General features: G+C 72.5%; 45 protein-coding genes (1 of these 45 running past the window's edge). 33 read left to right on the top strand and 12 right to left on the bottom strand.

The window, feature by feature from the left end:
- Positions 1–308 precede the first annotated feature (308 nt).
- Positions 309–1,181, top strand: a complete 873-nt coding sequence (locus AC2EAQ_RS11720) for an EamA family transporter (protein ID WP_484643901.1) — start codon at positions 309–311, stop codon at positions 1,179–1,181.
- Here AC2EAQ_RS11720 and AC2EAQ_RS11725 read toward each other — a convergent pair.
- Complete coding sequence (locus AC2EAQ_RS11725) at positions 1,159–2,121, bottom strand: LysR family transcriptional regulator (protein WP_484643902.1); 963 nt, start codon at positions 2,119–2,121, stop codon at positions 1,159–1,161. The genes AC2EAQ_RS11720 and AC2EAQ_RS11725 overlap by 23 nt on opposite strands.
- Before the next feature lie 118 nt (positions 2,122–2,239).
- Between AC2EAQ_RS11725 and AC2EAQ_RS11730 the strand changes: the two genes are divergently transcribed.
- The 14 genes from AC2EAQ_RS11730 to AC2EAQ_RS11795 all read left to right on the top strand — a co-directional run bounded on the left by AC2EAQ_RS11730 (position 2,240) and on the right by AC2EAQ_RS11795 (position 19,376).
- Complete coding sequence (locus AC2EAQ_RS11730; RefSeq protein ID WP_484643904.1) at positions 2,240–3,235, top strand: Bug family tripartite tricarboxylate transporter substrate binding protein; 996 nt, start codon at positions 2,240–2,242, stop codon at positions 3,233–3,235.
- Between the two features lie 32 nt (positions 3,236–3,267).
- Positions 3,268–4,236 carry a 4-hydroxythreonine-4-phosphate dehydrogenase PdxA gene (locus tag AC2EAQ_RS11735; protein ID WP_484644842.1) on the top strand — a complete coding sequence of 323 codons (969 nt, stop codon included), beginning with the start codon at positions 3,268–3,270 and terminating at the stop codon, positions 4,234–4,236.
- 33 nt (positions 4,237–4,269) lie between these two features.
- Positions 4,270–6,720 carry a GcvT family protein gene (locus AC2EAQ_RS11740; protein WP_484643906.1) on the top strand — a complete coding sequence of 817 codons (2,451 nt, stop codon included), beginning with the start codon at positions 4,270–4,272 and terminating at the stop codon, positions 6,718–6,720.
- The gene (locus tag AC2EAQ_RS11745; RefSeq protein WP_484643907.1) at positions 6,717–7,310 is read left to right on the top strand and encodes a restriction endonuclease; all 594 of its coding nucleotides are present in this window, start codon (positions 6,717–6,719) and stop codon (positions 7,308–7,310) included. Before AC2EAQ_RS11740 ends, AC2EAQ_RS11745 begins: the two co-directional genes overlap by 4 nt.
- A 185-nt stretch (positions 7,311–7,495) precedes the next feature.
- A complete protein-coding gene (locus AC2EAQ_RS11750) occupies positions 7,496–7,702 on the top strand; it encodes a hypothetical protein (protein ID WP_484643911.1) in 207 nt (68 codons plus the stop codon).
- A gap of 193 nt (positions 7,703–7,895) precedes the next feature.
- The gene (locus AC2EAQ_RS11755) at positions 7,896–8,873 is read left to right on the top strand and encodes a hypothetical protein (RefSeq protein ID WP_484643913.1); all 978 of its coding nucleotides are present in this window, start codon (positions 7,896–7,898) and stop codon (positions 8,871–8,873) included.
- 128 nt (positions 8,874–9,001) lie between these two features.
- Positions 9,002–10,285, top strand: a complete 1,284-nt coding sequence (locus AC2EAQ_RS11760) for an ABC transporter substrate-binding protein (protein WP_484643916.1) — start codon at positions 9,002–9,004, stop codon at positions 10,283–10,285.
- 61 nt (positions 10,286–10,346) lie between these two features.
- The gene (locus AC2EAQ_RS11765; RefSeq protein WP_484643919.1) at positions 10,347–11,264 is read left to right on the top strand and encodes a carbohydrate ABC transporter permease; all 918 of its coding nucleotides are present in this window, start codon (positions 10,347–10,349) and stop codon (positions 11,262–11,264) included.
- Between the two features lie 490 nt (positions 11,265–11,754).
- Positions 11,755–12,804 (top strand): carbohydrate ABC transporter permease, encoded by a 1,050-nt coding sequence (locus AC2EAQ_RS11770; protein ID WP_484643922.1) that lies wholly within the window; start codon positions 11,755–11,757, stop codon positions 12,802–12,804.
- A complete protein-coding gene (locus tag AC2EAQ_RS11775) occupies positions 12,804–13,895 on the top strand; it encodes an ABC transporter ATP-binding protein (RefSeq protein WP_484643924.1) in 1,092 nt (363 codons plus the stop codon). The genes AC2EAQ_RS11770 and AC2EAQ_RS11775 overlap by 1 nt, the downstream gene beginning before the upstream one ends.
- Entirely contained in the window at positions 13,892–16,258 is a 2,367-nt protein-coding gene (locus AC2EAQ_RS11780) for a glycoside hydrolase family 31 protein (RefSeq protein ID WP_484643926.1), read from the top strand. Before AC2EAQ_RS11775 ends, AC2EAQ_RS11780 begins: the two co-directional genes overlap by 4 nt.
- Before the next feature lie 10 nt (positions 16,259–16,268).
- Positions 16,269–17,267: an alpha/beta hydrolase gene (locus tag AC2EAQ_RS11785; RefSeq protein WP_484643928.1), complete on the top strand. Its 999-nt coding sequence runs from the start codon at positions 16,269–16,271 to the stop codon at positions 17,265–17,267.
- Positions 17,268–17,388: 121 nt separating this feature from the next.
- Positions 17,389–19,155, top strand: a complete 1,767-nt coding sequence (locus AC2EAQ_RS11790) for a serine/threonine protein kinase (RefSeq protein ID WP_484643931.1) — start codon at positions 17,389–17,391, stop codon at positions 19,153–19,155.
- Between the two features lie 80 nt (positions 19,156–19,235).
- Complete coding sequence (locus AC2EAQ_RS11795; RefSeq protein WP_484643935.1) at positions 19,236–19,376, top strand: hypothetical protein; 141 nt, start codon at positions 19,236–19,238, stop codon at positions 19,374–19,376.
- A 10-nt stretch (positions 19,377–19,386) separates the two neighbouring features.
- On the opposite strand, the gene AC2EAQ_RS11800 is transcribed toward AC2EAQ_RS11795, so the two are convergent.
- From AC2EAQ_RS11800 to AC2EAQ_RS11810, 3 genes are all read right to left on the bottom strand, one after another.
- Complete coding sequence (locus tag AC2EAQ_RS11800; RefSeq protein WP_484643937.1) at positions 19,387–20,049, bottom strand: 2-dehydro-3-deoxy-6-phosphogalactonate aldolase; 663 nt, start codon at positions 20,047–20,049, stop codon at positions 19,387–19,389.
- Positions 20,050–20,150: 101 nt separating this feature from the next.
- On the bottom strand, positions 20,151–21,113 hold the full coding sequence (locus tag AC2EAQ_RS11805; RefSeq protein ID WP_484643940.1) for a 2-dehydro-3-deoxygalactonokinase: 963 nt from the start codon (positions 21,111–21,113) through the stop codon (positions 20,151–20,153).
- A 44-nt stretch (positions 21,114–21,157) separates the two neighbouring features.
- Complete coding sequence (locus AC2EAQ_RS11810; protein WP_484643943.1) at positions 21,158–21,814, bottom strand: SgcJ/EcaC family oxidoreductase; 657 nt, start codon at positions 21,812–21,814, stop codon at positions 21,158–21,160.
- Positions 21,815–21,959: 145 nt separating this feature from the next.
- Between AC2EAQ_RS11810 and AC2EAQ_RS11815 the strand changes: the two genes are divergently transcribed.
- From AC2EAQ_RS11815 to AC2EAQ_RS11870, 12 genes are all read left to right on the top strand, one after another.
- On the top strand, positions 21,960–23,492 hold the full coding sequence (locus tag AC2EAQ_RS11815; RefSeq protein ID WP_484643945.1) for a tryptophan halogenase family protein: 1,533 nt from the start codon (positions 21,960–21,962) through the stop codon (positions 23,490–23,492).
- On the top strand, positions 23,489–24,424 hold the full coding sequence (locus AC2EAQ_RS11820; RefSeq protein ID WP_484643947.1) for an alpha/beta hydrolase: 936 nt from the start codon (positions 23,489–23,491) through the stop codon (positions 24,422–24,424). The genes AC2EAQ_RS11815 and AC2EAQ_RS11820 overlap by 4 nt, the downstream gene beginning before the upstream one ends.
- A 120-nt stretch (positions 24,425–24,544) precedes the next feature.
- On the top strand, positions 24,545–25,897 hold the full coding sequence (locus tag AC2EAQ_RS11825; protein WP_484643950.1) for a GH1 family beta-glucosidase: 1,353 nt from the start codon (positions 24,545–24,547) through the stop codon (positions 25,895–25,897).
- Between the two features lie 139 nt (positions 25,898–26,036).
- Complete coding sequence (locus AC2EAQ_RS11830; RefSeq protein ID WP_484643952.1) at positions 26,037–27,062, top strand: LacI family DNA-binding transcriptional regulator; 1,026 nt, start codon at positions 26,037–26,039, stop codon at positions 27,060–27,062.
- Between the two features lie 44 nt (positions 27,063–27,106).
- Positions 27,107–30,031 carry a TonB-dependent receptor gene (locus AC2EAQ_RS11835; protein ID WP_484643954.1) on the top strand — a complete coding sequence of 975 codons (2,925 nt, stop codon included), beginning with the start codon at positions 27,107–27,109 and terminating at the stop codon, positions 30,029–30,031.
- A gap of 88 nt (positions 30,032–30,119) precedes the next feature.
- Complete coding sequence (locus tag AC2EAQ_RS11840; RefSeq protein ID WP_484643956.1) at positions 30,120–31,622, top strand: glucoamylase family protein; 1,503 nt, start codon at positions 30,120–30,122, stop codon at positions 31,620–31,622.
- Between the two features lie 19 nt (positions 31,623–31,641).
- Positions 31,642–32,913, top strand: a complete 1,272-nt coding sequence (locus AC2EAQ_RS11845) for a sugar ABC transporter substrate-binding protein (protein ID WP_484643959.1) — start codon at positions 31,642–31,644, stop codon at positions 32,911–32,913.
- The gene (locus tag AC2EAQ_RS11850; protein ID WP_484643961.1) at positions 32,910–33,791 is read left to right on the top strand and encodes a carbohydrate ABC transporter permease; all 882 of its coding nucleotides are present in this window, start codon (positions 32,910–32,912) and stop codon (positions 33,789–33,791) included. The genes AC2EAQ_RS11845 and AC2EAQ_RS11850 overlap by 4 nt, the downstream gene beginning before the upstream one ends.
- 23 nt (positions 33,792–33,814) lie before the next feature.
- Complete coding sequence (locus AC2EAQ_RS11855; protein WP_484643963.1) at positions 33,815–34,609, top strand: carbohydrate ABC transporter permease; 795 nt, start codon at positions 33,815–33,817, stop codon at positions 34,607–34,609.
- The gene (locus tag AC2EAQ_RS11860) at positions 34,606–37,710 is read left to right on the top strand and encodes a hypothetical protein (RefSeq protein WP_484643964.1); all 3,105 of its coding nucleotides are present in this window, start codon (positions 34,606–34,608) and stop codon (positions 37,708–37,710) included. Before AC2EAQ_RS11855 ends, AC2EAQ_RS11860 begins: the two co-directional genes overlap by 4 nt.
- Positions 37,711–37,730: 20 nt before the next feature.
- Positions 37,731–38,840 (top strand): ABC transporter ATP-binding protein, encoded by a 1,110-nt coding sequence (locus AC2EAQ_RS11865; protein ID WP_484643967.1) that lies wholly within the window; start codon positions 37,731–37,733, stop codon positions 38,838–38,840.
- Between the two features lie 10 nt (positions 38,841–38,850).
- Entirely contained in the window at positions 38,851–42,192 is a 3,342-nt protein-coding gene (locus AC2EAQ_RS11870; protein WP_484643969.1) for a GH36-type glycosyl hydrolase domain-containing protein, read from the top strand.
- A gap of 22 nt (positions 42,193–42,214) precedes the next feature.
- On the opposite strand, the gene AC2EAQ_RS11875 is transcribed toward AC2EAQ_RS11870, so the two are convergent.
- A complete protein-coding gene (locus tag AC2EAQ_RS11875) occupies positions 42,215–42,832 on the bottom strand; it encodes a hypothetical protein (protein WP_484643971.1) in 618 nt (205 codons plus the stop codon).
- 173 nt (positions 42,833–43,005) lie between these two features.
- Between AC2EAQ_RS11875 and AC2EAQ_RS11880 the strand changes: the two genes are divergently transcribed.
- From AC2EAQ_RS11880 to AC2EAQ_RS11905, 6 genes are all read left to right on the top strand, one after another.
- Positions 43,006–44,064: an alpha/beta hydrolase gene (locus tag AC2EAQ_RS11880; protein ID WP_484643973.1), complete on the top strand. Its 1,059-nt coding sequence runs from the start codon at positions 43,006–43,008 to the stop codon at positions 44,062–44,064.
- Between the two features lie 68 nt (positions 44,065–44,132).
- Positions 44,133–45,599 (top strand): AAA family ATPase, encoded by a 1,467-nt coding sequence (locus AC2EAQ_RS11885; protein ID WP_484643975.1) that lies wholly within the window; start codon positions 44,133–44,135, stop codon positions 45,597–45,599.
- Between the two features lie 30 nt (positions 45,600–45,629).
- Positions 45,630–46,460, top strand: coding sequence for a hypothetical protein (locus AC2EAQ_RS11890; protein WP_484643977.1), 831 nt, complete (start codon positions 45,630–45,632; stop codon positions 46,458–46,460).
- 207 nt (positions 46,461–46,667) lie between these two features.
- On the top strand, positions 46,668–47,201 hold the full coding sequence (locus tag AC2EAQ_RS11895; RefSeq protein ID WP_484643979.1) for a TIR domain-containing protein: 534 nt from the start codon (positions 46,668–46,670) through the stop codon (positions 47,199–47,201).
- Entirely contained in the window at positions 47,201–47,677 is a 477-nt protein-coding gene (locus AC2EAQ_RS11900) for a hypothetical protein (protein ID WP_484643981.1), read from the top strand. Before AC2EAQ_RS11895 ends, AC2EAQ_RS11900 begins: the two co-directional genes overlap by 1 nt.
- A 65-nt stretch (positions 47,678–47,742) precedes the next feature.
- Entirely contained in the window at positions 47,743–49,353 is a 1,611-nt protein-coding gene (locus AC2EAQ_RS11905) for a toll/interleukin-1 receptor domain-containing protein (protein WP_484643985.1), read from the top strand.
- A 209-nt stretch (positions 49,354–49,562) separates the two neighbouring features.
- Here AC2EAQ_RS11905 and AC2EAQ_RS11910 read toward each other — a convergent pair whose 3' ends face one another.
- The 7 genes in view from AC2EAQ_RS11910 to AC2EAQ_RS11940 are tightly spaced (at most 22 nt apart) and all read right to left on the bottom strand, a layout consistent with a single transcriptional unit that may run on beyond the window.
- A complete protein-coding gene (locus AC2EAQ_RS11910) occupies positions 49,563–51,296 on the bottom strand; it encodes an IlvD/Edd family dehydratase (protein ID WP_484643987.1) in 1,734 nt (577 codons plus the stop codon).
- A 22-nt stretch (positions 51,297–51,318) separates the two neighbouring features.
- On the bottom strand, positions 51,319–52,116 hold the full coding sequence (locus AC2EAQ_RS11915; protein WP_484643991.1) for an SDR family NAD(P)-dependent oxidoreductase: 798 nt from the start codon (positions 52,114–52,116) through the stop codon (positions 51,319–51,321).
- Positions 52,103–54,136 carry a transketolase family protein gene (locus AC2EAQ_RS11920; RefSeq protein WP_484643995.1) on the bottom strand — a complete coding sequence of 678 codons (2,034 nt, stop codon included), beginning with the start codon at positions 54,134–54,136 and terminating at the stop codon, positions 52,103–52,105. Before AC2EAQ_RS11920 ends, AC2EAQ_RS11915 begins: the two co-directional genes overlap by 14 nt.
- 8 nt (positions 54,137–54,144) lie before the next feature.
- Positions 54,145–55,140 carry a transketolase family protein gene (locus AC2EAQ_RS11925; protein ID WP_484643999.1) on the bottom strand — a complete coding sequence of 332 codons (996 nt, stop codon included), beginning with the start codon at positions 55,138–55,140 and terminating at the stop codon, positions 54,145–54,147.
- Positions 55,137–55,964 (bottom strand): transketolase, encoded by an 828-nt coding sequence (locus AC2EAQ_RS11930; protein WP_484644003.1) that lies wholly within the window; start codon positions 55,962–55,964, stop codon positions 55,137–55,139. The genes AC2EAQ_RS11925 and AC2EAQ_RS11930 overlap by 4 nt, the downstream gene beginning before the upstream one ends.
- On the bottom strand, positions 55,961–56,887 hold the full coding sequence (locus tag AC2EAQ_RS11935) for an NAD(P)-dependent oxidoreductase (protein WP_484644005.1): 927 nt from the start codon (positions 56,885–56,887) through the stop codon (positions 55,961–55,963). Before AC2EAQ_RS11935 ends, AC2EAQ_RS11930 begins: the two co-directional genes overlap by 4 nt.
- On the bottom strand, positions 56,884–57,671 hold the 3' portion of the coding sequence (locus AC2EAQ_RS11940; protein ID WP_484644010.1) for an NAD(P)-dependent oxidoreductase. It continues 100 nt past the right edge of the window; 788 of the gene's 888 nt are visible here — the last part of the coding sequence; its start codon lies off the right edge, out of view; the stop codon is at positions 56,884–56,886. The genes AC2EAQ_RS11935 and AC2EAQ_RS11940 overlap by 4 nt, the downstream gene beginning before the upstream one ends.

The raw sequence follows: 57,671 nt of genomic DNA on the forward strand, positions 1-57,671 counted from the left end.
GGCCTGCGCCCGCGGCACCCCGACCCCCGGTCCAAGCCCCAGCAGTGGCCTGCCGGCCGCATGCAGATGACGTGGGTTGCAGGGGGGCGCGGGTGCCTGCGGGCGCAGGCCCCATTCGCGGTCGCCAAGGCGCTTGCAGGAGAACGCCGGTGTTGAAGAGGCACCGATTGCAGTCCTCGGAGGTCGCCCGCGAGCGTGGGCCGGAGAACGCAGGTGCCCGCGCCCCCCTGCCGCAGCGGCAAAGGAACGCCCGCACTCCCGATCCGCAGCGGCAACCGCACTGAAGCTCTGCTGCACCCCACAGCGCAATGACCCTCACCTGGCCCATCGTCGCCGCCGTCCTGCTGGGCGCGCTGCTGCACGCGTCGTGGAACGCGCTGGTCAAGTCGTCCGGCGACAAGCCGCTGGACACGGCGCTGGTGCATTCGATGGGCGCGCTGGTGGCGCTGCCGTTCGCGCTGTGGGTCGGCCTGCCGTCGCCGGCGGCGTGGCCCTTCATCGCCGCGTCGCTGGTGATCCACATCGGCTACTACATCGCGCTGGCCGGGGCCTACCAGCATGGCGAGCTGGGGCTCACCTATCCGATCATGCGCGGCTTCGCGCCGCTGCTGGTGGCGCTGGGCTCGGCGGCCGTGGTGGGCGAGGTGCCCAGCCCGTCGGCCTGGGTCGGCATCGTGGGCATCACCGCCGGCGTCGCGCTGGTGGGCCTGGCGCACCCGGGGCAGGCGCTGCATCACGGCAAGGCACTCGGCTACGCGTTCGCCAACGCCGCCATCATCGCCGTCTACACCTTCGTCGACGGGCTGGGCGTGCGCACGGAAGCCGGCGGCGGCGGACAGACGCTGCGCTACGTGCTGTGGCTGTTCGTGCTCGACGGGCTGCCGTATCCGCTGCTCGTGTGGTGGCGGCGCGGCCCGCAGGGGCGCCGCGCCATCCTCGACTACGCGCGGCAGCGCTGGCCGCTGGCCGCGCTGGGCGGCGCCGCGTCGATCGGCTCCTACGCCATCGCGCTGTGGGCGATGACGCGCGCGCCGGTGGCCAGCGTGGCCGCGCTGCGCGAGACCTCGGTGCTGTTCGCCACCGTGATCGGCACCCTGGTGCTGAAGGAGAAGTTCGGCCTGCAGCGCGCCATCGGCACCGTGGTCATCGTGGCCGGCGTCATCGCGCTGCGCTTCGGCTAGCGCCGCGCGCGGCGCGCGCCTGCACCACCTGCGCGAAGGCCTCGGCCGCCGGCGACAGCAGCCGCGCGCGGCGGCGGATCAGGTGCAGCGCCGGCACCCGCATCGGCAGCGCATAGCGCAGCGCGGCGAGCGCGCCCAGGCGGCCATAGTGCCGCGCCAGCGACGCCGGCATCACGGTGGCCATGTCGGACTGCTCCAGCAGCGCCGTGGTGGCCACGGTGGACGCCGTCTCCAGGATGTCCAGCCGCGTGCGCAGGCCGGCCTCGCGCAGCGCGTCCTCGAAGCGCGTGCGCTGCGGCGAGCCGGGCGGCTGCAGCACCCACGACAGGCCCGCCAGCGCCGCCAGGTCGACCCGGGCGCCGCGCCGCGCCAGCGGATGGCCGGCGCGCACCACCACCACCTGCGGCTCGGCCAGCAGCGGCACGGCGTCGAACGCGTCGGCGTCGCTGCGGTCGGTGAGGCGGCCGAGCACGAGGTCCACCTCGCCCAGCGCCAGCCGCTCCAGCATCTGGTCGCTGGTGGCCACGTCCAGGTGCACTGCCACCCGCGGATGCGTGCGCCGGTAGTCGGCCAGCGCCGGCGCCACCAGGTCGGGCATCGCGCCGGGCACGCTGCCCAGGCGCAGGCGCCCCTGCAGGCCGGCGTCGAGCGATCGCATCGTCTCGCGCACCGCACCGAAGTCGGTGAGCATCTGTGCGGCGAAGCGGATCAGCGCCTGCCCGCCGTCGGTGGGCTCCATGCCGCGCGGGCCGCGCGTGAACAGGCGCGCCTCGAGTGCCGCCTCCAGCTGCTGCAGCAGCTTGGTCGCCGCCGGCTGGCTGACGCCGAGCGCCGCCGCCGCGCGGCCGAGGTGCCGCTCGCGCCCGAGCTGCGCCACCAGCAGCAGCTGGCGCGTGCGCAGGCGCAGCAGCGCCTGGGGGTCGGTGAGCCGGGAGGCCATGCACGAATGTATATCGCCTGTTGAGCAAATTCGATTGGCAATGCATGACGGGGCTGCCTACGCTCGCACCAGCCGCCGCATCCGACGGACGCGCACACACCGACCAGGAGACCGCCCGATGACACGCCCCCTGCCCCTGCGGCGCCGACTGGCGTCGCTGCTCGCCCTGGCGCCGCTCGCGCTGGCACTGCCCGCCCCCGCCAGCGCCCAGGCCTGGCCCGACAAGCCGCTTCGCATCATGGTCGGCGCCTCCGCCGGCGGCGGCACCGACATCCTGGCGCGGCTGCTGGCCGAGAAGATGGGGCCGGCGCTCAAGCAGAGCATCGTGGTCGAGAACCGCCCGGGCGCCAGCAACACCATCGCCGCGGAGATCGCGGCCAAGGCCACGCCCGACGGCTACACGCTGCTGCTGGCCACCAACACCGGCCAGGCGGTGGCGCCGCACCTGATCAAGCTGAAGTTCGACCCGCTCAAGGACCTGCAGCCGCTCGGCCTGGTGGCGGTGGTGCCCAACGTGCTGGTGGTCAGCGCCACGTCGCCCTACCAGAGCCTGAAGGACCTGCTGGCCGACATGCAGGCCAAGCCGGGCGCGATCAAGTACGCCAGCTCGGGCATCGGCAGCACGCAGCACATCGTGGGCGAGGCGTTCAACCTGTCCACCCGCACCAAGGCGATCCACGTGCCCTACAAGGGCAGCTCGCAGGCGCACATCGACATCATCGGCGGCCAGGTCGAGATGATGTTCGACACCACCAGCTCGGCGATGGGCCAGATCAAGGGCGGCAAGTTCCGCCCGCTGGCGATCACCACGCCGCGGCGCAGCGCCGAGCTGCCCGACGTGCCCACGCTGGCCGAACTGGGCGTGGCCGGCGCCGACATCCAGACCTGGTACGCGATGTACGTCACCGCCGGCACGCCGCGGCCGGTGGTCGAGCGCCTGGCCGCCGAGCTGACGGCGGCGCTGAAGCTGCCCGACGTGCAGGCGCGCATCAAGGGCCTGGGCGGCGACATCCAGCTGATGACGCCGGAGCAGTTCGCCGAGATGAACAAGGCCGAGTTCGAGCGCTACGGCAAGCTCGTGCGCGACGCCAACATCAAGGTGGACGGCCAGTGAGCCTGTCCCGCCCCGTGCGCGTGGCCCTGCTGATGGGCGACGCCGGCGGCGTGGGCCCCGAGATGGCCGCCCGCCTGCTGGCCGACCCCGCGGCGCGCGCGCAGGCCGCGGTGCTGCTGATCGCCGACCGCGCCGTGCTCGCCGCCGGCCAGCGCCAGGCCGGCGTGGAGCTGCCGCTGGTGGCGCTGGATCGGCCCGACGCGCCGCTGGCCGCGGGGCAGATCGGCTGGTGGCGCTACGACACGCTGGGCGGGGTGGCGCCGCCGCTGGGGCAGGCCACCGAGGCCTCGGGCCGCTGCGCGATGCAGTCGCTGGAACTCGCCTGCCAGGCGGTGCAGCAGGGCGCGGCCGATGCGATCGTGTTCGCGCCCTTCAACAAGCATGCGCTGCGCCTGGGCGGGCTGCAGCAGGAGGACGAGCTGCGCTGGCTGCAGGAGCGGCTGGGCGTGCGCGACTTCGTCTGCGAGTTCAACATCACCGGCGCGCTGTGGACGTCGCGCGTCACGTCGCACGTGCCGCTGAAGGACGTGGCGGCGCTGATCCACCCGGGCGCGATCGGCGACGCGGTGCGCATCATCGACGCCGCGCTGCGCCGCGCCGGCGTGGCCGCGCCGCGCATCGCGGTGTCGGGCCTGAACCCGCATGCCGGCGACGGCGGCTCGATCGGCCGCGAGGAGATCGACATCATCGAGCCCGCGGTGCAGGGGCTGCGCCGCGACGGCCTGGACGCGCGCGGCCCGTTCTCGCCCGACACGGTGTTCATCGCCGCGCGCCGCGGCGACTTCGACGCGGTGGTCTCGATGTACCACGACCAGGGCCAGATCGCGATGAAGCTGATGGGCTTCGAGCGCGGCGTCACGCTGCACGGCGGGCTGCCGGTGCCGGTGGCCACGCCCGCCAGCGGCAGCGCTTACGACATCGCCGGGCGCGGCGTGGCGCGCGTGGACGGCCTGCGTGCCGCCTGGGACCTGGCGGCGCGCATGGCAGGGACCTCCCGCTGACGCGCCCGCGCAGCCTGCGTTAGCCTCTCGGGGATGACACTCCCCGATCAAGCCCGCGTCGTGATCGTCGGCGGCGGCATCGCCGGCTGCTCCGTGGCCTACCACCTGGCGCAGCTCGGCGTCACCGACGTGCTGCTGCTCGAACAGGGCAAGCTCACCAGCGGCACCACCTGGCATGCCGCCGGCCTGGTGGGCCAGATGCGGCCCAACCGCAACATGACGCGCATGAGCCGCTACGGCATCGAGCTGTACTCGCGGCTCGAGGCCGAGACCGGCCTGGCCACCGGCTGGAAGCAGTGCGGCAGCGTCAACGTGGCGCGCACGCCCGAGCGCATGAAGGTGCTGCGGCGCCAGGCCGCGCTGGCGCGCAGCTTCGGCGTCGAGGTGCACGTGATCGGCCCGAAGGAGGCCGGCGACTTGTACCCGGTGATGCGCACCGACGACCTGCAGGGCGCGCTGTGGATCCCCGGCGACGGCAAGGCCAACCCGGCCGACCTGTGCATGTCGCTGGCCAAGGGCGCGCGCCTGAAGGGCGTGCGCATCGTCGAGGGCGTGCAGGTGACCGGCGTGCGCAGCGAGCGCGGCCGCGTCACCGGCGTGATCACCGCGCAGGGCGAGGTGCGCTGCGACACGCTGGTCAACTGCGGCGGGCAGTGGGCGCGCCAGTTCGGCGCGCTCGCGGGCGTGAACGTACCGCTGTACTCGGCCGAGCACTTCTACATCGTCACCGACCGCATCGAGGGCGTGCATCCGATGCTGCCGGTGATGCGCGACCCCGACGGATTCATCTACTACAAGGAGGAGGTCGGCGGCCTGGTGATGGGCGGCTTCGAGCCGCAGGCCAAGCCCTGGGCGGTGGACCCGATCCCGGCCGACTTCCAGTTCCAGCTGCTGCCCGAGGACTGGGACCAGTTCGAGATCCTGATGACCAACGCGATCCATCGCACGCCGTGCCTGGAGACCGCGCCGATCAAGATGCTGCTCAACGGGCCGGAGAGCTTCACGCCCGACGGCAACTTCATGATCGGCGAGGCGCCGGGGCTGGCGGGCTACTTCGTCTGCGCCGGCTTCAACTCCGCCGGCATTGCCAACAGCGGCGGCGCCGGGCAGCTGGTGGCGCAATGGATCGTCGACGGCGAGGCGCCGTGCGACCTGTGGGACGTGGACCTGCGCCGCTTCGGCCCCTTCACCGCCAACCGCAAGGCGCTGGCCCAGCGCACCGGCGAGACGCTCGGCCTGCACTACGCGATGCGCTGGCCGCGCCAGGAACTCGTCACCGCGCGGCCGCTGCGCACGTCGCCGCTGTACGACCTGCTGGCCGCGCGCGGCGCCGAGTTCGGCAGCAAGAACGGCTGGGAGCGGGCGAACGTCTTCCGCCCCGCGGGCGCGGCACCGGCGCAGCACGGCCTGGGCACGCCGGACTGGCTGCCCTGGATGCGCGCCGAGATGCGCGCCACGCGCGAGGCGGTGGCGCTGTACGACCAGACTTCCTTCGGCAAGCTGCTGCTGCAGGGGCCGGACGCGCTGGCGCTGCTGCAGCGGCTGTGCGCCAACGACGTCGACGTGGCGCCCGGCCGCATGGTCTACACCGGCCTGCTCAACCGGCGCGGCGGCTTCGAGAGCGACCTCACCGTGATGCGCCAGGCCGCCGACCGCTTCCTGCTCGTCACCGGCTCGGCGCAGCCGCAGCGCGACGCCGACTGGATCGGCCGCCAGGCCGGCGACGCGGCGGTGGCGCTCACCGACGTGAGCGCGCTGTATTCGGTGCTGTCGGTGATGGGCCCGCGCTCGCGCGAGCTGCTCGCGCGCGTGAGCCCGGACGACCTGTCGCCCACCGGCCTGAAGTTCGCGCACACGAAGGAGATCGACCTCGGCCTGGCGCGCGTGCGCGCCGCGCGCATGAGCTATGTCGGCGGGCCGGGCTTCGAGCTGTACGTGCCGGTGGAAATGGCGCGGCACGTCTACCTGACGCTGCACGAGGCCGGCGCGGACCTGGGTCTGGCCGACGCCGGCTACTACGCGCTCGACGCGCTGCGCATCGAGGCCGGACGGCGCGCCTGGGGCCACGAGCTCGGCCCCGACGAGACCCCGTGGATGGCCGGCCTGGACTTCGCCGTGCGCATGGACAAGCCCGGCGGCTTCATTGGCCGCGACGCGCTGGCGGCGGCGCAGGGCCAGGCGCCGGCCAAGAAGCTGCTGGCCTTCGTGCCCGACGCGCCACTGGACGGCAGCGACGCCTGGCTGTGGGGCGGCGAGCCGATCGCGCTCGACGGCGCGGCCGTGGGCGAGCTCAGCTCGGCCGGCTACAGCCTGCGCGCGGCGCGCTGCGTCGGCCTGGGCTACATGCGCGGCGCGGCCGCGGCGCGCGCGCATGCCGGCACGCCGGTGACGCTGGAAGTGTGGGGCGAGGCCGTGCCGGCCACGGCCTGGGACGACATGGCCGCGGCGCTGGACGCCGTGGCCGCGAAGGGTGACGCGCGATGAAGTTGAAGATGGCGAAGAACTCGCTGTTCGCGGTGCTGCTGCGCTCGCCGTGGTGGGCCAGCGCCGCCATCGGCGTGGTGCTCGTGCTGCTGGCCGCCGCGCTGCTGCCGCCCGACCTTCAGGTGGCCGGCGCGGTGTCCGGCGCGCCCTTCTTCGTGATCTCCGCGCTGGCGGCCTGGAAGCGGCGCGGCCTGCCCAGCGCCGAGCGCATCGAAGCGACGCAGCGCGCCGTGGCGGCGATGCCTTGGCCGGCGTTCGAGGCGCTGCTGCTGCAGGCCTTCCGCCGCGACGGCTTCGAGCTCGCCGCCGGCAAGCCGCCGGCCGGGGTGGACTTCGTGCTCGAGCGCGCCAACCGGCGCCAGTTCGTCGCGGCGCGGCGCTGGAAGTCGGCGCACATCGGCCTGGAGCCGCTGCGCGCGCTGCAGGCCGCGCGCGAGGCCGGCGACGGCGACCGCATCAACGACGCGCTCTACATCGGCCTGGGCGAACTCGGCGACGCGGCGCGCCAGCTCGCCACCGCCGAGCGCATCGCGGTGTGGCGCGCCGACGAGATCGCACTCGCCCTGCGCGGCCTGGACTTGCCGGCTTGACAGCCCCCAGCTCGCTGCGCTCGCGTCCCCCGAGGGGAGCTCAGGCCGCTTGGGACGGCCCGGCGCGGCCTGACATGACAGCCCCCAGCTCGCTTCGCTCGCGTCCCCCGAGGGGAGCTCAGGCCGCTTGGGACGGCCCGGCGCGGCCTGAGATCTAAGTTCCTTCCGGCGCGATACTTTCGGACATGGACGACGACAGGCCGAAGCTGAGGGTGGGCCGCCCGATCACGCCGGAGCAGTTCGAGCTGCTGACCGACGAGCAGCTCGCGCGGCTGGTGCCGCGCGCGTATCGCGAGTTCTTCCCCGGCAAGGACTTCTGCGCCGACGGCCACTTCTACCTGCACGACGGCACCGCGTGGTGCTTCTACCGCGGCGGCTTTCTCGACGATTGACGGCGCAAAAGGCCGCATAAGCACGGAACTGGCGGCCGATGGCCCCGCAGTTACATGCGGTGCCACAAATCCCCTCAGACCCGTCGAGGGCGCGACCGAAACCGGGGCAAGCGTCGAGGCCCGTGCTTCATCGCCCCCGAAACGGGCACACGGGTCGACGGCGCAACCTCCAACCCTTTCGGGAGAGAACGCCATGACGCCCCTGACCTCCTCCTCGCCTGCCGCGGCGAGCCTGTCCCGCCCCACCGAGGCCCTGCAGGCCAAGGCCGCCGCACGGCGCGCCGAGTGCTGCGACCACGACGCCAAGGCCGAGTCGCGCCGCGACGACGCCGAGCGCAGCGAGGGCCCGCGCCGCTCGCCGCTGCTCAAGGCCCTGGTGCAGGCGCTGCGCGAAGTGCTCGCCGCACCCACCACCGGCGCGGCCGAGGCGGCCCCCACGAAGGCCGCGGCCCCCGCCGGCAGCGCCGACGCCGTGAAGACCGAAGCGGCCACCACCGACGCCACCGCCGAGGCGGACAAGGCCCCGGCCGCGGCCGGCGGCGACGCGCTGGAGCAGGCGCTGACCGCCTTCGCCCGCGCGCTGATGCAGGCCCTGCGCGGCGGCGACGACGACCACCGCGGGCGCGGCCATCACCATGGGCACCACTTCGGCCGCCGCGAGGGCGCGGGCTGGGGCGACGACCCGGCCCAGCGTCTGGACAAGCTGGCCTCGATGGTGGCCCAGGCCGCCCTCGGCACGGCACCCGCCAAGCCGCAGGCGGCCGCACCGGCGACGACCGCGGCGCCCGCCAGCGCGGCCGGCGCCACGTCCACGGCGGCGCCCAAGCCGGCCACCGCCACCACGGCCTCCACGGCCACCGACGTGGCCCCGGTCACGGCGCCGGCCCCCGCCGCCGCGACGGCCCCGGCCACGCTGGTGCTCGAGATCCGGCTCGTGCCGGGCGTGTCCTCCGCGTCGCCGTGGGCGCGCGCCGCCAACGACCTGGTCGGCGCGTTCGGCTCGCTGCAGCAGGCCCTGGGCCGCAGCACCGCCGCCGACAACGAAGGCTCGGTGCGCGAGCAGCTGGCCACCTTCCTGCGCAACCTCGCCGCCCGCGTGCGCGGCGACGAGGCCGCGACGTCCGACGTCGAGCCCACCCGCCCGGGCGCCCTGCTCAGCGTGACGGCCTGACACGACGCGATGACGGCCCTGTGACGGCCTGAAACGCACGGCCACCCCGCGGGTGGCCGATGGTTTTCCTTGATGAACCGTGCGCCGCGGTGTGTGAACATCCCGGCGACCCTTCAAGGAGACCCTTCATGACCCGCAGTAAGTCGTCCCGCACGCCCGTGGCCCTCGCACTGGCCGCGTTGGCCCTGTCCGCCGCCCCCGCCCTCGCGCAGGAACTGCGCGTGCAGTGCTATTCCGACGGCAACGAGTGCGAAGTCACCGGCGAGATCGCCAAGCGCTTCGAGGCCGCCAACGCCGGCGCCAAGATCGTCATCGACAAGGTGCCCTACAAGGCCGTGGTCGAGCAGCTGCCGGTGCAGCTGGCCGCCGGCGAGGGCCCGGACATCGCCCGCGTCACCGACCTGGGCGGCCTGAACAAGTACTACCTCGACCTGACGCCGCACCTGAGCGCGGCGCGCCAGAAGTTCTGGAGCGACAACTTCGCCTCCACCCTGCCCTGGTTCCGTGCCGGCCCGCAGGACAAGGGCATCTACGGTCTGATGTCGCAGCTCACCGTCACCGGCGCCTTCGTCAACAAGACGCTGTTCGACCAGGCCAAGGTGCCGATGCCCGGCGACAAGGCCACCTGGGACGACTGGATGGCCGCCGCCGACAAGGTGGCCAAGGCCACCAAGGTGCCGTTCGCGATGGCGATGGACCGATCCGGCCACCGCTTCGCGCCGCTGGCCGTGGCCTACGGTGCCAGGATCTTCGACGCCAACGGCGCGCCCGTGGTCGACGCCGGCTACCAGGCTGCGGCCAAGAAGTTCGTCGACTGGCACAAGGCCGGCCTGATGCCCAAGGAGGTGTGGGGCGGCGTCGGCGGCTCGCAGTACCGCGACGCGTTCGAGGAGTTCGCCAACGGCCGCGTGGTCGTGTACTACTCCGGCTCGTGGCAGCTGAAGCGCATGGACACGCAGGTGACCAAGGCCTTCGAGTGGGCCGTGGCTCCGGCGCCCTGCGGCCCGGCCGCCTGCACCGCCATGCCCGGCGGCGCGGCCTTCGTCGGCCTCAAGCGCACCAAGCAGCCGGCGCTGGTGGCCAAGTTCCTCGACTTCCTGGCCGAGGACGCCAACTACCGCGAGCTGATGGCCAAGACCGAGAACATCCCGGCCAGCCTGTCGGTGGCCCGGGCCGGCGTCACCTACAACGTGTCGCCGATGGCGAAGGCCGCGCTCAACGCGTTCGTGGCCGACGTGCCCAAGATCGCCGGCCCGAACTACGCGCTGCAGGGCTACCGCTTCAACCGCGCCGTGTTCCTGCCCACCGCGCAGCGCCTGGGTCAGGCCGTGGCCGGCGAGATGAGCGCCGACGACGCGCTCAAGCGCCTGGCGTCGGACATCGACGAGCAGGTCAAGGCCGCCAGCAAGTAAGCCTCCTGCCGCGCGGCCTGCGGGTCGCGCGGCGCCACCCGCGCGCAAAGGACACCACGGCATGCAAGTGCGGCAGAGCACGCCGTGGTTCTTCCTGGCGCCCAACCTGTTGATCTTCGGCGTCTTCACGTTCCTGCCGATCGCGATCAACTTCTACTACGCCTTCACCGGCGGGGTGGAGCTGTACCCGAAGGACCGGCCCTTCGTCGGCTTCGAGAACCTCGCCACGCTGCTGGACTGCGGCAACCACTTCGACCCCTCCACCTGCAAGCGCGACCTGTTCTGGCGCGCGGTGTGGAACACGGCCGCGTTCTCGGTGCTGCAGGTCAGCCTGATGGTGCTGTTCAGCCTGATCACCGCGCTGGTGCTCAACCGCAAGATCATCGGGCGCGGCTTCTGGCGCGGCGTGTACTTCTACCCGGTGCTGCTGAGCCCGGTGGTGGTGGCGCTGGTGTGGAAGTGGATCCTGCAGCGCGACGGCGTGCTCAACGCGCTGATGGTGGCCGCCGGCCGCGAGCCCACGCTGTGGCTGGCCGAGGCCGGCTGGGCCTTCTCTTGGGTGGTGTTCGTCAGCATCTGGGCCCACATGGGCTTCTACACGCTGATCCTGCTGGCGGGCCTGCAGGCGATCCCGGCCGACCTGTACGAAGCCGCGCAGATGGACCGCGCCTCGCCCTGGCGCACGCTGGTGCGCATCACGCTGCCGCTGCTGCTGCCCAACCTGCTGGTGGTGATGGTGCTGGCCGCGATCCGCGCGGTGCAGACCTTCGACGAGGTGTTCGTGCTCACCGGCGGCGGGCCGGGCTCGGCCACCACCTTCGTGGTGCAGTTCATCTACCAGACCGGCTTCCAGGAACAGGTGCGCCTGTACGGCCTGGCGGCCGCCGGCTCGCTGCTGCTGGCCCTCGCCCTGATCGCGCTGACGCTGCTGCAGCTGCGCGCCACCAATGCCGGGTCGGCGGGGGAGCGCAAGCGGTGAGCCTCATGACGTTCGTGCCTGCGCGGGCTGGCGCCCGCGGCAGGCGGGGGGCCGGGGGGCGCGGCGCTCCCGCTGGGGTGGCACGCGCGCAAACGCACGGCCACATTCCGCCAACGCCCGCCATACCACTGCGGTGGCCCTCGGCGTGGTGCCCGGCGCGGCGGTGCGCGTGGGCGGCGCCGAGGAGCGCAGCGCGCCCGGCCGCGCGCGCCAGCGCGCCTTGTGATCTGACTCGTGGCGGCTGTCAGAGCGCAGCGAACGCAGTGAGCGAAGCGAGTTCGGCCACGGGCCGGGCGTGCGAGCACCGCAGGGCCGTCGGCGCGCAGCGCCGACCGCCGACGTCGCGCGCCGCCGCGCCGGGCGCCACGCCGACGCGCGGCACCCTCCACGCAGCAACCCCGAAGCGCGCAGCGCGAGGCCCCTCCGTCACGAAGCGCGAAGCGCAAGGCGTCACGACCGCAAAGCACACAACGCGAGGAACGACCGCAAGATGAACGCCGTCGCCTTCCTCACCCGCACCCGCGGCCGGCGCCAGCTGCACTGGACCGACTGGCTCAGCTACGCCTACCTCACGGTCGGCCTGTTCCTGATGTTCGGCCCGGTGCTGTGGCTCGTGCTGTCGAGCTTCAAGACCGAGTCGGCGCTGTCGGAGTTCCCGCCCAGCCTGCTGCCCTACGGCCAGAAGAGCATCGCCGTGCCCGGCGAGGACGGCCTCAAGCCGGTGTACCGCGTCAAGCTGCCCGACGGCAGCGTGCGCGAGCTGCCCGAGCTGCGCCGCATCGGCCTGATGGCCACGCACGTGGACCCGGCCAGGCCCGACGAGCTGATCCGCGTCAACGTGGCCGACCGCGAGCCGGTGCGCGAGTTCAAGCTCGCCACCGAGAACTACACCGACCTGGGCGGCAAGTTCGCCTTCGGCCGCTACCTGTGGAACTCGGTGTTCATCACCGTGGTGGCCACCTTCCTGACGCTGCTGTTCAACTCGATGGCCGCGTTCGCCCTGTCGAAGTACCGCTTCAAGGGCCGCTCGGGCGTGTTCCTGCTGATCATCGCCACGCTGATGGTGCCGCCGGCCATCGTGCTGGTGCCCAACTTCCTCGTCATCTCCGAGCTCGGCCTGCTCAACAGCCTGTGGGGCGTGATCTGGCCCGCGGTGGCCACGCCCACCGGCGTGTTCCTGCTGCGGCAGTACATGCTGACCATCCCCGACGAGCTGCTCGACGCCGCGCGCATGGACCACGCCGGCGAGTGGCGCATCTACTGGCGCATCGTGTTGCCGCTGTCGGCGCCGGCGCTGGCGGTGCTGGCGATCTTCTCGGTCATGTGGCGCTGGAACGACTTCCTCTGGCCGCTGATCGTGCTGAGCAAGTCCGAGTACTTCACGCTGCAGCTCGCGCTCAACGCGTTCCAGGGCGACCTCGTCACGCAGTGGCACTACCTGCTGGCGATGACCGTCATCACGCTGCTGCCGGTGACGCTCGTGTTCGCATTCCTCCAGAAATACATCGCCCAGGGCATTGCCTCGGCGGGAGTCAAGTGATGGCGTCGCTGGAACTGAAGCAGCTGGTGAAGGACTTCGAGGGCACGCGCGTGATCCACGGCGTGGACCTGCAGGTCGCGCATGGCGAGTTCACCGTCTTCGTCGGCCCCTCGGGCTGCGGCAAGAGCACGCTGCTGCGCCTGATCTGCGGCCTGGAGGAGGCCACCGCGGGCGACATCCTGATCGACGGCCAGCGCGTGAACCACCTGCGCGCGGCCGACCGCGAGCTGGCGATGGTGTTCCAGAGCTATGCGCTGTACCCGCACATGACGGTGCACCAGAACATGGCCTTCGGCCTGGAGAACCTGGGCATGCCCAAGGGCGAGGTGCAGCGCCGCGTGATGGACGCCGCCGTGCTGCTGCGCCTGGACGGCCTGCTGCAGCGCAAGCCCACGCAGCTGTCGGGCGGCCAGCGCCAGCGCGTGGCGATCGGCCGCGCCATCGTGCGCGAGCCGCGCATCTTCCTGTTCGACGAGCCGCTGTCCAACCTGGACGCCGAGCTGCGCGTGTCGATGCGCGGCGAGATCTCGGCGCTGCACCGGCGCCTGGGCGCCACGATGATCTACGTCACCCACGACCAGGTCGAGGCCATGACCATGGCCGACAAGATCGTCGTGCTGCGCGCCGGGCGCATCGAGCAGGTGGGCTCGCCGCTGGCGCTGTACAACAAGCCCGCCAACCGCTTCGTGGCCGGCTTCATCGGCTCGCCGCAGATGAACTTCATCCAGGCCGACGTGGGCGCCGACCGGCGCCTGTGGCCGGCCTTCGGCGGCTCGGTCGCGGTGCCGGGGCTGGCCGGCCCCGGCGTGGTGGCCGCCGGCACTGCCGTCGTGCTGGGCGTGCGCCCGGAACACCTGCGGCTGGAGGCCGGCGCCGACACGCTGCCGCTGCCGATCACCGTGTCGCAGGTGGAACAGCTCGGCGGCCTGTCGCTGATCTACGGCACCCTGCCCGGCGACGCCGGCCGCCTGACGGTGCAGTGCGCCGGCCAGGTGTCGGTGCGCGTGGGCGACACTCTCACCGCGCACGCGCCGCCCGAGGCGGTCCGCGTCTTCCGCGCCGACGACTCCGGTGACTCCCTGACCGCATGACTCCCCTTCGCAAGGCGCGGCTGCTGTCCGCGCAGGACGGCCGCATCGAACTCGGACTCGCGCTGGGCTGGCGCGCCCGCGTGGCGATCGTCGGCGACGGCATCGGCCGCTTCGGCCTGGTGCCACCGGACGGCTGGCGCGAGCCGCGCACCTGGGCGCTGGACCCGTCGGGCGCGTTCCCGCACCAGGGCGTGGCGCGCGACGCGGTGTACCCGCCGCGCGCCGACGCGCGCATCGAGCACGACGCCGCGCAGGGCACGCTGCTGCTGTCGGGCACCGGCCTGCGCGCGCGCGTCGCGCTCGACCCCTTCCACGTGGTGTGGGAGCAGGCCGACGCGCAGGGCGTCTGGCACTGGTGCTGCGGCGACCGCGACAGCTACGCCTATGCGGTGTCGCCGCGCAGCGGCACGCTGTTCCACTGGCAGCGGCGCGACGCCGCCGACCGCTACTTCGGCCTGGGCGACAAGACCGGCCCGCTCGACCTGCACGGCCGGCGCCTGCGCACGCGCCAGCTCGACGCCCTGGGCTACGACGCCAAGACCGGCGACCCGCTCTACAAGCACTGGCCCTTCCTGCTGAACCACCGCGCCGACACCGGCACCGCCTGCGGCGTCTACTACGACACGCTGGCCGAGTGCGCGTTCGACCTCGGCGCCGAGCACGACAACTACCACGGCCGCTACCGCGCCACCGAGGTGGCCGACGGCGACCTGGATTGCTATGTGTTCGCCGGCCCCGACCTCAAGGCCGCGCTGGCGCGCTTCGTGGCGGCCATCGGCGGCACCGCGCTGCCGCCGCGCTGGACGCTGGGCTTCGCCAACACCGCGATGGGCCTGGCCGACGACCCGAAGGCGCAGGAGCGCATCCGCGGCTTCCTCGGCCTGGCCGAGGCCGACCACTTCCCGCTGTCGAGCTTCCACTTCGGCTCGGGCTACACCAGCCGCGGCAAGCAGCGCTACGTGTTCACCTGGAACCGCGACAAGTTCCCCGAGCCACGCGCGCTGATCGACGCCTTCGCCGCCGCGGGCGTGCGCACGGTGGCCAACCTCAAGCCCTGCCTGCTCGACGACCACCCGGCCTATGCCGCGCTGGCCGAGGGCGGCGCCTTCGTGCGCGACGACGCCGGCCCCTGCCTGGAGCAGTTCTGGGACGGCTGGGGCGCGCACCTGGACTTCACGCGCCCGGACGACGCCGCGTGGTGGCGGCGCCACCTGCGCGAGCAGATCCTCGACATGGGCATCGACGTCGGCTGGAACGACAACAACGAGTACGTGATCTGGGGCGAGGGCGCGCGCGCGCACGGCTTCGGCCAGCCGCTGCCGGTGCCGCGCTCGCGCCCGCTGCAGGCGCTGCTGATGACGCGCGCCACCTTCGACGAGCAGGCCGCGCACAAGCCGGCCGAGCGCGTCTACACCGTCACCCGCGCCGGCCCGCCCGGCCTGCAGCGCTACGCCCAGACCTGGACCGGCGACAACTCGACGAGCTGGCACACGATGCGCTGGAACCAGCGCATGGCGATGACGATGAGCCTGTCGGGCATGTTCAACACCGGCCATGACATCGGCGGTTTCGACGGCCCGGTGCCCGACCCCGAGATGCTGATCCGCTGGACCCAGGCCTGCTGCCTGGTGCCGCGCATGATCATGAACAGCTGGAAGGCCGACGGCAGCGTCAACTCGCCGTGGCTGCACGCCGAGGCCACCGCGCCGATCCGCGCCGCGGTGGGCCTGCGCCTGAAGCTGCTGCCCTACCTGTACACGCAGCTGTGGCGCGCCAGCACCGAGCACGTGCCGGTGCTGCGCCCGACCTTCCTCGACTTCGGCGACGACCCCGCCACCTGGGCCGACAACGACGAGATGATGGTCGGCCCCGACCTGCTCGTCGCGCCGGTGTTCGAGCCGCATGCGCGCACGCGGCGCCTGTACCTGCCGCGCACGCCGCACGGCTGGCACGACTGGTGGACCGGCGCGCACCACGCCGGCGGCCAGTGGGTGGAGGTGCCCGCGCCGCTGCACCGCCTGCCGCTGTTCGTGCGTGCCGGCGCGCTGGTGCCGGTGACCGACAGCCCGAGCGACCGCGCCCGCACCGAGGAGCCGTCGCGCGCGCTGCTGTGGTTCCCCGCGCGCGAGGGCGACGACGCCGCGCTGCTGTACGAGGACGACGGCGCGCAGGCCGCGGGCGACGCGGCGCACCACGTGCTGCACCGCTTCAGCACGCAGGCGCATGCCGCCTCGCTGCAGCTCACGCTGCACAGCCAGGGCGGCTGGACGCTGCCCTACCGCCAGATCCGCGTCGTGCTGCCCGAGGGCGAGCGGCGCAAGGTGGCGCTGAACGCGTCCGGCGCGGTCACGCTCAAGGCCTGAGGCCGCGCCGATGATCCCGGCCGCCGGCGGCGCGCCCTGGGGCTGGCTCGGCGATGCGCAGGCCACGGCGGCGCGCCGCGCGGCCCTGTGGCGCCTGCTCGGCACGGCGCCGGTCGATGCCGCAGCCGTCTCGGGCCGCCTGCTGAACGCCGACGCCGACGGCGCCGAACGATGGCAGCTCGAACTCGACGCCGGCGAGCCGGTGCCGGCCGTGCTGATGCGCCCGCCCGCGGGCACGCCGCTGCGCGGCCTGGTGCTGTACGGCCATGCGCACGGCCGCCGCTTCGACCTCGGCGCCGACGAGCTGGTGACGGGCCGCCCGGCGCTGCAGGCGCCGCCCTACGGCCCGGTGCTCGCCGCGTGCGGCTGGGCCGCGCTGGCGATCGACCAGCGCGGCTTCGGCGCGCGCCAGGGCCCGGGCGAGCGCGCGCTGGTCAAGCAGGCGCTGTGGCAGGGCCGCACGCTGTGGGGGCTGCGCCTGCGCGACACGCTGGCCGCACTGGACTGGCTGCGCGCGCAGCCCGGCTTCGCGGCGCTGCCGGTGGTCACCCTCGGGCTGTCGATGGGCAGCACGCTGGCGCTGTGGGCCGCCGCGCTGGACGAGCGCATCGCCGGCTGCGCCGAGCTGTGCTGCGCCGCCGAGTACGACGCGCTGCTGGCCAGTGGCGGCTACGACGGCCACGGCGAGTACTTCTTCGTGCCGGGCCTGCTGGCGCAGTTCACGCTCGGCGAGATCAGCGCGCTGATCGCGCCGCGCCCGCACCTGTCGCTGGCCGGCCGCGCCGACCCGCTGACGCCGCCGGCCGGGCTCGACGCGCTCGACCGCTCGCAGCGCGCCGCCTATGCCGCGCTCGGCGCCGCGTCGGCGTGGCAGCAGCATGTGGAAGACGTCGGCCACACCGAGACGCCCGCGATGCGCGCGCGCGTGCTGACATGGCTGGAAGGGCTCCCCCCCGGAGCGCCTTCGGCGCACCCCCCCGAGGGGGGCACCGCCAGCGGACCGGCATAGCCGGATCCGCGGCGGTTGCTGGGTGGTGCCCTGGCGGGGCGAGAAAGAGGTCACGCTCGGGTGCAGCTTCACACGGCGTGACCAGAGGTACGCGCGGGGCGCGCCGTAAGCTGCCCGGATCGTGTCCGCGCCCGCCCCCCCGCCGCCCGTCGTCGACGCCCACCGCGCCCTGCCGGTGGGCCAGCGCCTGGGCGAACTCGAGATCCGCTCGGTGCTCGGCGTGGGCGGCTTCGGCATCGTCTATCACGCGTTCGACCATGCGCTCGAGCGCGACGTGGCGGTCAAGGAGTACATGCCCGGCGCGCTGGCGCAGCGCAGCGACACGCTGCACGTGAGCGTGCTGTCGCAGGGCCATGCCGAGACCTTCGCGCTCGGCCTGCGCTCCTTCGTCAACGAGGCGCGGCTGCTGGCGCGCTTCGACCATCCGTCGCTGGTCAAGGTGCACCGCTTCTGGGAAGCCAACGGCACCGCGTACATGGCGATGCCGCTGTACCGCGGCCGCACGCTCAAGGCGCTGCGCCTGGCGATGGGCGAGTCGCCCAGCGAGGCCTGGCTGCGCCGCCTGCTCGCGCCGCTGCTCGGCGCGCTGGAGGTGCTGCATGCCGAGGGCGTGTTCCACCGCGACATCGCGCCGGACAACATCCTCGTGGGCGACGACGGCAAGCCGGTGCTGCTGGACTTCGGCGCCGCGCGCCGCGTGATCGCCGACAACAGCCAGTCGCTGACCGCGATCCTCAAGCCGAGCTATGCGCCGGTGGAGCAGTACGCCGAGGCGCCGGGCCTGCGCCAGGGCGCGTGGACCGACCTGTACGCGCTGGGCGCCACGCTGGCCTTCGTGATCACCGGCGTGCCGCCGCAACCGGCCACCGCGCGCGCGCTCGGCACCGACCACCACCGCCTGGCCGGCACCGCGCGGCGCAGCGTGTCCGACACCTTCCTGCAGATCGTCGACTGGATGATGGCGCCGCGCCCCGAGCACCGGCCGCAGAGCGTGGCCGCGCTGCGCGAGGTGCTCGACGGCCATGCCGCGCCGCCCGAGGTGCCGCGGCCGGCGCCCGTGGCGCAGGACTGGGAGCGCACGGTGGCGCTGTCCCCGGCCGCCGAGGCGCCCACGGTGGTGAACCTGCCGGCGCAGGACGCCCCCGTGGCGCACGCGGCGGGCGACATGCCGCTGTTCGCCGCCACGTCGCCGCCCGTGACCGAGGCGTCGTATCGCGCGGCGCCTCAGCCGCGCCGCCGCTCGCCGGCCCTGCTGCTGGCCGGGGTGGCGCTGGCCGCGGCCGGCGTCGCCTTCGCGATGTGGCGCACCGAGCCGGCGCCGCCCCAGGCGAGCGCCGCGCCCGCCGCGATCGCGCCGGCGAGCGCCGCATCCGCCGGGGCGGCCGTCGTCGCCGACGCAACGCCCGCGCCGGTCTCCGAGCCCAATGTCGCCACGCGACCGGCCACCGACGCGCCGGCCTCCGCGGCCGTGTCCGCCACGGGTGCCGCCGGCGTTGCCGCCGCGGGGGGCGCCGTGGGGGGCGCCCTGGCCGCCCGCGCATCGGAGCCGGCCGCGTCGGCCGCGCCACCGTCGCAACCGCGTCGCAGCGCGCCCCCCGGCCGCCGCGAGGACATGGCGCGCGCCACGCCGGCACCGGTGTCCGTGGCCTCGCCGGTGTCCACCGAACTGCCTGCGGCCGCCACGACCCCGACGCCCGCAACGTCTCCGACGCCCGCAGCAGCGTCGAAGGGCGTGCTGCGCCCGCGCGACCAGTGCGAGGGCCGGATGCTGCTGGCGCTGCACCGCTGCCTCAAGCGCGTTTGCGAGGACCCGGCCGTGGCCGGCCACCGCGACTGCCAGCGCATGCGCCAGGTGGACGCCGCGAGCCAGCGGCCTGCCACGTACTGACCCTCTCGACGCAGGGGCTGGCGCGGCCTAAGCTGCGCCGCACCGGCCGCATCCCGCGGCCCCGACGAAAGCGCCGCACCATGACCGTCTGCCCGATCGCCATCGCCGTGGGGTGCAAGAAGTGCCCCGCGTTCTCCGTCTGCCCGCTCAAGGGCGTGCTGGGCGACCAGAAGAAGGACGACGCGGCCGCCAAGGCCGCCGACACCCCGAAGAAGAAGTAGCCGCCGCCTTTCAGCGCGGCAGCGACGCCCAGGCGGCGGCAAACGCCAGCGCGCGCTCGCGCACCTCGTCGACCGACAGCGCCGGCGTGAACAGCGCCGAGCCGAGCCCGAAGCCGGCGGCGCCGGCCTTCGCATAGGGTGCCATCGACGCGGGCGTGATGCCGCCCACCGGCAGCAGCCGCGTGCCCGCCGGCAGCACGGCGCGCAGCGCCTGCAGCACGGGCGGGGTCAGCATCTCGGCCGGGAACAGCTTCAGCGCGCAGGCGCCCGCGGCCAGCGCGGCGAAGGCCTCGGTGGGCGTGGCGATGCCCGGCACGCAGGCCAGCCCGGCCGACACCGCGGCGCGGATCACCGCCGTGTCGGCATGCGGCATCACCACCAGCTCGCCGCCGGCCCGGGCCAGCGCCGCGACCGACGCCGCTTCGAGCACGGTGCCCGCGCCGATCACCGCGTCGGCGGGCAGCGCGGCGCGGATGGCGGCGATGCTGGCGAAGGGCTCGGGCGAATTGAGCGGCACCTCGATCACGCGAAAGCCCGCGTCGTAGAGCGCGGCGGCGGTGGCCACGGCGCGCTCGGGGCGCAGGCCGCGCAGGATCGCCACCAGCGGCAGCGCGGCGAAGGCGGCGTCGAAGCGGGCGATGGCCGGTGGCGTGGCGGAGGTCGATGGCGTCATGGCGGTGTCGCTGAGCAAAGGATGCGAAGGAGGCGCGTCGTGTCGCGGGATCGGCGGTGGTCGGGTGCGGTCGCGTGCCGGGGCATGCCGTCGATGCGCCCTCAGGCCAGCAGGCCGGCGGCGCGGGCGAGCGCGGCCAGCCCGTCGGGCGCGGTGTTGCCGAGCACGGCGGCCGCGGGCCGGCCGGCCTGCTGCAGCGCGCGGGCGTAGCGGCGGCACAGCGCGTCGTCGCCCACCAGCAGCAGCGGCACGGCCGCCGGTGCGCGCGCCAGCATCGCCTGCAGCTCGCTGCCCACCAGCAGGCCCGACAGGTAGCCCGCCCCCTGGGCCGGCGGCAGCTCGCCCATCAGCGCCAGCGTGCGGGTGGAGAACAGCGTGTGGAGCAGGTCGCCGGCCGCGTCGGCCGAGCGCGCCGCCTGCACGCCGCGGTCGAAGCCGGCCGTGTCGTCGGCGTCGCCGGCGTCGGGCGCCATCAGCCGGCCGAGGATCGAGTGCGTGCGCAGCAGCGCGAACACTTCGCCGGTCATCGCGGTGCGCAGCGACACGATGCGGCCCTGCTCGACCACGACCCACTTCGAGTGCGTGCCCGGCAGCACGAACAGCGCGTGCGGATGCGGCTCGCGCCGCAGCGCACCCATCACCTGGGTTTCCTCGCCGCGCATCACGTCGGGCGCGGCGCCTTGCGGCCAGTGCCGCACGCCGGGGGCCACCAGCAGCGGCACGCCGCCGGCGGTGGCCACCGTGGTGGCGCCGGCCACCAGCGCCGCCGCGTCGGCCGGCGTGGCGGCATAGGGCACCTCCTGCCAGCCCTGCGCGCTGCCGACCATGCCGCAGGCCACGCGCGGCAGCACGGGCCAGCCGTCGACGATGCGCGACAGCGCGGCGTCGAACGCGGCGGCGCCGCCGCCGGCCAGCGCCTGCACTCCGTCGGCGGCATGGCGGGTCTGTAGCACCGCGCCGTCGGCCCCCATCAGGAAGGCGCGCAGGCTGGTGGTGCCCCAGTCCAGGCCGATCAGCTGCGGCACCGCGGCGTTGCCCGATGCGCCGTGCGTGGTGCCATTCATGGTGCGGTTGCTCAAGGTGCCCGACGGACCGTTGCCCGCGCCGCTCATCGCACCGCGGGCGGCGCGGCCGCGACGTTGGTGCCCTGCGCGGCGCGGATGCGCCAGGTGCCGCCGTCGTCCACCAGCAGCCAGGTGAAGTGGCCGTGGCGTGGCGGGCGCGGCGTGCCGTCGGCGTCGCGTTCGCCGTGCACCGCGAAGCCCAGGTGCACCACGGCCGCGCCGGGGCCCACCGGCTTCGCGTCGCAGTCGCCGTTGGCCCACGCGGTGCCGGCCAGCGCGCCGGCGTGCAGCAGCTCGTGCACCTGCACCACCTGCTCGCGGCCGACGAGCCGCTTGCCGCCGACGGTGACCCAGTCGACGTCGGCCGTCACCAGCGCGGGCAGCGCGCCCATGTCGTGCCGGTTCCAGGCCTGCTGCCAGCGCAGCGCCAGGTCGAGCGCGGCCGCGGCCACCGGCCCGGCCGCGGGGCGCACCTGCTGCGGCGCGAAGCGCGGCTGGCGCACGCCGTCCACGTCCACCGCCTCGAAGAACATCGCATGCGGCCGCACCCACCAGCTGCCGTCGCCGGCCAGCGGCCGGTACACCACCAGCGGCTCGTGCGTCTCGCTGTGGCGCGCCACGCCGATCACTTCGTAGTGGCCGCCCTTGTAGTGGCGGTAGTGGCCCACGGGCGTGGCGGGCAGCGGTGGCAGGGCGGTCATGGGCGGGGCAGGGGTCGTCGGCGCAGCCCCGATGATGAAGGATCGGCGGCGCCGGCGTGCGCCGCACGGAGGCGGCGCGTTGCCGGCCCGCGGCGGCCGTGGCAGCATCGCGCCCCACCGCTGCCCGGCCCCCTGGCCTCCTGTCATGAGCAACAGCACCGCCCTGCCACCCCTGCGCGACATCGTCATCGTCGGAGGCGGCACGGCCGGCTGGATGAGCGCGGCGGTGCTGGCCAAGCTGCTGGGCCGCAGCTACCGCATCCGCCTCGTGGAGTCCGACGAGATCGGCATCGTCGGCGTCGGCGAAGCCACCATCCCCAACATCCGCAACTTCAACAGCACGCTCGAGATCGACGAGGACGAGTTCCTGCGCGCCACGCAGGGCACGTTCAAGCTCGGCATCGAGTTCGCGGACTGGGGGGCGCTGGGCGAACGCTACATCCACGGCTTCGGCCGCATCGGCGTCGATCTCGACGGCATCTCGTTCCACCACTACTGGCTGCGCCTGGCGCGGCTGGGACTGGCCATGCCGCTCGATGCCTGCTCGATCAACACCGCGGCGCCGCGCGCGGCGCGCTTCATGCGGGCGCGCGCCGACATGCCCGATTCGCCGTTGGGCGAGATCTCCTACGCGTTCCACTTCGACGCAAGCCTGTACGCGCGCTTCCTGCGCCGCTATGCCGAGGCCCGGGGCGTGGAGCGCATCGAGGGCCGCATCGTCGAGGTGCAGCAGCGGCCGGTCGACGACGGCATCGCCGCCGTGGTGCTGGAGCGCGGGCAGCGGGTGGCCGGCGACCTGTTCATCGACTGCTCGGGACTGCGCGGCCTGCTGATCGAGCAGACCCTGAAGACCGGCTACGAGGACTGGAGCCACTGGCTGCCCTGCGACCGCGCGATCGCGGTGCCCTGCGCGTCGGTGCGGCCGCTGTTGCCGGTGACGCGCTCGACGGCGCGCGACGCCGGCTGGCAGTGGCGCATTCCGCTGCAGCACCGCATCGGCAACGGCCATGTGTTCTGCTCGCGCTACCTGAGCGAGGACGAGGCCACCGCGACGCTGCTGGCGGGCCTGGACGGTGAGCGCCTCGCCGAGCCGCGCACGGTGCGCTTCGTCACCGGACGGCGGCGCCGGTTCTGGAACCGCAACTGCGTGGCGGTAGGCCTGGCCAGCGGGTTCCTCGAGCCGCTGGAGTCCACCAGCATCCATCTGATCCAGGCCTCGATCGCCCGCCTCGTGGCGATGTTCCCGCACGCCGGGCTCGACGACGAGGACATCGACGAATACAACGCCCAGACCGCTTTTGCCTGGGAGCGCATCCGCGACCTGATCATCGCCCACTACCACCTGACGCGCCGCACCGACAGCGCCTTCTGGCGCGACATGCAGCGCATGGAGGTGCCCGAGTCGCTGTCGCGGCGGATCGCGCTGTTCCGCGCCAACGGCCGCGTGTTCCGCGACAACAACGAGCTCTTCGCCGAGCCCTCCTGGCTGCAGGTGATGTACGGCCAGGGCGTGCGGCCGCGCGGCTACCACCCGCTGGCCGACCTGCGCCCGCTCGACGAGGTGAAGGCCTTCGTCGGCAATGTCGGCTCGGTCATCGAGCGCTGCGTCGACGCGATGCCCACGCACGAACAGTTCATCGCCGCCCATTGCGCGGCGCCGCGTCCCGGGGCGGCGTGAGCGCCGCTGTGGACGGGGCCGTGCGCAGCCTGCGGGCGGCGCTGGCCGCGGCGCTGGTCGCGGCGGTGGTCGCGCCCGTTGCGGGCCGGGCGTGTGCGCAGGCGCCGCTGCCCGAAGCCGCCGCGGCGCCGCTGTGGCGCGAGACGCTGGCGTCGTCCACGCTGGGTCGGCACGTCGGCGTGACGCTGTACCGGGCCTCGCCGCCACGGCCCGGGTCCGCGGTCGTGCCGCTGGTGATCTACGTGCTGCATGGTGCGGGCGGCAGCGACCTCGACTTCGCGCCCGGCGGACGGCTGGCGCCCGTGTTCGAGCGCGCGCTGTCCGACGGCACGCTGCCGCCGGGCACCGTGCTCGTGATGCCGGGCCTCGGCCCGAACACATGGTGGATCGACGGCGCCGAGGACGCCGCGGCGACGGCCTTCCTGGACGAGCTGATGCCGCAGGTCGAGGCGCGCCTGGGACTTGCGGCCGGGCCGCCGCGACGAGCCATCGCCGGCGTGTCGATGGGAGGCTTCGGCGCGCTGCACCTGACGCTGCGCGGGCCCGCGCGGTTCTGTGCCGCGGCCCTGGTGAGCCCGGCGGCCTATGTGCCGCTGCCGCCGGCGGAGTCGGCAGCGCGGCGCAGCGCGCAGTTCCTGCGCGCAGGCCGCTTCGACGACGACGCGTGGCAGGCCGCCTCATGGCCTGCCTTGCTGCCGCGCTACGCCGCGGGCGGCGCGCGGGTGGCGATCTGGATCGGCAGCGGGGACCGGGACCCCCTGGGCATTGCGCTCGAGGCCTCGCGGCTGGCCGAGCGTCTGCGGACCCTGCAGCCCGACGCCATGGCGCTGCGCATCGTCGGCGGCGGCCACGACGGGACGGCCTTCGACGCCCAGTGGCCGCAGGCGCTGGCCTTCGTCGCGCGCCACTGTGGCGGCCCGCGAGGGCGTTAGCGCACCGGGGTCGGGGCCGATTGACGCCGGCGTGAGGCTCGGCAACACTTGTGGAAACGTTTCCACGACCGCAGGGATCCCTGCCGTACCGCCCCGCGGTCGGTGCCCACACGCCACGCCATGAAACCTCCCTTTCCTTCGGACTTCCTCTGGGGCTGCGCCACGTCCGCCTTCCAGGTGGAGGGTTCGCCGCTGGCCGACGGCGCCGGCCCCAGCATCTGGCAGCGCTTCGGTCGCACGCCGGGGCGCATCCATGGCGGGGACACCGGCGACGTGGCCTGCGACCACTACCGGCGCATGCGCGAGGACGTGGCGCTGATGCGCGATCTGGGTCTCACCGCGTATCGCTTCAGCATCGCGTGGGGCCGCGTGCTGCCGCAGGGACGCGGGGCCGTCAACGCCGCCGGCCTGGGCTTCTACGAGCGGCTCGTCGACACGCTGCTGGCCGCAGGCATCACGCCGATGGCCACGCTGTACCACTGGGACCTTCCGGCGGCGCTCGACGACCGTGGCGGCTGGCTCAACCCGGACATCGCCGACTGGTTCGCGGACTACGCGCAGGTGATGGTGCGCGCGCTGGACGATCGCGTCCCGCTCTGGGCGACGATCAACGAGCCCTGGGTCGTGGCCGACGCCGGCTACATGCACGGCGTGCATGCGCCCGGCCACCGCTCGGCCGAGGAGGCGGCACGGGCGGCGCACAACCTCCTGCGGGCGCATGCGCACGCGGTCCGGGCCTATCGCGCGATCGGCCGCCAGCGCATCGGGCTGGTGGTCAACATCGAGCCCAAACATGTCGGGCCCGGGGCGACCGCCGCCGACCGGCACGCACAGGCGCTGGCCGACGCCTACATGAACCGCCAGTACCTGGACCCGGCCCTCCTGGGCCGCATGCCGCCGGAGCTGCCGGGCCTGTTCGGCGCGGACTGGCCCGGGTGGACGGACGACGAGGTGCGGGCCCTCGCGGAGCCGGTGGACTTCCTCGGCCTGAACTACTACACGCGCGCGGTGGTCCGGCACGACCCGGCAGGCTGGCCCGTGCCCGCCGTGCCGGTCCGGCAGCCGGGCGCGATCCACACCGAGACCGGCTGGGAGCTGCACCCGCAGAGCCTGACCGACACGCTCGTGTGGATGCACGAGCGCTACGGCGGGCTGCCGCTGTACGTGACCGAGAACGGCGCGGCCTTCTACGACCCGCCGAGCGCCGTGGACGGGCGGGTGGACGATCCGCTGCGCGTGCACTACCTGCGCACCCACGTCGCCGCGGTGCGCGACGCGATCGCCCGCGGCGCCGACGTGCGGGGCTACTTCGCCTGGTCGCTGTTCGACAACCTGGAGTGGGCGCACGGGTACTCCAAGCGCTTCGGCCTCGTGCATGTCGACTTCGCGACGCAGCGCCGTACGCCCAAGGCCAGCGCACGGTGGTACTCACAGCTGATCGCCGCGGGCGGCGCGCTGCCCGAAGGCGCCTGAGCGGCCGGCCCGACCGGCCGCCGCGCCGCCACGGCCGCCCCGCTTAGGTGGAAACGATTACATGCAACCCGACCGGTTCATGTCCCAATCACCATGTAACCCTTCTCATGATTGTTACAACCCATCCCGCACAACACCGATGGCCTCCACGATCAAGGACGTAGCCCGCGCCGCCGGCGTCTCGGTGGCCACGGTGTCGCGCGCGCTCAACGGCGCGAGCAACGTGCTGCCGGAGACGCGGCTGCGCATCCTGGAGGTGGCGCGGGCGATGCGGTTCGTGCCGTCGAGCGCGGCGCGGTCGCTGATCACCCGCCGCACCGACACCATCGGGGCGCTGCTGCCCGACCTACACGGCGAGTACTTCTCCGAGCTGATCCGGGGCATCGACCAGGCGGCGCGCGCGCGCGGGCTGCACCTGCTGCTGTCGAGTTCGCATGACGACGCCGACGAGGCCGCCACCGCGCTGCGGGCGATGCAGGGCCGGGTCGACGGCCTGCTGCTGATGTCGCCGCACGCCGACAGCGAGTTCCTGTCGCGCAACCTCCCGGCCAACCTGCCGGCGGTGCTGGTCAACACCGACGTGCGGCTGCCGGGGCACGCCTCGTTCATGGTCGACAACTTCGGCGGCGCCCGCACGATGACGCGCCACCTCGTGGCCGCGGGCCGGCGCCACATCGCCTTCGTGTGCGGCCCCGAGGGCAACCACGAGTCCGAGGAGCGTCTTCGCGGCTGGCGCGCGGGCCTTCGCAAGGGCATGCGCGAGACAGTGCTGCCCGGCGACTTCGACCAGGCCTCGGGCTGGGCCGCGGGCCGCCGGATCGCGCAGTCGCGGCCGCGGCCCGACGCGGTGTTCGCCGCCAACGACATGATGGCCATCGGCTGCCTGGCCGCGCTCGCCGAGGCGGGCCTGCGCGTGCCCGAGGACATCGCCGTGGTCGGCTTCGACGACATCCCCATCGCGCGCTATGTCGCGCCGGCCCTCACCACGATCCGCGTGCCCATCGCGGCCATCGGCGCGGCGGCGCTGGATGCGCTGTCCAAGCGCATCGAGTCGCCCGACCTGCCCGAGGGCCGCCCCACCGTGATGCCCGTGGAACTGGTCGTCCGCCGCTCCTGCGGCACCGGCCCGCCCACCCCCCTGCAGCCCCCGGACGTCGCCCACTGACGCCGCGCCCGCCCACCCAACGATTCCAGCAGAGGAGACAGACGATGAAGCGCCATACCGGATCCGATCGATTCCGCCGCCACGCCCTCGCCACGGCCGTGGTGCTGGCCCTGGCCGGCACCGCAGCCCACGCGCAGGTGAGCACCTCCACCATCAAGGGCCAGATCGCCGCCGCCCAGGGCGGCACCACGGTGACGGCCGTGAACCTGGCCAACGGCAACACCTACCGCACCACGACCCAGGCCGACGGCAGCTACGTGCTCACCGGCCTGGCCCCGGGCTCCTACGAGATCCGCGTCGGCGGCCAGAAGTCGTCGCCGGTGCTGCTGCAGGTCGGCGAGACGGCCTCGGTCGACCTCGCCCTGGCCGGCACGCAGTCGATCACCATCGTCGGCTCGGCTCAGCGCCAGGGGGTGCGGGACTCGCAGGTCGGCACCAATGTCTCGCGCAAACTGATCGAGGCGCTGCCGCAGACGACGCGCAACTTCCTGAGCTCGGCCGACCTCGCGCCGGGCGTGGCCTTCTCGACGGACGGCGCGGGCAACACCAAGATCCAGGCGGGAGCGCAGAACTTCGACCACGTCAACGTCTTCATCGACGGCGTCGGCCAGAAGAACAACATCCTGCGCGGCGGCCTGACCGGCCAGGACTCGTCACGCGGCAACCCCTTCCCGCAGTCGGCGATCGCCGAGTACAAGGTGCTGACGCAGAACTACAAGGCCGAGTTCGAGCAGGTCAGCAGCGCGGCCATCAGCGCGGTCACCAAGTCGGGGTCGAACGAGCTGCAGGGCGAGGCCTACATCGACCGCACCGGCACCAACTGGCGCTCGCTGTCGGTGTTCGAGAAGGAGCGCGAGGCCGCCGGCGTGCGGCTGCCGCCGTCGTCGAAGAAGGAGTACGGCTTCAACGTCGGCGGGCCGCTGGCGCGCGACCAGGCCCACTTCTTCCTCGCCTACGACGGCAAGAAGATCGAGGACTCGCGCCAGGTGGTGCCGCGCAACCTGAACCTGCTGCCCGCCACCCTGGGCATCGTGCCGTCGCTGGTGGCGGCCCAGGGATCGCAGGTCGACAACTTCACCGAGCACCTGTTCTTCGGCAAGCTCGACCTGCAGGTCAACGACGACAACCGCCTGAGCGTCAGTCTGAAGCTGCGCCGCGAGTCCGACCTGCTGCCCGAGAACCGCGACCTCAGCGCGCCGGGCAACGACAAGAAGCGCGGCAACGACGACACGCGCTTCGACATCAAGAACGAGTATTCGCGCGGCGCGCTGCTGAGCGAGACCCGCCTGGGCTGGGAGAAGGCGCGCTGGAACCCGCACTCGTCGGCGACCGAGCCCTTCGTGCGCTACAAGGTCTCGTCGGCCACGCCCCAGGTGCTGTCGGGTGCGCAGGACGTGCTCTTCGTCGGCGGCTCGCCGGACGCGCAGGACCGCGGCCAGGAAGGCACCTACGCCTCGCAGGACCTGACCTACACCGGTCTCAAGGGCCACGTGATCAAGGGCGGGATCAAGGTCAAGTCGATGAAGTACGTGCTGGCCGGCACGGCCTTCAGCGTCGACACGGTCGACGTGCTGATCGACCGCACCACGGGCCTGCCGTACTTCGACGGCCTCAACTGCCTCGGGACCAACATCACCAACGGCGGCGCCAACAGCGACCAGTGCTCGATCCGCCGCGCGGCGCCGGGGGCCAACGCCACCTTCGGCAACGAGCAGCTCGGCCTGTACCTGCAGGACGACTGGGCGGTCAGCAAGCAGCTCGAGCTCAACCTCGGCCTGCGCTACGACTACGAGACCAACATGTTGAACAACGACTACCGCACGCCGGCAGACCGTGTGGCAGCGTTGCTGGGCCCGGACGGAACCCGCTGGGGCATCACCCCGCCCGCGGGCCAGACCTACGAGCAGTCGCTGGCGCTGGGCGGCATCAACATCCGCGACTACATCAGCACCGGCACCTCGCGCAAGCCGTTCCGCAAGGCCTTCGCGCCCCGCCTGGGCGCGTCGTACGACGTGTTCGGCGACAAGGCCACCGTGGTGTTCGGCGGCTGGGGCCGCTCGTACGACCGCACGATGGCCAACCATGCCCTCGACGAGCTGCAGAAGAACCAGCAGCCGGGCGGCGAGATCTGGCTGATCCGCAACGAGTTCAAGATGCCCTATGCGGACCAGTTCACGGTCGGCCTGCGCCAGGCGGTAGGCCAGTGGAACACGGAGCTCGCGCTCAGCCGCGTCAATGCCAAGAACCAGTTCTCGTGGTTCGGCGGCAACCGCGACCCCAATGGCGGCTTCGCCACCCAGAGCTCGATCGACCCGCTGTGGGGCGGGCCCAACGGGTACGGCACGCTGATCCTGGGCGACTTCATCACGCAGACGCGCACGAACTCGGTGTTCGCCAAGCTCGAGAAGCCCTACACCGCCGCCTCGGGATGGGCCGTCAACGTGGCCTACACCTACAGCGACGCCAAGACCACCAACCGCGACTGGAACAACGACATCTTCGACTGGAACTACGGCCGCCCCGGGGCCCGCGGGTTCAATCCGTCGACGCTGGTGGACAAGCATCGCCTCGTCGCTGCCGGCGTGACCGAGAAGCTGCTGCCCTTCGGCATCACGCTGGCCGGCAAGGTCACGTGGGCCAGCGGCCTGCCGCGCCGCATCACGAGCTGCGCCGCCGGCTTCAGCAACTGCGTCTCGGTGGAAGGCGACTCGCCCTCGTTCAAGCAGGTGGACCTGAGCGTGAGCAAGGCGCTGAGCTTCGGCAAGCACGCCAACTTCACGCTGCGCGCCGACGTGCTCAACGTGTTCAACAGCACCAACTACGGCGGCTTCGACGACTGGGGTGGCGGGCCCGTGGCCCCCGGCAACCCGACCAACGCCGTGGGGGGCGACAACCTGAACCTGGGCAAGCCGAACTCGATCCGCGGCGACACGCGCACCTACCGGCTGGCGGTGGTCTACAAGTTCTGACGATCGCTGCGCGGACACGCGACCCGGGGCGCCCTCAGGCAGCCCCGGGTTCGCATGTCCGGGCCCACAGCCCGACCGACACGCCAACATGACCCAGCCGACCGACCCCTCTGGCGGCCGGAGGCGGCTGCAGGCCGCTGCCGACGCCCCCCGCCTGCGCCGGCGCCACCTCCTGACGGGCACGGCCGCCACCCTGGCGGCACCGTGGTGGGCCACGGCCTGCAGTTCCGCCGGCGCGCCCGTCGACGCGGGCGACGGCCCGGCCGCCCTGCCGCCGATGGACGCCGCCGCGCTCATCGACGACCTGGAGCGGCGCAGCTTCCAGTACTTCTGGGAGACCACCGACGCGCGCAGCGGGCTCGTGCCCGACCGCTGGCCGACGCCCTCCTTCGCGAGCATCGCCGCGGTGGGCTTCGCGCTGTCGGCCTACCCCATCGGCGTGGCGCGCGGCTGGATCACGCGCGCGCAGGCCCGCGACCGCGTGCTGGCGACCTTGCGCTTCTTCCACGACGCGCCGCAGGGGCCCGGGGCCGCCGGCGTGGCAGGCTACCGCGGGTTCTTCTATCACTTCCTGGACATGCAGACCGGCATGCGCTATCGCGACTGCGAGCTGTCCACGGTCGACACCGCGCTGCTGCTGGCCGGGGCGCTGCACTGCCAGTCGTGGTTCGACGGTGCCGATGCCGCGGAGACGCAGATCCGCCACCTGGCCGAAGAGCTGGCGGCAAGGCCGGACTGGCGCTGGGCCCAGGTGCGCCCGCCGTCGATCGGCCATGGCTGGCGTCCCGAGAACGGCTTCATCGCCAGCGACTGGAAGGGCTACAACGAGGCGATCATCGTGTACTTGCTGGCGCTGGGAACGCCGGCGCGCCCGCTGGACGCCGACGCCTGGTCGGCGTGGACGAGCACCTACGACCGCTCCTGGGGAACCGACCACGGCCAGACCTACCTGCGCTTCCCGCCGCTGTTCGGGCACCAGTTCACCCATGCCTGGGTGGACTTCCGCGGCCTGCGCGAGCCCTGGCTGGCCGCACGCGGGCTGGACTATTTCGAGAACTCGCGCCGCGCCACGCTCGCGCAGCGCGCCCATGCCATCGCCAACCCCGACGGCTGGGCGGGCTACGGGCCGGACGTCTGGGGCGTGACCGCCTGCGATGGACCGGCCGATGTCGAGCGCCCCTTCGGAGGGCGCATGCGCCGCTTCATCAGCTATGCCGGCCGCGGCATGGCCGAGCACGACGACGGCACGATCGCGCCCTATGGCGCGGGCTCGTCGATCGTGTTCACGCCCGAGCTGGCCACCGCCGCCCTGTCGGCCATGCACCGGCGCTGGGGCCGGGAGATCTACGGCCGCTACGGCTTCTTTGCATTCAACCCCAGCTTCACCTTCACCGACGTGCGCCTTACCCACGGCCGGATCGCGCCTGGCGTCGGCTGGGTGGACACCGACTTCCTCGGCATCGAGGTGGGCCCGCTGCTGATGATGCTGGCCAACCACCGCGGCGGCCATGTCTGGGACGCGATGCGCCGCAACCCCCATGTGCGGCGCGGCCTGCAGCGGGCAGGATTCACAGGTGGCTGGCTCGGCTGACTTCCCGCGACCACCGACGATGCGTCGGCGCGCGCTGCTGGCCGCCGCGGCCGCCGCCTCGATCGGCACGGCCGGCTGCGCCCGGCGCGACCCGGGCACCTTGCGCTTCTGGGCCATGGGCCGGGAGGGCGAGGTCGCGGGCGCGCTGATGCCGGAGTTCGAGCGCGAGCATCCGGGCATCCGGGTGCGCATCGAGAAGCTGCCCTGGAGCGCCGCGCACGAGAAGCTGCTCACCGCGTTCGCCGGCGACAGCCTGCCCGACGTGGCCCAGCTCGGCAACACCTGGCTGCCGGAGTTCGTCGCCATCGGCTCGGTCGCGCCGCTGGACGGGCGCGTTGCGGCGGCGCCCGACATCGACCCGGCCGACTACTTCGAGGGCATCTGGGACACCAACCGCCTGGGCGGCAAGCTCTGGGGCGTGCCGTGGTACGTCGACACGCGCCTGCTCTTCTACCGCCGCGACCTCCTGGCGGCGGCCGGCGTGGGCGCGCTGCCGCAGCGCTGGGACGACTGGCTGGCCTGCATGCACGCGCTCAAGCGCCACGTGGGCGAGAAGCGCTATGCGATGCTGCTGCCGCTCAACGAGTACGACCCGCTGGTCGCCCTGGCCCTGCAGCAGCCCGGCGACGCCCTGCTGCGCGACGGCGGCCGCTGGGGCCACTTCCGCGGCGCGGGCTTCCGGCGGGCGTGGGAGTTCTACCTCCAGGTGTTCGAGCAGGGGCTCGCGCCCCCGGCCAGCGACAACGAGATCGCCAACGTCTGGAACGAGTTCGGCCGCGGCTACTTCGGCATGTACATCAGCGGGCCGTGGCAGATCGGCGAGTTCCGGCGCCGGCTGCCCGCGGCCCTGCAGTCGTCGTGGAGCACCATGCCGCTGCCGGGGCCCGACGGCCCGGGCGTGTCGATCGCCGGGGGCTCGAGCCTGGCCCTGTTCGCGCGATCCGGGCGCCAGGAGGCCGCATGGGCCCTGGTGCGCTACCTGTCGCGCCCCGCGGTGCAGCAGCGCTTCCATGCGCTCACGGGCAACCTGCCGCCGCGCCGCGCGGCCTGGGCCGCCGGCGCGCTCGCCGCCGACGAGCCCACGCGGGCGTTCCGCGATCAGCTCGAGCGCGTGCGGCCCGTGCCCAAGGTGCCGGAGTGGGAGCGCATCGCCACCGAACTGCGGCTCGCCGCCGAGCGCGCGGTGCGGGGCGTGCAGCGGCCCGACGCCGCCCTCGCCGCGCTGGACGCACGCGTCGACGCGATGCTGGACAAGCGTCGCTGGCTGCTGGCGCGCGGAGCCACCCCATGAACGGCCGCCAGCTCGCCGGCTGGATGTTCGTCGGCCCGGCGCTGATCGCCATCGCGGTGTTCTTCGTCGTGCCGGTGGCCCTGGCGCTGGCGATGAGCTTCACCGACTTCGACATCTATGGCCTGGCCGACCTGCGCAACGTGCGCTTCGTGGGCCTGGACAACTATGCGCACCTGCTGTCCACGCCGCTGTTCTGGCAGGCCCTGGGCAACACGATGTTCTTCGTGATCGTGGGCGTGCCGCTGTCCATCGGCGTGTCGCTGGGCGCGGCGCTGCTGCTGAACTCGCCGCTGGCGCGGTGGCGCGGCTTCTTCCGCACCGCCCTGTTCGCCCCCGTGGTCACCACCCTGGTGGCGGTGGCGGTGGTGTGGCGCTACCTGCTGCACACGCGCTACGGCCTCGTCAACCACGGCCTGTCCTCGCTCGGCCTGCCCACCGTGGACTGGCTGGGCGACCCGGCCCTGGCGATGCCTGCGATCGCGCTGATGTCCGTGTGGAAGAACTTCGGCTACAACATGATCATCCTGCTGGCGGGCCTGCAGGCGATCCCGCGCGACCTGTACGAGGCCGCGGGCCTGGAGGGGGCCACGCGCTGGCAGCAGCTGCGCCACATCACGCTGCCGGCGCTCGCTCCGATGCTGCTGATGGTGGGCATCCTCACGATGGCGGCCCACTTCCAGCTCTTCGCCGAGCCCTACGTCATGACCCAGGGCGGCCCGGCCCAGAGCACGGTCACCGTGCTGTACTTCATGTACGAGGAAGGCTTCAAGTGGTGGAGCCTGGGCTCGGCGTCGGCGGTGGCCTTCGTGCTGTTCGCCTTCATGTTCGTGTTCACGGTCGCCCAGGTCCGCCTGGCGCGGCGCTCGGAGGCCCTGTGACGCGGCGCGGCGAGGCCCTGCTCGTGAACGCGGCGCTCGTGGCGATCGCGGCGCTGACGATGTTCCCGCTGCTGTGGATGGTCTCGGCGTCCTTCATGGCGCCCGGCGAGGCCGCGCAGTTCCCGCCGCCGCTGCTGCCGCGCGAGGCGTCCTGGGCCAACTACCGGGAGCTCTTCGCCACCGCCGGCATCGGCCGCCAGCTCGTCAACAGCCTGGTGGTTTCCGCGGGGGCGACGGTGCTGTCGCTGGCCTTCAACCTCAGCGCGGGCTATGCGTTCGCGAAGCTGCGCTTCGCCGGCCGCGACCGGGTGTTCCGCGGCCTGCTTGGCGCGCTGGTGATCCCGGCGCAGGTGACGATGATGCCGCTGTTCCTGATGCTCGAGCGCATGGGGCTGGTCAACAGCGTCGCGGGGGCCCTGGTGCCTTGGCTGGCCAGCGTGTTCGGCATCTTCCTCGTGCGCCAGTACGCGCTCACGATCCCCGACGAGATCCTCGAGGCGGCCCGCATGGACGGCGCCAGCGAATGGCGCATCTTCCGGCTCATCGTGCTGCCGCTGCTCAAGCCGGTGATCGTGACGCTGGCCGTGCTGAGCTTCCTCGGCGCATGGAACGACTTCATGTGGCCGCTGATCGTGCTGAGCGACCGCGACCTGCAGACGCTGCCGGTGGCCCTGGCCGCGCTGTCGCGAGAGCATGTCTCCGACACCGAGCTGATGATGGCCGGCGCGGTGGTCACCGTGCTGCCGGTGCTGCTGCTCTTCCTGGCGCTGCAGCGCTACTACATGCAGGGGCTGCTGATGGGCAGTGTGAAGGGATGAAGGGCGCCGCGTCGACCATCGCGCTGGCGCTCGCGCTGGCCACCGCCGCCCCGGCCGGGGCGGCGGTGCTCGACGACTTCCGCGACGCCGCGCCGTGGCGGGCCCTGGCGTCGGACCAGGTACGCGCGACGCTTCGCCGCGACGCCGCCGACGCCAGCCTGTGCCTCGACTACGACTTCGGCGGCGTGTCGGGCTACGCGGTGATGCGGCGCGAGCTGCCGCTGGAGTGGCCGGCCCACTTCGACCTGCAGCTGCGCGTCAAGGGCCACGGCGCCGTCAACGATGTGCAGATCAAGTTCGTCGACGACAGCGGCGACAACGTGTGGTGGGTGCACCGCCCCAACCATGCGATGCCCGCGACGCTGGCCGACTGGAACCTGCGGCGGCGCCATGTCGACTTCGCCTGGGGCCCGGCAGGCGACCGGACGCTGCGCCGCACGCGCTACGTCGAGCTGGTGGTGTCCGCGGGCCGCGAAGGCGGCCGCGGCTCGCTGTGCGCGGCCCGCCTGGCGCTCACCGAGCGGGCGCCCGATCCGGTGCCCTGGCCCGCCCCGGTGGTGCGCGCGGACGGCAGCACGCTGGAGCTGGACTTCGGCCACCTGCGCGAGTTCAACGGCGTGGCGCTGCGCTGGCCCGAGCGGGCGGCCGCGGCGCGGGACTACGAGCTGCTCGCGTCCGCCGATGGCCGGCAGTGGCGATCCTTGCGCCGCGTCGTGGCCGGCGACGGCGGCCTGGACACGCTGTTCCTGCCCGAGCAGGAGGCGCGCCACCTGCGCGTGGTGAGCAGCGTGCCCGCGCCCAAGGCGCTCAAGGCGCCCGGGCGGGCCGAGCGCCCGCGCAGCCGCCGCGCCGCGCCGCCGCCCCTGCCCGTGCTCGAGCTGCGCGACGCCACGCAGTGGCCGGACTTCAACGCCGTGCTCGCGGAGCAGGCCCGCGACGCGCGACCCGGGCACATGCCGCGCGCCTTCCTCGGCCAGCAGAACTACTGGGGCCTGGTCGGTGTCGACGGCGGCGGCGAGCGCTCCGCGCTGCTGTCGGAGGACGGTGCCGTCGAGATCGGCCGAGGCGGCTACTCGATCGAGCCCGCGGTCCAGCTCGACGACGGTCGCGTCGTCACCTGGGCCGATGTGCAGCCCGGGCAGTCGCTGCGCGACGGTTACCTGCCCGTGCCGTCGGTGCACTGGCAGCACGAGGCGTTCACGCTCGACGTGGAAGCGGGGGCCGACGGCACGGCCGACGCGCCGCAGGCGCTGGTGCGCTACACCGTGGGCAACCCGGGCGACCGGCCGCGCACGCTGACGCTGTGGCTGGCCCTGCGGCCCTGGCAGGTGAATCCGCCGCAGCAGTTCCTCGCCACGCAGGGCGGCGCGAGCCCGGTGCGCACGCTGGCCTGGGCGGACGGCGTGCTGGCCGTCAACGGCCGCCGCATCGTGCGTCCGACGGAACCCCCGCGCGCCGTGGGTGCGCTGGCCTACGACGCCGGCTTCTCGCTGGAGGCGCTGGCCGCGGCGCCGCCGCTGACCGCGCTGGAGGACCCGCAGGCCCACGCGTCGGCGCTGATGCAGTTCCGCCTGACCCTGGCCGCGGGCGAACGCCGCACGCTGGGCTGGGTGGCGCCGCTGGGCCCGCAGGCCGGCGCGCCCGACCGCGTGGACGCCGCGGCCCTCGAAGCCCGGCTGGCGCGCAGCGCCGAGTCCTGGCGGGAGCGCCTGAACCGCGCGTCGCTCGTGCTGCCCCCCGAGGCGCAGCCGCTGGCCGACACGCTGCGCAGCGCGCTGGCCCAGATCCTGGTCTCGCGCGAGGGCCCGGCGCTCAAGCCGGGCACGCGCTCCTACGCCCGCGCCTGGGTGCGCGACGGCGCGATGATGGTCGCCGGCCTGCTGCGCCTGGGCGAGGCCGACGCCGCACGCGAGTTCGTCGACTGGTTCTCCGGCTTCGTGTTCACCTCGGGCAAGGTGCCCTGCTGCGTGGACGCGCGCGGCGCCGACCCCGTGGCGGAAAACGACAGCCACGGCCAGTACCTCTACGCGGTGGCCGAGGTGTGGCGGCACACGCGGGACCGCGCCTTCCTGGCGCGCCACTGGCCCACGATGCAGCGCGTGGTGGCCTACCAGGAGAGCCTGCGCCAGAGCGAGCGCGGCGAGCGCAACCGCGAGCCGGCCCGGCGCCACTACTTCGGCCTGATGCCGCCGTCGATCAGCCACGAGGGCTACTCCGACCGCCCGGCCTACTCCTACTGGGACGACTTCTGGGCGCTGCGCGGCTACAAGGACGCCGTGCGCATGGCGCTGGTGCTCGGCCACGACGCCACCGCGGTGCGCTGGGCGGCCTGGGGCGACGAGTTCGAGCGCGAACTCGCGGCGTCGATCGTGGCTGCCGCGGCCGTGCACGGCGTGGACTTCATCCCCGGAGCGGCCGACCGCGGCGACTTCGACGCCACCTCCACCACCATCGCGCTCAACCCGGTCCAGGCCGAGGTGCCGGCGGGCCTGCTGACGGCCACCTTCGAGCGCTACTGGAAGGACGCGCAGGCGCGCACGCTGGGGCAGCGCGCCTGGAAGGACTACACGCCCTATGAACTGCGCACCGTGGGCGCGCTGGCACGCATGGCGCAGGGCGAGCGTGCGCACGCGATGCTCGACTTCTTCATGCGCGACCGTCGACCGGCAGGCTGGAACCAGTGGGCCGAGGTCGTCCGGCCGGGCTATCGCGAGCGCGGCTTCATCGGCGACCTGCCGCATGCCTGGGTGGCTTCGGACTACATCCGCTCGGCGATGGACCTGTTCGCCTACGAGCAGGAGGCCGACGCCAGCCTGGTGGTGGGGGCGGGCTGGAAGCCCTCGTGGCTCGCGCGCGGCCTGTCGGTGCGCGGCCTGTCCACCGCCTACGGGCGCCTGAGCTACCGCCTCGAGCGCGTGACCGGCGGGTGGCGCTTCACGATCGGCTCGCCATTGCCCGAAGCGCGGGGCGGCCTGTGGCTGCAGTGGCCCGGCAGCGACGCGCTGCCGCGGGCCCGCCAGGACGGCCGCGAGCTCGCCTGGACCGGCCGGCGCCTCGCGCTGCCGCCGACGACGGCCACGATCACGCTGCTGGACCCCTGACGCCCCGAGGACACGCGCCGATGGCATCGATCGAACTGAAGCGACTGCGCAAGGACTTCGGCGGCACCCGCGTGCTGCACGACGTGGACCTTCGCGTCGACGACGGCGAGTTCGTCGTCTTCGTCGGCCCCTCGGGCTGCGGCAAGAGCACGCTGCTGCGCTGCATCGCCGGGCTGGAGGACATCACCGACGGGGAGCTGCTGATCGACGGCCGGCGCATGAACGACACGCCCTCGGCGCAGCGCGGCCTGGCCATGGTGTTCCAGAGCTACGCCCTGTACCCCCACATGACGGTGGCCGAGAACATGTCGTTCGGCCTGCGCATGGCCGGCAAGCCGGCCGCCGAGATCGAGCGCGCGGTGCGCGAGGCGGCCGACGTGCTGCAGCTGGGCGAACTGCTGCAGCGCCGACCGGCCCAGCTCTCCGGCGGCCAGCGCCAGCGCGTGGCCATCGGGCGCGCGATCGTGCGCCGTCCCGGCGTGTTCCTGTTCGACGAGCCCCTGTCCAACCTGGACGCCGCACTGCGCACGCAGATGCGCATCGAGATGGCCAGGCTGCACGAGACGCTGCGCGCCACCGTGATCTACGTGACGCACGACCAGGCCGAGGCCATGACCCTGGCCGACCGCATCGTGGTCATGCAGGGCGGGCGCATCGAGCAGGTCGGCGCGCCGCTGGACCTGTACCGTCGGCCGGCCAACGTGTTCGTCGCCGGCTTCCTCGGGTCCCCGCGCATCAACCTGCTGGAGGCCGTGGTCGAGTCGCGGGGGCCGCAGGCCAGTCTGGCCCACCGGCCGGGCTCCCCGCTCGCGCTGCCGTTGCCCGCGCTGCGCACGGCCCCGGCCGACGGCGCCCGCGTGACGCTCGGCCTGCGGCCGGAGCACCTCGCTGCCGGCCCGGTCGGCGCCGCGCCGGGCAGCGGCGCGGTGCTGGCGGGCGAGGTGCTGCTGGTCGAGCACCTGGGCGACGTGGCCTATGTGCATGCCCGCGCCGCCGACGGCGCCATGCTCGTCGCGCGCGCCTCGCCCGAGACCCCGCTACGCTCGGGCAGCCCGGTGCAGCTCGCGTTCGACCCCTCTCATTGCCTCGTGTTCGACGACACCGGCCGCACGATCGAGCGCGCCGACTGACCCCTTGCCCATGACCGGATCCCACGACACCCCGCCTTCCGCACTCCGCAACGCCGCCGGGTTGCAGGTCGACCTGCTGAGCCACGGCGCCGTGTCGCGCTGGCGCCTCGGCGACGTGGACCTGGGCCTGCTGCGCGGCAACGAGCTGGAAGGCGGCCCGGCCAACCTCTGGCTGCGCCTGCGCGACGGCAACGACGTGGTCGACGCGACACCCTTGCTCGGCCCGGGCTCGCCGCTGGCCTTCACGCACGCACCGCACGGCCTGGACGCGAGCGGCCGCTGGCGCCAGCTCGAACTGGTGCTGACGCTGCGACTGGACGGGCGCGACGCCGCCTGGACCTGGCAGGTGCAGGTCGACAACACCGGCGCACGCACCTGCACCGTGGACCTCGTGCACGTGCAGGACATCGGCCTGGCGGCCTACGGTGCACTGCGCAGCAACGAGTACTACGTGAGCCACTACGTGGACCTGTGCCCCCTGGAGCACCCCCTGCACGGCTGGGTGGTGGCCGCGCGCCAGAACCAGGCGGTGCGGGGCCGCCATCCCTGGGCCGTCATCGGGTCGCTGCGCCGCGCGGTGGCGTGGGCCACCGACGGCCTGCAGGTGTTCGGCACCGCGCTGCGCGGGGGCGGCACCCCGGCCCTGGCGCGCGAACCGCTGCCGTCGCGGCGCCTGCAGCACGAGCATGCGCTGGCCGCGCTGCAGGACGAGCCCGTGACCCTGGCCCCCGGCACGTCGGCCCGGCTCGGCTTCTTCGGCCTCATGGCGGCAGACCATCCCGCCGCCACCAGCGGCGCGGACCTCGCCGCCGTGGACGCGCTGCGCCTGCACGAACGCGAAGCGGCTGCGCCCATGCCGCCGGGCCGCGGCCAGCCGGCGGCAGGCAACCTGTTCGCCCGGGCGCCGCTGCTCGAGGCGCTGCCGCTCGCCGAGCCCGACCTCGAAGCCCTGTTCGGCAGCGAACGCCGGCACGAGGAGCGCGACGGCGGCACGCTGCTGTCGTTCTTCCACGGTGACGACGCCCACGTCGTGCTGCGCGACAAGGAACTGCGCGTGCAGCGCCCTCACGGCCACATCCTGCGCAGCGGCAGCCACGTGGTGCCCGACGAGGCCGGCCTCACGTCCACGTCGTGGATGGCGGGCGTGTTCCATTCCATGGTCACGCAGGGCCATGTCAGCATCAACCGCTTCCTGTCCACCCAGCGCGGCTGGCTCGGCCTGTTCCGGTCGCAGGGCCAGCGCGTGTTCGCGGCCGTCGGCGGCAGCTGGCAGCTGCTGGGCGTGCCTTCGGCGTTCGAGCTGCAGCCGCAGGGCTGCCGCTGGCTCTACCGGCATGCCGACGGGCTGATCGAGGTGCGCGCCCGGGCCGCGGCCGACGCCCATCGCCTGGACCTGTCGGTGCGCGTGCTCGCCGGCCCGCCGCGCGCGCTGCTGATCACGCACCACGTGGCGCTGGGCGGCGACGACGGCGCGGCACCGGGCGCGGCCGACTGGTTCGCCGACGCGCGCGGCGTGGTGGTGTGCGTGCAGCGCGGCAGCGAACTGGCGGCGCGCTTCCCCCACGGCAGCTTCCGCATCGCGCCGGCGCCCGGCCTGCGATTCGCGCGCGTCGGCGGCGACGAGCTGCTGTTCGACGATGCGCGCTCGCGCGGCCTGCCCTACGTGTGCGTGGGCACGGAGCCGGTCACGGCGTTCGATCTGTCCATCACCGGCCACCTCGTTGCCGACACCTCGGCGGCGGCGCCGGCGGCCGTGCCGGCCCTGCCGCCACCCAAGGCGCCGCGCTGGCGCAGCGCCGACGCCGAGGCCGCGCGGCTGGACGACATGCTGCCCTGGCTGCTGCACAACGCGCTGGTCCACTACCTGTCGCCGCGCGGCCTGGAGCAGTACTCCGGTGGCGGATGGGGCACGCGCGACGTCTGCCAGGGCCCGCTCGAGTTGCTGCTGGCGCTGGGCCGCACGGCGCCCGCGCGCGACCTGCTGGTGCGCGTGTTCCGGGCCCAGAACGGCGACGGCGACTGGCCGCAGTGGTTCATGTTCTTCGAGCGCGAGCGCGCCATCCGCGCGCCGGACTCGCATGGCGACATCGTGTTCTGGCCGCTGCAGGCGCTGGCGCGCTACCTGCTGGCCAGCGGTGACGCCGCCTTGCTCGACGAGGTGCTGCCCTTCCACGACGCCGAGCCCGCGCCGCTGTGGCAGCACGTTCAGCGCGCACTCGCCGTGATCGACGCGCGGCGCATCCCCGGCACCCGGCTAGCGTCCTACGGGCATGGCGACTGGAACGACGCCCTGCAGCCGGTGGATGCCGCGTCGCGCGAGCGCCTGTGCAGCGCCTGGACCGTGACGCTGCACCACCAGATGCTGCGCACGCTGGCGCAGGCGCTGGCCCGGGTGGGCCGCACCGACGAGGCCCGCGCGCTGGACGCCCAGGCCGGCGAGGTGCGCGAGGACTTCCGGCGCCTGCTGGTGGCCGACGGTGTCGTGGCCGGCTATGCGCGCTTCGATCCCGGCCGCGAGCGCAGCCTGCTGCTGCACCCGCAGGACTCGGTCACCGGCGTGCACTACAGCCTGCTGCCGATGATGCACGCCGTCATCAACGACATGCTCGATCCCGCGCAGGCGCGCCAGCAGCTCGCGCTGATCGAGACCCGGCTCACCGGCCCGGACGGCGCGCGCCTGTTCGACCGGCCCATGGCCTACCGGGGCGGCCCCCAGCGCCTGTTCCAGCGTGCCGAAAGCAGCGCGTTCTTCGGCCGTGAGATCGGCATGATGTACATGCACGCGCACCTGCGCTATGCCGAGATGCTCGCCCACCTGGGCGAGGCGGACCGGCTGCTCCGCGCGCTGAGCCTGTCGCACCCGATCGCCCTGCGCGAGCGCGTGCCCTGCGCGACGCTGCGCCAGGCCAACTGCTACTACTCCAGCTCTGACGCCGCGTTCGGCGACCGCTACGAGGCCGAGCGGCGCTACGACGAGCTGATCTCGGGCCGCGTGGCCTGCGACGGCGGCTGGCGCATCTACTCGAGCGGCCCGGGCATCGCCCTGGGCCTGATCGTCGAGCGCCTGCTGGGCATCCGCCAGGCCCATGCCGAGCTGACGATCGACCCCGTGGTGCCTGCCTCGCTGCACGGCCTGCAGGCCGATCTGCAGGTGGCCGGCCACGATCTGACGCTCACGCTGCGGGCCGGGCCACGCGGTCATGGTCCGACGGCGGTGCAGCTCAACGGCCGGCCCCTGCGTTTCGAGCGGGGCGCCAACCCTTACCGCGTCGGCGCGGCACTCGTGTCGATGGCGGACTTCCGCGCCGCGCTCGTGGAAGGCCCGAACGCGCTGCAGGTCACGGTGGGCTGAGCGGCCTGCGCCGGCCGCGAACCTAGCGCTCGGTGTCGCGCTCCGGCGCGTGCATCAGCGCGGCGGGCTCGGTGCCGACCCAGCCGCGCTGGGCGTCGTCGAAATCGGCGAAGGTGGACTCGGAGATCTCCGCCGCCTCCGCCACCTCGACGCCGCGGCGCGGCGCGCGCTTGTCGTCGCGGGCCCGCGCGGCGGCCTGCAGCGGCAGCAGGCCCTCGATGAACGCGTCCAGGTTCGGCGAAGGCTCCTCGCGCGCCATCATGCCGGCCAGCGCCAGCGCCTTGGCCAGCACCGGCGCCGGCAGCGAAGCCACGCCGGACCAGCCCTTGCGCTCGAGCGCGTCGTGCACGGTGACCAGCGGGCGCAGCACGGTGGCCGCATGCTCGGGCCCGACGGCCAGCAGCCGCGTGCTGAGTTCGTCGCACATCTGCTCGATGCCCGGCGCGGCACCGGCCGCCGGCGCGCGGCGGCGCTCCACCAGCACCAGCTTCAGGTCGACGCCCTGGCGCTCGATCTTCATCGGGCGCCCGAGCGCACCCTTCAGGCGCTTGAGCGTGCCGGCCGGCGCGTCGGGCGGCGCGCGGCGATCGACACCACCGGGCAGGCCGGGACTCTTGCGGGGTTTCTTGGCAGCGGGCATGCGGTGCATTCTGGGCGCGCCCGTCGCGCCGCGACACGCGTTCACCCGTCCGGACGGGCGCAGGCGAGAAATCCTGCCGAAGTCCGCTCGCCGGGCACCACTGCGAACATGGGTGTTGCGCCGCACCGGGCCGGACCCGACACTGGCCCGTCGCAATCCGTGGAGGCCGGCCCATGCTGATGTTCACGAACCGGGCGGTGATCTCGTCCACGACGCCCTCGGCGTTCACGCGGCGGTTCCTGCCGGAGTCCGACGCGCTGTCCGCGGCGCAAGTCGGACGCCAGGGCAAGGGCTTCGCCGTGGCCGACGTGGCGACCGGCGTGGACGACGACGCGGCACTGAACCTGCTGGTGCCGCTGTTCAAGGGACGGCGGCCGGTGCTGGTGTACCTGCACGGGTTCAACAACCCGCCCACGGCCTGCTTCGAGCGCTGCGCGCGCCTGGAGGAGACCTACAACCTCAAGGTCGTCGGCTTCTCGTGGCCGTCCGAGGGCTATCTGTCCTCCGGGGCGGACCAGCCCAACCTGCCACCGGGCCCGGACGACGAGGACGAGGACTCGTTCGCGAAGATCGACTCGAAGAGCGCGTCCGAAGGCTGGGCGAAGCGCAAGAAGCGCCGCTATCTGCAGGCGAAGATGAACGCGCTCGGCTCGACCGATGCGCTGGCGCGGGTGATGCGCCTGCTGGCCACGGCGCGCCTGTACGCCAACCACCAGCCGATGACCCTGGCCGCGCACAGCCTGGGCTGCCATCTGCTGCAGTACTCGATCGAGAACGAGGGCGCGGCGGGCTCGCTCAGCATCGCGCACAACGTCGCCCTGATCGCGGCCTGCTGCCGGGCCGCGGGCCACGAGACCTGGGTGCGCAGGCTGACGCCCGTGGGCCGGGTGTACGTGACCTACAACAAGGGGGACTCGGTCCTCTTCGGCGCCTCCATCGTGGACGGCAACCAGGTCAAGCTGGGCGCGGAGCCCGGCGCGCGCATCGTGTCCGGCTCGGTGCGCTACGTCAGCTGCACCAACGCCCAGGTCGGGCTCGGCGGGCATGGCTACTTCGTGCCGGCGGCGGGCGAGTCGCTGCCCAAGGACTTCAAGCGGCTGTTCAAGCGCATCCTCGGCAGCGAGCGCGATGTGCGGGACGACCAGGGCGAGGACGCGCGCAAGGTGTACCCGCTGGGCTGCGACGCGGACGGCGCCACCTGCTACATGGCGGACCCGAACCCCGGCGCCTGACGGCCGGCGCGCCGGGGCTCCCGTAACATCGTCCGCCTCGGCCACGGCACCCCTGACGCGGAGACCCTATGTATCTCGTCGACATCGAGCTGACGAACGTGCGTGCGATCCGGCAGATGCATGTGAGCTTCCGGGGCACCACGCCGGAACAGAAGACGCGGCGCTGGACCGTGCTGCTGGGCGAGAACGGCTGCGGCAAGAGCACCGTGCTCAAGTCGATCGGCCTGCTGCTGGCCGGGTCCGAGGCGCTGCCCGACCTGATCGGCAACCCCGACGACTGGATCCGCAACACGGCCACCAGCGCCGCCCTGAAGGCCACGCTGATGACGGCCGAGGGCGAGGAGCGGACCGTGCGCCTGGAGATCCACCGCGGCGACGGGCGCGACACGGTGATCCGCCGCAACGAGGCCGGCCTGAGCCAGCTCGACGCCGCGATCCGCAAGGCCGACCGCAACTACTTCGTCGCCGGCTACGGCGCCTTCCGGCGGCCGCCCGACACGTCCCGCGGCCGCCGCTCCTACGGCGCGTCGTTCGAGAGCCGAAGGGCTTCGCAGCTGGCGACGATGTTCTCGTCGAGCCAGGACCTGGTGAGCCTGGAGCAGTGGGCCATGGACCTCGACTACGCCACCGGGCCCACCGGGCGCCGGATCATCGCCGACGCGCTGGACAAGCTGCTGCCCGGCATGAGCTTCAAGGACATCGACAAGTCGCGCCGCATCGTGGTCATGAAGACCCAGGACGGCGACGTGCCGCTGCAGCAGCTGTCGGAGGGCTACCAGGCCATGGCGGCCTGGGCCGGCGACCTGCTGTTCCGGATGACGGACACGTTCAAGGACCGCAGCGCCCCGCTCGACTCGCGCGGCGTGCTGCTGATCGACGAGATGGACCTGCACCTGCACCCGGTGTGGAAGCGCAACCTCGTCGACTTCCTCAACGCGGCCTTCCCGAACCTGCAGGTCATCGCCACCACGCACTCGCCGCTGTCGATCCAGCAGTGCGGCGAGGGCGAGCTTTTCGTCGTGCGGCGCGAGGAGGCGGGCCCGACCCTGGTGGCGTTCAAGGGCGACCCGAGCCGCATGCGCCTGTCCGAGCTTTTCCTGTCGCCGCTGATCGGCCTGGAGACGCTGGACTCGCCCAAGGTGGCGCAGCTGCGGCAGCAGGCGCGCGCGATCGAGCTCAAGCGGGGCGCCAAGACCGACAAGGACCTGCTGGCGCTGTCCGAGATCCAGTCGCAGCTCGAAGGCGCGGCGCCCCTGATCCCCGAGGAAGCCCCCGCCTATGCCGACCTGATCGCCTACCAGCGCTCGGTGGACACCGGCACCGTGCAGCAGCGCATCGAGCAGGCCAAGTTCCTCTACGGCACGAGCCGCAAGGCCATGCCGTCCGCCAGCCCGCCCGCGGTGGCGAGGAAGAAGGCGGCGACGAAGCGACCGGCTGCGAAGAAGCCCGCGGCGAAGAAGCCCGTGGCGAAGAAAGCCGCAGCGAAGAAGCCGGCGGCGAGGAAGGCACCCCGGCGCAAGGCCGCCGCCCGCTAGGCCGACCGGTCGTTCCAGAGGAGATCCGTCGTGATCAAGCTGAAGCGGGACCGCAGCGCGCAGGCGCTGCATCGGGACTTCACGGGCGAAGGGCTCTTCCGCAAGCTCGTGGCACTGGCCCAGGCGCGCATCGATCACGGCGACGGCATCGACTGGGAGGGCGTGCTCGGCGACTGGAAGAAGATGAAGCCGGCGCTCAAGGACGACAGCTTCGACAAGTGCGCCTACTGCGAGGCGCCGACCGCCCACGTGGCCCACGGCGACGTGGAGCACTTCCGGCCCAAGTCGGTGTACTGGTGGCTGGCACTGTGCGTGGACAACTACGTGTTCGCCTGCCAGCTGTGCAACCAGACGCACAAGAAGGACCACTTCCCGATCCAGGGCACGCGACTGAAGGCGCCGCGCCTGGGAGCGAGCCTGCCCACCACCGAGCGGGCCCTGCGCCGGCTGGCCGGGCGCATGTCGCCCGACCCCGCGGGCGTGGACGAGGCGGCCCTGCTGGCCGAGTGGCTCGACGAGGAGCCCGACCTTCCGCATCCCTACCTGGAGGACCCGGAGCCGATGTTCGCCTGGGCCGCGGTGGAAACCAACGCGGAGGTGCTCGTCGTCGCGCCGGACCACGCGACGCCGCGCGCCCGGCGCGCCGTCGAGGCGGCGGTCGACTACCTCGGCCTCAACCGCGAGACCCTCGTGCGCCAGCGCTACTTCATCTACTCGTCGCTCACCTCCGCGGTGGGCGCCTGGAAGCGCGGTGACGCGCCGAGCCTGGACCAGATCCAGCGCATGTGCCAGGCCCGGCACCCGTTTGCCGGGATGTGCCGCTACTTCGCCCATCTGGCCGGGGCGCCGGTGGTGCGCTGAGCGGGTGCGCGGGGCGGTGGGGCGGCTGCAACCGGCCAACACCAGTCATTCGCAAAGCCGCGGATGCTGTATCCCGAAATCCGACGCTGATGCCCACATCGCTGCTTGCGCTCGTTGCACACTCATTGTCTGCACCTCGGGGACAGGCGACTTCAGTGCTGCACGGCTGGCGCTGTGACATAGTTAGCTGTCAGGAGGCTCCATTGCGTGCACAAAGTCTTCGTCAGCTACCACCATGCAATCGACCAATCTTGGCGGGACGCGTTCGAACGGATGTTCTCGTTGCTGTCGCCAGTGTTCATCTCCAAGTCGGTGCAGATTGGAGAGATCTCTCCGCTCTTGAACACAGACACCGTCCGTGCCAAAGTTCGTGACGAGTACCTCCGCGACTCCACGGTAACCGTGGTGCTGGTGGGGACCAACACATGGCAGCGGAAACACGTGGACTGGGAGATCTCGTCAAGCATCCGAGAAACCAAACTAAGTACACGCTCGGGCCTATTGGGCATCCTCTTGCCGACACATCCCAGCTTTGGAAAACACGGATACGACCCCGGGATCGTTCCCCCACGTCTCGTCGACAACCAAAGACGCGGCTACGCCGCGATCTACGACTGGACTACAAGCGCTTCCGCGGTCGAAGCATGGATTGAGGCGGCTTTCCGGCGGCGCCTCGCTGTTCAGCCCGACAATTCGTACGAGCACTTTGTCTATAACAAGACCGCAGATCGGTGGTACTGATGCAGTTGCGCAAATTGCTCGAGCAGTGGGACCTCGATAGTCTGAAGATCAAGGCCGGTTTCCTCGAGATGGAGTGGGTTCCTCGAGATGAGGACAAGGCCGCCGCCTGGGACTTGTACGTCGAGCTACTAACCAGAGTCGCCACGCAGAGATTGGTGCCCGCACAAGGCAGTGAGAAAGCGGCGCTTGCAAGTATCTATCAGCTCTTTCCCCTCACGCGGGAGATCGTCAGACGGAACGGCAGACACTGCATCAACTTCACGAAGATTGCGGTAGTCGTACTCAACCAAGTCGTCCGGCCGTTTACTACGAAGTGGCACGGCGCACTTGACGATCCGCAGCAAGTTACAGAGGAGCAGGCTGTTGCATTCCGAGTCGAGCTCCTGTCGTTGCAGGCTGAATTGCGCAAGTACACGCGTTTGCTTGCTGACATGGCAGGCGTCGAAGACCTTACCGACCTTGAGCCTGACGCCTAGCTGCTCGATTCGCCCGACCATGGTAGGTGGCTTTGCTCACATGTTGTGCACTTGAAGGAGATCTTGTGCAGTCGAGCGCACCGTACGTGTTTATCAGCTACTCCTCGAAGGATCGCGGCCTCGCTGAACAGGTTGAGCACGAACTAACGGCCGCCGGTGTTTCGTTCTTCCGGGACGCCAATCGAATTCAGGTCGGCGAGAACTTCAAGGCGCGGATTTCAGACGGACTAGCAAAGGCTACGCATCTGGTGCTCATCGCAACACCGGCCAGCCTGAGGAGCCCATGGGTGTTCTTCGAATTGGGGCAGGCAGTGGCCTTTCGGTGCCCGATTCTGCCGCTGCTAAGCCATCCAAGCTTGGAGCTGCCTTCGTTCCTCTCTGACTTCCAGTGCGCGCACGACATTGCAGAGCTTGTGGACGCCCTGCGGGCCTTTGGCAAGGTTGGACACAGGGCCTCCGGCTTGGAAATGAAAAAGGAGCATCTCGCGGAACCAAGTGGGTCCGTGGTACTGGGTCCGACTAGACGGATGTCAGCATTTATTGCGACAGCTCCGCGAGCCTGGTACGAAGGGAACATTGCAATAGATGGGGCAATGGAGATGTACACGTTCCCCGATCACGCCAATCGATACGGCGGGATCGTTTCGAATCAGTTAACGACGTTTGGCACGGACGAAGAGTGGTCCGAAGTGGCCAGGCGAGGTCTTCCGGACCATGCATTGCGCACCCTTGGTCTGGAGCTTCGCAGATGGGTGGGCACGCGCCGGGCCAAGCCGAATCGGATCAGGCGCCTAGTCGAACCGCCGAGGCAAATGGTCATTGACAACAACGAGTTCCAGATGACCATCGGCAACAGCGACTACTTCACCATGCGAACAATTGCCACGTTGTCACGTGGCTCGCATGTCTCTGCTGACGGTGGGCCGATCTCGCACGTCTTCTCCTCATGGTGGTCAGAACCTGGCTGTCCCTTTGACGTCAAGACAGTTCCCTATCACCTGAGTGCGCTCGGAGTCCTTCTTGTCTATGACCCTTCGACCGCGGTACGTTACTTGGTCTTGACACTCCCCAGTGCACAGAGAACGCCGCTTGTGCCAGGCTGGAACGTCTCGTTTGCTGAGCAGATGTGGGCGCCTGCCCCGCGGTCACGGGTCCAGCCATGGTGGCAGCCATATGTCACTGGCCTCGACATCGAATCGCCGGCTGACAGGACTGGCGACCCGAGTCTATTTGCCACCGTCACACGCGGGCTCTACGAAGAACTCGGGGTCATGGAGTCCGATCTCCGCTCCCCAACACGCCTTGTCATGGCTTGCTTCGAGCAGGACATGCACTTCTTGGGTTTTGTCTTCGTGCTTGAGGCGCAGCTTTCGCTGGCGGACCTGAACCGGAGGCGACTTGGAGCGCCTGACAAGGAGGTTGGCCTTGTCGCGGCGTACCCGATTGAAGGCACTACTGCAAATGGAGTCCGGCTTGATCGTGCTCGCCAACTCGCAAACTTGTTGTCACAAGAGTCATTCGACGGCGGACCATATCTCATTCCGTCTCCCGCCCCATCAGCTCGTGACGGATGGCATCTTTCCTCGCGCCTTCGCCTGTACGCGTTGGCGCGTCACCTTGAGGGAAACAGTTTCATGGACTACGCGACAAACGTTCCGATCCCACCAGACACATGACGCACTCAACACGTGACTGCCCACGGCCGGCTGCTCCGGGCGCGCCAGCTCGTTCGTTGTGCGTCCGCTCTTGCGATCAGGTCGACAACTCGGATGTCCGTTTTGGGTCAACAGCCGTCGATCCGGTCGGCCTCATCGAACCACGGCAGCCCATCTGAAGCCTGCGCAGCCGCAGCAGTGGCCGAGGCAGCCCCGCCGCCCCGCCTCCGCTAGTGGTTGTCCCGCGGCACGAAGCTGCCGCGCTTGCCGCGCAGGAAGTCGAGGTCGGCGCCTTCGTCGGCCTGGGTCACGCGGTCGATGTAGAGCTTCCAGTAGCCCGAATCCAGCGGCGGCTTCGGCGGCTGCCAGGCGGCGCGGCGCTGGGCCAGCTCGGCGTCGTCCACGTGCAGGTGCAGGCTGCGCGCGGCCACGTCCAGCGTGATCAGGTCGCCGTTCTTCACCAGGGCCAGCGGGCCGCCGGCGGCGGCCTCGGGCGCGGTGTGCAGCACCACGGTGCCGTAGGCGGTGCCGCTCATGCGCGCGTCGCTGATGCGCACCATGTCCGTGATGCCCTTGCGCAGCACCTTCGGCGGCAGCGGCATGTTGCCCACCTCGGCCATGCCGGGGTAGCCCTTGGGGCCGCAGTTCTTCAGCACCAGCACGCAGGTCTCGTCGACGTCGAGGTTCTCGTCGTCGATGCGGGTGTGGAAGTCCTCGATGTCCTCGAACACCACGGCGCGGCCGGTGTGCTTCATCAGCGCGGGCGTGGCGGCGCTGGGCTTGATGACGGCGCCGCGCGGCGCGAGGTTGCCCTTGAGCACGGCGATGCCGGCCTTGGCCTTGAAGGGCTCGGCCACGCTCTTGATGACCTTCGGGTTCCAGTTCTGCGCCTCGGCCACGTTGTCGGCCACGCTGCGGCCGTTGGCAGTGACGGCTCCGCCGTGCAGCAGCGGCAGGATCTCCTTCATCACCGCGGGCAGGCCGCCGGCGTAGCAGAAGTCCTCCATCAGGAACTCGCCGCTGGGCTGCAGGTTCACCAGGCAGGGCAGCTCGCTGGCGAGGCGGTCGAAGTCCTCCAGCGTCAACGGCACGCCCACGCGGCCGGCGATGGCGATCAGGTGGATCACCGCGTTGGTGCTGCCGCCGATGGCTGCCAGCGTGCGGATGGCGTTCTCGAACGCCTCGCGCGTGAGGATCTTCGACAGCAGCTGGTCCTCGTGAACCATGTTCACGATGCGCCGGCCGGCCTCGCGCGCGAGCACGTTGCGGCGCCCGTCCACCGCCGGGTAGGCAGCGTTGCCGGGCAGGCCCACGCCCAGCGCCTCCACCATGCTGGCCATGGTGCTGGCGGTGCCCATGGTCATGCAATGGCCGTGGCTGCGGTGCATGCAGCTCTCGGCCTCGAAGAAGTCCTTCAGCTTGAGCGTGCCGGCGCGCACCTCCTCGCTCATGCGCCACACGCCGGTGCCCGAGCCGAGCTGCTGGTCGCGCCAGCGGCCGTTGAGCATCGGCCCGCCGGACACGCCGATGGTGGGCAGGTCCACGCTGGCCGCGCCCATCAGCAGCGACGGCGTGGTCTTGTCGCAGCCCATCAGCAGCACGACGCCGTCCACCGGGTTGCCGCGGATGCTCTCTTCCACGTCCATGCTGGCCAGGTTGCGGTAGAGCATGGCGGTGGGGCGCAGCAGCGTCTCGCCGAGCGACATCACCGGGAACTCGAGCGGGAACCCGCCGGCCTCGTAGACGCCGACCTTCACCTGCTCGGCCAGCGTGCGGAAATGGCTGTTGCAAGGCGTCAGCTCGGAGAAGGTGTTGCAGATGCCGATCACCGGCCGGCCGTCGAACTGGTCGTGCGGCACGCCCTTGCCCTTGACCCAGCTACGGTAGTTGAAGCCGTCGCGGTCCTGGCGGCCGAACCACTGCTGGCTGCGCAGTTCGTGGGGGGCCTTCTTCTTCGTCGTCATGATGTCCTCGCCTTCGGTGCGTTCAGTGGATGTGCGATCCGCCGTGGATGTCGAGCTCGATGCCGGTGATGTAGCTGGCCAGGTCGCTGGCCAGGAACAGCACGCAGCCGGCCACCTCGTGCGCATGCCCGGGGCGACCCATCGGCACGCTGGCCACGATGGCCGCCAGCTTGTCGGGCGTCATCATGCCTGCGGTGATGTCGGTGTCGATGAAGCTCGGGCAGATGGCGTTGACGCGCACGTTGTCCGGGCCCAGCTCGCGCGCCGCGGCCTTGGTGTAGCCCAGCACCGCGGCCTTGGCCGCCGAGTAGTGGCTGCCGCCGAAGACGCCGCCGCCGCGCTGCGCCGACACGCTGCTCATGTTGACGATGCTGCCGCTGCGCTGGCGGCGCATGTGCGGCACCACCGCCTGCGTCATGTACATCGTGCCGCGCATGTTGATGTCGAAGATGCGGTCGTAGGTCTTGGCGTCCACGTCCATCAGGCGCTGCGGGCTGGTGATGCCGGCGATGTTGACCAGCACGTCCACCCGGCCCAGGCGCTGCAGCGCCAGCGCCACCGACGCCTCGCACTCGGCCTTGTCGGTGACGTCGCAGCGCGCGCCGGCGTGGCCGCTGCCGGGCAGCGACGCGGCGGCGCGCTCGGCGGCGGCGGCGTCCAGGTCGGTGATCAGCACGCGCGCGCCATGCTCGGCCAGCAGCTTGGCGGCGGCCAGGCCCAGGCCGCGCGGGCTGGCCGCGCCGGTGACGATGACGCCGCGGCCTTCGAGCAGCGGCCCGCTCATGCGCGCGGTGGACGGGTGCGGGTCAGGCGTGGACATGGTCGTGGTCCTTCTTCTGTTGCAGCAGCCGCCGCGCCTGCGCGGCGACCGCCTCGGGGGTGATGCCGAAATGGCGGTACAGGGCGTCGGCCGGGCCGGACGCGCCGAAGCCGGGCATGCCGACGAAGGCGCCGCGCTCGCCGAGCCAGCGCTCCCAGCCGAAACGCACCGCCGCTTCCACCGCGACGCGCACGCTGCCGGGGCCGAGCACGGCGGCGCGCCAGGCGTCGTCCTGCTGCTCGAAGAGTTCCCAGCACGGCATCGACACCACGGCGGTGGCGATGCCCTCGGCCTGCAGAAGCTCGCGCGCGGCCAGCGCCAGCGCCACCTCGGAGCCGGTGGCCAGCAGCGTGACGCGGCGCGGCGCGCCGTCGGACTCGCGCTGCCCCTCGGCCAGCACGTAGGCGCCACGCGCGCAGCGGTTGTCCGCGCCGGGGCCGTCGTGGCGCACGGTGGGCAGCGCCTGGCGCGCGAACACCAGGCTCGCCGGCCCGTCGCGGCGCTGCAGCGCGAGCGCCCAGCATTCGGCGGCCTCCACCGCGTCGGCCGGGCGCATGACCTGCATGTTGGGGATCGCGCGCAGCGCGGCCAGGCCCTCGGACGGCTGGTGCGTCGGCCCGTTCTTGCCGATGCCGATGGAGTCGTGGCTGAACACGAACACGGCCGGCAGGTTCATCAGCGCGGCCATGCGCATCGACGGCCGCTGGTAGTCGGCGAAGGCGAGGTAGGTCACGGCCGCGGGCCGCAGCCCGCCGTGCGCGGCGATGCCCACCGCCGCGGCGGCCATCGCATGCTCGCGCACGCCGCAGTGCACGTAGGCGCCGGCGCGGTCGTCGGCGGTGAAGGCCGACAGGCGCCGCTTGTGCGCGGTGGGCGCTTCGAGATCCGCGCACAGCACCATGCGGTCGGGCAGCACGTCGGTCAGCGCGTCGTGGATGTCGGACGACAGGTTGATGCCGCCCTTGGGCGGCGTCTCGGCGGCCGCGGCGCGGGCGTGCGCCCACAGCGCGGCCTGCCAGCCGGCGGGCAGGTCGCCGCGCAGCGTGCGCTCGAACTCGGCGCGCTCGGCGGCGGGCAGCGCGGCCACGCGCGCCTGCCACGCGGCATGCGCCTCGCGCGAGCGCGCGCCGGCGGCGCGCCAGGCGCCCTGCACGTCGGCCGGCAGCTCGAACGGCGCATGGGGCCAGCCCAGCGCCTGCCGCGCGGCCTGCGCGTCGGCGTCGAACAGGCGCGCGCTGTGGCCGCCGCGCTGGCCCTGCAGCCGCGCGATGCCGCGTGCGATCACGGTGCGGCAGGCGATCATCGACGGCCGCGGGTCGGCCTTGGCCGCGGCGATGGCCGAGTCCACCGCGTCGATGTCGTGGCCGTCCACGGCCTGCACGTGCCAGCCCGCGACGCGGAAGCGCTCGGCCACGTCCTCGCTGATCGACAGCGCGGTGGCGCCGTCGTCGGTGATGCGGTTGTCGTCCCACAGCAGCGTGAGCCGGTCCAGCCGCAGGTGGCCGGCCAGCGCGATCACTTCCTGGCCCACGCCCTCCTGCAGGCAGCCGTCGCCGACGAAGGCCCAGGTGCGGTGGTCCACCAGCGCGCTGCCGAAGCGCTGGCGCAGGTGCGCCTCGGCGATGGCCATGCCCAGCGCATTGCCGATGCCCTGGCCGAGCGGCCCGGTGGTCACCTCGATGCCGGCGGCGACGTCGCGCTCCGGGTGGCCGGCGCAGTGCGAGCCCAGCTCGCGGAAGCTCATGATCTGGTCGATGCCGATGCGCTCGTAGCCGGCCAGGTGCAGCAGCGAGTACAGCAGCATCGAGCCGTGGCCGTTGGACAGCACGACGCGGTCGCGGTCGGGCCAGGCCGGGTCGTGCGGCGCGTGCTTCAGGTGCCGCGCGTACAGCGCAGTGGCGATCTCGGCCATGCCCAGCGGCACGCCCTGGTGCCCCTCGGTGGCGCGCACGATGGCGTCGATCGACAGGAAGCGGATGGCGTGCGCCAGCGGCTGCAGCGCGTGCGCGTCGGTGCCCACGGTCGCGCTCAGCCCAGCCAGCCCTTGATGCGGCGGCAGATGGCGTCGGTGGAGAAGCCGTAGCGCTCGTGCAGCGTGGGCAGCGCGCCGGCGTCGAGGAACGCGTCGGGCAGGCCGATGCGCGCGAAGCGCGGCGCCACGCCGGCGTCCAGCAGCGCGGCGGCCACCGCCTCGCCCAGGCCGCCCACGGTGCTGTGGTTCTCGGCCACCACCACGAGGCGGCCGCTGCGGGCGCATTCGCGGCGGATCGTCTCCACGTCCAGCGGCTTGATCGTCGGCACGTGCAGCACGCCGACGTCCACGCTGTCGGCGGCCAGCGCCTGCGCCGCCTCCAGTGCGCGCATCGTCAGCAGGCCCGACGACACCACCAGCACGTCGCGGCCGTCGCGCAGCATCTGCGCCTTGCCGATCTGGAAGCGGTAGCCGTATTCGTCGAGCACCAGTGGCACCTGGCCGCGCAGCAGGCGCATGTACACCGGGCCGCGGTGCGCAGCGATCGCCGGCACCACCTGCGCGATCTCGTGCGCGTCGCAGGGGTCGATCACCATCAGGCCGGGAATCGCGCGCATGAGCGCGAGGTCCTCGGTGGCCTGGTGGCTCGGGCCGTAGCCCGACGTGAGGCCCGGCAGCGCGCAGGCGATCTTGACGTCGAGGTCGTCCTCGGCGATGGCCTGGTGGATGAAGTCGTAGGCGCGCCGCGTGGCGAACACGGCGTAGGTGGTGACGAAGGGCACCGCGCCTTCCTTGGCCAGGCCCGCCGCGGCGCCGAACAGCAGCTGCTCGGCCATGCCCATCTGGTAGAAGCGCTCGGGGTAGGCCTGCGCGAACACATGCAGGTCGGTGTACTTGGCCAGGTCGGCGGTCATGCCGACGATGTCCGGGCGCTGCTCGGCCAGCTCCACCAGCGCAGTGCCGAAGGGTGCGCCGCGCGTGCGCTGCCCCTCGGCGGCGATCGACGCGATCATGGCCGACGTGGTGAGCCGCTTCTTGGCCGGGCCGTTCATCGCCGCGCTCCTTCGTCCAGCGCGGCCAGCGCCAGCTGCCACTCGTGCGCGTCGACGCGGATGAAGTGGTTCTTCTCGCGCGCTTCCAGGAAGGGCACGCCGCAGCCCATCTTCGTGTCGCAGACGATCATGCGCGGCTGCGGCCCCGGGTGCGCCATCGCGGCGTCGAACGCGGCCACCACCGCGGGCAGGTCGTTGCCGTCGATGCGCTGGGTGAACCAGCCGAAGGCGCGCGTCTTGTCCACCAGCGGCTCGAAGGCCATCACGCTGTGGCTCGGGCCGTCGGCCTGCTGGTTGTTCACGTCCACCATCGCGATCAGGTTGTCGAGCTTGTAGTGGGCGGCGCTCATCATGGCCTCCCACATCGCGCCCTCGTCGAGCTCGCCGTCGGAGAACAGCGTGAACACGCGCGACGCGGAGCCCTTGCGCTTGAGGCCCAGCGCGTGGCCCACGGCGATGGACAGGCCCTGGCCGAGCGAGCCGCCGGACATCTCCATGCCGGGCGTGTAGCTGGCCATGCCCGACATCGGCAGTCGGCTGTCGTCGCTGCCGTAGGTGTCGAGCTCGCTCTCCGGCACGACGCCGGCCTCGATCAGCGCGGCATACAGCGCGATGGCGTAGTGGCCGTTGGACAGCAGGAAGCGGTCGCGGCCCTCCCACTGCGGGTCGTCGGGCCGCAGCTTCATGGCGTGGAAGTAGGCCACGGCCAGCACGTCGGCGATGTCCAGCGCCTGGCCGATGTAGCCCTGGCCCTGCACCTCGCCCATGCGCAGCGCCAGGCGGCGGATGCGGTAGGCGCGTTGCGCCAGGGCGTCGAGTGTCATTGCGGTGTGCGTTCGGCCGCCGCGGGCGGCAGGCCGTTGAGATGGGCGATGAAGTCGGCCAGCATCGGCACGTACTTCTGGCCGTCGCCGGCGGCTTCCATCGCGGCGAAGCTGTTCTTCACCAGGGTCTGGATGTTGTTCACCGCGCCGATCTCGTTGGCCATGCTGGCGAGGTAGCGCATGTCCTTGTGGGCGTTGCTGATGGTGAAGCGGTGCGCGTTCTCGTTGCCGAGCAGGCTCCACTGGATGAAGGTGTCGTAGAAGCCGCTGCGCATGCGGCCCGAGCCGATGACGCTGTGGAACTGCTCCACCGACAGGCCGGCCTTGCGCGCGATGGCCAGCGCCTCGGCGAACAGCGCCGCGTAGCCCATGGCCACGAAGTTGTTCACCAGCTTCATCTTGTGCCCCAGGCCGAGCGGGCCCAGGTGCACCACGTTGCCGGCCCAGCAGCGCAGCACCGGCTCGATGCGGGCGAAGGTGTCCGGGTCGCAGCCGACCATGGTGTCGAGCGTGCCGGCCTCGGCCTCCACCGGCGTGCGCGACAGCGGCGCGTCCACCAGGGTCATGCCGGCGGCGCGCAGCTCCTCGCCCAGCGCCAGCGTGGACACCGGGTTGGAGGTGGAGCAGTCGATCACCACCAGCCCCGGCCGGCCGCCGGCGACCACGCCGTCCGGGCCGCGCAGGTTGGCTTCCACCTGGGGCGAGCCGGTGACGCACAGGTGCACGATGTCGCACTGCGCGGCCAGCTCGCGCGGCGTGCGCGCCTCGGTGGCGCCGAGCGACTTGAGGTGTTCCACCGGCTCGCGGTTGCGGTGGCCCAGCACCACGAGCGGGTAGCCCTTGGTGACGATGTTCTTGGCCATGCCGTGGCCCATCAGCCCGACGCCGATGAAACCCACGGTGGGGCGCTTGTCGATGCTCACTTGTTGCGTGCTCCGGCGCCGTTGAGCGCCCGGTAGGCGCGGATGACCTGGCTGTCGTCGGCGGCGCCGTGGCCCAGGCCGCTGGCGGCGAGGAACATCTGCATCGCCGCGGCCGACAGCGGCAGCCCGGCCTTGAGTGCGCGGCCCTCGCCGAGCACGATGCCGAGGTCCTTGACGAAGATGTCCACCGCGCTGGTGACGGCCGGGTCGTCCTGCATCATGCGCGGGCCGCGGTCGCCCCACATCCAGGAGTTGCCGGCGCTGACGCTGATGATCTCGTGCATCGTGGCGGTGGACACGCCGGCGCGCTCGGCCACGTGCATGGCCTCGGCGGCGGCGGCGATGTGCACGCCGCACAGCAGCTGGTTGATCATCTTCGCGGTGGAGCCCATGCCGGCGTCGCGACCGCAGTCGAAGACGCGCGAGCCCATGGCGCCCAGCACCGGGCGCGCGCGCTCCAGCACGTCGGCCGCGCCGGAGCACATGATCGTCAGCGCCGCGGCGTTGGCGCCCTTGGTGCCGCCGGACACCGGCGCGTCCAGCACGGCCAGCCCCATCGCCGCCAGCTTCGCCGCGGTGCGCGCGGCATGCGCCGGCGCCTGCGTGCAGCCCATGCCGACGATGGCGCCGCGCGGCAGCGCGGCGGCCGCGCCATGCTCGAACAGCACCGCCTCGGCCTGCTCGCCGGACACCACCATCAGCCACAGCAGCTCGGCGTCGCGCGCGGCGTCGGCGGCGCTCGCCGCAGCCTGGCCGCCGGCGGCCACCAGCGCGTCGGCGGCAC

This window comes from Aquabacterium sp. T101 (assembly GCF_057219775.1).

Coding starts and splice junctions, on each gene's coding strand:
- AC2EAQ_RS11880 (WP_484643973.1), top strand. CDS start 43,006: ATGCTGATGTTCACGAACCGGGCGGTGATCTCGTCCACGACGCCCTCG.
- AC2EAQ_RS11910 (WP_484643987.1), bottom strand. CDS start 51,296: ATGACGACGAAGAAGAAGGCCCCCCACGAACTGCGCAGCCAGCAGTGG.
- AC2EAQ_RS11810 (WP_484643943.1), bottom strand. CDS start 21,814: ATGACCGCCCTGCCACCGCTGCCCGCCACGCCCGTGGGCCACTACCGC.
- AC2EAQ_RS11725 (WP_484643902.1), bottom strand. CDS start 2,121: ATGGCCTCCCGGCTCACCGACCCCCAGGCGCTGCTGCGCCTGCGCACG.
- AC2EAQ_RS11930 (WP_484644003.1), bottom strand. CDS start 55,964: ATGACACTCGACGCCCTGGCGCAACGCGCCTACCGCATCCGCCGCCTG.
- AC2EAQ_RS11775 (WP_484643924.1), top strand. CDS start 12,804: ATGGCGTCGCTGGAACTGAAGCAGCTGGTGAAGGACTTCGAGGGCACG.
- AC2EAQ_RS11770 (WP_484643922.1), top strand. CDS start 11,755: ATGAACGCCGTCGCCTTCCTCACCCGCACCCGCGGCCGGCGCCAGCTG.
- AC2EAQ_RS11830 (WP_484643952.1), top strand. CDS start 26,037: ATGGCCTCCACGATCAAGGACGTAGCCCGCGCCGCCGGCGTCTCGGTG.
- AC2EAQ_RS11815 (WP_484643945.1), top strand. CDS start 21,960: ATGAGCAACAGCACCGCCCTGCCACCCCTGCGCGACATCGTCATCGTC.
- AC2EAQ_RS11805 (WP_484643940.1), bottom strand. CDS start 21,113: ATGAATGGCACCACGCACGGCGCATCGGGCAACGCCGCGGTGCCGCAG.
- AC2EAQ_RS11750 (WP_484643911.1), top strand. CDS start 7,496: ATGGACGACGACAGGCCGAAGCTGAGGGTGGGCCGCCCGATCACGCCG.
- AC2EAQ_RS11760 (WP_484643916.1), top strand. CDS start 9,002: ATGACCCGCAGTAAGTCGTCCCGCACGCCCGTGGCCCTCGCACTGGCC.
- AC2EAQ_RS11755 (WP_484643913.1), top strand. CDS start 7,896: ATGACGCCCCTGACCTCCTCCTCGCCTGCCGCGGCGAGCCTGTCCCGC.
- AC2EAQ_RS11720 (WP_484643901.1), top strand. CDS start 309: ATGACCCTCACCTGGCCCATCGTCGCCGCCGTCCTGCTGGGCGCGCTG.
- AC2EAQ_RS11865 (WP_484643967.1), top strand. CDS start 37,731: ATGGCATCGATCGAACTGAAGCGACTGCGCAAGGACTTCGGCGGCACC.
- AC2EAQ_RS11850 (WP_484643961.1), top strand. CDS start 32,910: ATGAACGGCCGCCAGCTCGCCGGCTGGATGTTCGTCGGCCCGGCGCTG.
- AC2EAQ_RS11915 (WP_484643991.1), bottom strand. CDS start 52,116: ATGTCCACGCCTGACCCGCACCCGTCCACCGCGCGCATGAGCGGGCCG.
- AC2EAQ_RS11800 (WP_484643937.1), bottom strand. CDS start 20,049: ATGACGCCATCGACCTCCGCCACGCCACCGGCCATCGCCCGCTTCGAC.
- AC2EAQ_RS11795 (WP_484643935.1), top strand. CDS start 19,236: ATGACCGTCTGCCCGATCGCCATCGCCGTGGGGTGCAAGAAGTGCCCC.
- AC2EAQ_RS11735 (WP_484644842.1), top strand. CDS start 3,268: ATGGGCGACGCCGGCGGCGTGGGCCCCGAGATGGCCGCCCGCCTGCTG.
- AC2EAQ_RS11785 (WP_484643928.1), top strand. CDS start 16,269: ATGATCCCGGCCGCCGGCGGCGCGCCCTGGGGCTGGCTCGGCGATGCG.
- AC2EAQ_RS11860 (WP_484643964.1), top strand. CDS start 34,606: ATGAAGGGCGCCGCGTCGACCATCGCGCTGGCGCTCGCGCTGGCCACC.
- AC2EAQ_RS11925 (WP_484643999.1), bottom strand. CDS start 55,140: ATGAACGGCCCGGCCAAGAAGCGGCTCACCACGTCGGCCATGATCGCG.
- AC2EAQ_RS11900 (WP_484643981.1), top strand. CDS start 47,201: ATGCAGTTGCGCAAATTGCTCGAGCAGTGGGACCTCGATAGTCTGAAG.
- AC2EAQ_RS11745 (WP_484643907.1), top strand. CDS start 6,717: ATGAAGTTGAAGATGGCGAAGAACTCGCTGTTCGCGGTGCTGCTGCGC.
- AC2EAQ_RS11740 (WP_484643906.1), top strand. CDS start 4,270: ATGACACTCCCCGATCAAGCCCGCGTCGTGATCGTCGGCGGCGGCATC.
- AC2EAQ_RS11870 (WP_484643969.1), top strand. CDS start 38,851: ATGACCGGATCCCACGACACCCCGCCTTCCGCACTCCGCAACGCCGCC.
- AC2EAQ_RS11730 (WP_484643904.1), top strand. CDS start 2,240: ATGACACGCCCCCTGCCCCTGCGGCGCCGACTGGCGTCGCTGCTCGCC.
- AC2EAQ_RS11835 (WP_484643954.1), top strand. CDS start 27,107: ATGAAGCGCCATACCGGATCCGATCGATTCCGCCGCCACGCCCTCGCC.
- AC2EAQ_RS11885 (WP_484643975.1), top strand. CDS start 44,133: ATGTATCTCGTCGACATCGAGCTGACGAACGTGCGTGCGATCCGGCAG.
- AC2EAQ_RS11825 (WP_484643950.1), top strand. CDS start 24,545: ATGAAACCTCCCTTTCCTTCGGACTTCCTCTGGGGCTGCGCCACGTCC.
- AC2EAQ_RS11840 (WP_484643956.1), top strand. CDS start 30,120: ATGACCCAGCCGACCGACCCCTCTGGCGGCCGGAGGCGGCTGCAGGCC.
- AC2EAQ_RS11765 (WP_484643919.1), top strand. CDS start 10,347: ATGCAAGTGCGGCAGAGCACGCCGTGGTTCTTCCTGGCGCCCAACCTG.
- AC2EAQ_RS11845 (WP_484643959.1), top strand. CDS start 31,642: ATGCGTCGGCGCGCGCTGCTGGCCGCCGCGGCCGCCGCCTCGATCGGC.
- AC2EAQ_RS11875 (WP_484643971.1), bottom strand. CDS start 42,832: ATGCCCGCTGCCAAGAAACCCCGCAAGAGTCCCGGCCTGCCCGGTGGT.
- AC2EAQ_RS11780 (WP_484643926.1), top strand. CDS start 13,892: ATGACTCCCCTTCGCAAGGCGCGGCTGCTGTCCGCGCAGGACGGCCGC.